The sequence below is a fragment of the Streptomyces sp. NPDC001832 genome, from assembly GCF_040297265.1.
In the GTDB taxonomy this organism is placed as follows: domain Bacteria; phylum Actinomycetota; class Actinomycetes; order Streptomycetales; family Streptomycetaceae; genus Streptomyces.
On the sequence record NZ_JBEOYU010000014.1, the window covers coordinates 114191 to 156736 of the forward strand.

Annotated in this window: 33 protein-coding genes; 16 read left to right on the plus strand and 17 right to left on the minus strand. The window is 69.1% G+C overall.

Going from position 1 to position 42546, the window contains the following annotated elements:
• Nucleotides 1-89 precede the first annotated feature (89 nt).
• The 3 genes from ABT115_RS14380 (at nucleotide 90) to icmA (ending at nucleotide 2802) form a co-directional block, all read left to right on the plus strand.
• Nucleotides 90-608, plus strand: coding sequence for a MarR family winged helix-turn-helix transcriptional regulator (locus tag ABT115_RS14380; protein ID WP_351788573.1), 519 nt, complete (start codon nucleotides 90-92; stop codon nucleotides 606-608).
• A gap of 64 nt (nucleotides 609-672) precedes the next feature.
• Complete coding sequence (locus tag ABT115_RS14385; protein WP_351788484.1) at nucleotides 673-1005, plus strand: DUF3817 domain-containing protein; 333 nt, start codon at nucleotides 673-675, stop codon at nucleotides 1003-1005.
• 96 nt (nucleotides 1006-1101) lie between these two features.
• Nucleotides 1102-2802, plus strand: a complete 1701-nt coding sequence (icmA, locus tag ABT115_RS14390; RefSeq protein ID WP_351788487.1) for a coenzyme B12-dependent isobutyryl-CoA mutase large subunit — start codon at nucleotides 1102-1104, stop codon at nucleotides 2800-2802.
• 146 nt (nucleotides 2803-2948) lie between these two features.
• Here the strand turns inward: icmA and ABT115_RS14395 are convergent, their stop codons facing one another.
• Nucleotides 2949-3578, minus strand: a complete 630-nt coding sequence (locus ABT115_RS14395) for a TetR/AcrR family transcriptional regulator (RefSeq protein ID WP_351788489.1) — start codon at nucleotides 3576-3578, stop codon at nucleotides 2949-2951.
• 315 nt (nucleotides 3579-3893) lie between these two features.
• Here ABT115_RS14395 and ABT115_RS14400 point away from each other — a divergent pair, with 315 nt between their 5' ends.
• The 4 genes from ABT115_RS14400 to ABT115_RS14415 all read left to right on the plus strand — a co-directional run bounded on the left by ABT115_RS14400 (nucleotide 3894) and on the right by ABT115_RS14415 (nucleotide 8018).
• The gene (locus ABT115_RS14400) at nucleotides 3894-4874 is read left to right on the plus strand and encodes a tetratricopeptide repeat protein (RefSeq protein ID WP_351788492.1); all 981 of its coding nucleotides are present in this window, start codon (nucleotides 3894-3896) and stop codon (nucleotides 4872-4874) included.
• A 600-nt stretch (nucleotides 4875-5474) separates the two neighbouring features.
• Nucleotides 5475-6119: a DUF6230 family protein gene (locus ABT115_RS14405; RefSeq protein WP_351788494.1), complete on the plus strand. Its 645-nt coding sequence runs from the start codon at nucleotides 5475-5477 to the stop codon at nucleotides 6117-6119.
• 92 nt (nucleotides 6120-6211) lie between these two features.
• The gene (locus ABT115_RS14410) at nucleotides 6212-6781 is read left to right on the plus strand and encodes a DUF6114 domain-containing protein (RefSeq protein ID WP_351788497.1); all 570 of its coding nucleotides are present in this window, start codon (nucleotides 6212-6214) and stop codon (nucleotides 6779-6781) included.
• Entirely contained in the window at nucleotides 6771-8018 is a 1248-nt protein-coding gene (locus ABT115_RS14415; protein WP_351788500.1) for a hypothetical protein, read from the plus strand. The genes ABT115_RS14410 and ABT115_RS14415 overlap by 11 nt, the downstream gene beginning before the upstream one ends.
• 86 nt (nucleotides 8019-8104) lie before the next feature.
• Here the strand turns inward: ABT115_RS14415 and pyk are convergent, their stop codons facing one another.
• The 3 genes from pyk to pta all read right to left on the minus strand — a co-directional run bounded on the left by pyk (nucleotide 8105) and on the right by pta (nucleotide 12989).
• Nucleotides 8105-9535, minus strand: a complete 1431-nt coding sequence (pyk, locus tag ABT115_RS14420) for a pyruvate kinase (RefSeq protein WP_351788501.1) — start codon at nucleotides 9533-9535, stop codon at nucleotides 8105-8107.
• A 74-nt stretch (nucleotides 9536-9609) separates the two neighbouring features.
• A complete protein-coding gene (locus ABT115_RS14425; RefSeq protein ID WP_351788503.1) occupies nucleotides 9610-10857 on the minus strand; it encodes an acetate kinase in 1248 nt (415 codons plus the stop codon).
• On the minus strand, nucleotides 10854-12989 hold the full coding sequence (pta, locus tag ABT115_RS14430) for a phosphate acetyltransferase (protein ID WP_351788506.1): 2136 nt from the start codon (nucleotides 12987-12989) through the stop codon (nucleotides 10854-10856). The genes ABT115_RS14425 and pta overlap by 4 nt, the downstream gene beginning before the upstream one ends.
• A 297-nt stretch (nucleotides 12990-13286) precedes the next feature.
• Between pta and ABT115_RS14435 the strand changes: the two genes are divergently transcribed.
• Complete coding sequence (locus ABT115_RS14435) at nucleotides 13287-14312, plus strand: ATP-dependent 6-phosphofructokinase (RefSeq protein ID WP_351788509.1); 1026 nt, start codon at nucleotides 13287-13289, stop codon at nucleotides 14310-14312.
• A 163-nt stretch (nucleotides 14313-14475) separates the two neighbouring features.
• Here the strand turns inward: ABT115_RS14435 and ABT115_RS14440 are convergent, their stop codons facing one another.
• The 3 genes from ABT115_RS14440 to ABT115_RS14450 all read right to left on the minus strand — a co-directional run bounded on the left by ABT115_RS14440 (nucleotide 14476) and on the right by ABT115_RS14450 (nucleotide 17683).
• Entirely contained in the window at nucleotides 14476-15114 is a 639-nt protein-coding gene (locus ABT115_RS14440; RefSeq protein WP_351788576.1) for a helix-turn-helix domain-containing protein, read from the minus strand.
• 263 nt (nucleotides 15115-15377) lie between these two features.
• Nucleotides 15378-16052, minus strand: a complete 675-nt coding sequence (locus tag ABT115_RS14445; protein WP_351788511.1) for a response regulator — start codon at nucleotides 16050-16052, stop codon at nucleotides 15378-15380.
• Complete coding sequence (locus ABT115_RS14450) at nucleotides 16049-17683, minus strand: sensor histidine kinase (RefSeq protein WP_351788579.1); 1635 nt, start codon at nucleotides 17681-17683, stop codon at nucleotides 16049-16051. Before ABT115_RS14450 ends, ABT115_RS14445 begins: the two co-directional genes overlap by 4 nt.
• Nucleotides 17684-17871: 188 nt before the next feature.
• On the opposite strand from ABT115_RS14450, the gene ABT115_RS14455 reads away from it, so the two are divergent.
• Nucleotides 17872-19242 carry a cation:dicarboxylate symporter family transporter gene (locus ABT115_RS14455; RefSeq protein WP_351788514.1) on the plus strand — a complete coding sequence of 457 codons (1371 nt, stop codon included), beginning with the start codon at nucleotides 17872-17874 and terminating at the stop codon, nucleotides 19240-19242.
• 69 nt (nucleotides 19243-19311) lie between these two features.
• Here the strand turns inward: ABT115_RS14455 and ABT115_RS14460 are convergent, their stop codons facing one another.
• The 4 genes from ABT115_RS14460 to ABT115_RS14475 form a co-directional block, all read right to left on the minus strand.
• Nucleotides 19312-20196, minus strand: a complete 885-nt coding sequence (locus tag ABT115_RS14460) for a bile acid:sodium symporter family protein (RefSeq protein WP_351788516.1) — start codon at nucleotides 20194-20196, stop codon at nucleotides 19312-19314.
• A gap of 62 nt (nucleotides 20197-20258) precedes the next feature.
• The gene (locus ABT115_RS14465; protein ID WP_351788519.1) at nucleotides 20259-21593 is read right to left on the minus strand and encodes a Dyp-type peroxidase; all 1335 of its coding nucleotides are present in this window, start codon (nucleotides 21591-21593) and stop codon (nucleotides 20259-20261) included.
• A gap of 19 nt (nucleotides 21594-21612) precedes the next feature.
• Complete coding sequence (locus tag ABT115_RS14470; protein ID WP_351788521.1) at nucleotides 21613-22626, minus strand: hypothetical protein; 1014 nt, start codon at nucleotides 22624-22626, stop codon at nucleotides 21613-21615.
• Nucleotides 22627-22670: 44 nt separating this feature from the next.
• Nucleotides 22671-23204, minus strand: coding sequence for a hypothetical protein (locus tag ABT115_RS14475; RefSeq protein ID WP_351788524.1), 534 nt, complete (start codon nucleotides 23202-23204; stop codon nucleotides 22671-22673).
• 566 nt (nucleotides 23205-23770) lie between these two features.
• Between ABT115_RS14475 and ABT115_RS14480 the strand changes: the two genes are divergently transcribed.
• The gene (locus tag ABT115_RS14480; protein ID WP_351788582.1) at nucleotides 23771-25966 is read left to right on the plus strand and encodes a HelD family protein; all 2196 of its coding nucleotides are present in this window, start codon (nucleotides 23771-23773) and stop codon (nucleotides 25964-25966) included.
• On the opposite strand, the gene glgB is transcribed toward ABT115_RS14480, so the two are convergent.
• From glgB to ABT115_RS14500, 4 genes are all read right to left on the minus strand, one after another.
• On the minus strand, nucleotides 25938-28241 hold the full coding sequence (gene glgB, locus ABT115_RS14485; protein ID WP_351788526.1) for a 1,4-alpha-glucan branching enzyme: 2304 nt from the start codon (nucleotides 28239-28241) through the stop codon (nucleotides 25938-25940). The genes ABT115_RS14480 and glgB overlap by 29 nt on opposite strands.
• 161 nt (nucleotides 28242-28402) lie before the next feature.
• Nucleotides 28403-29809: a maltokinase N-terminal cap-like domain-containing protein gene (locus ABT115_RS14490; protein WP_351788529.1), complete on the minus strand. Its 1407-nt coding sequence runs from the start codon at nucleotides 29807-29809 to the stop codon at nucleotides 28403-28405.
• 236 nt (nucleotides 29810-30045) lie between these two features.
• A complete protein-coding gene (treS, locus tag ABT115_RS14495) occupies nucleotides 30046-31752 on the minus strand; it encodes a maltose alpha-D-glucosyltransferase (RefSeq protein ID WP_351788531.1) in 1707 nt (568 codons plus the stop codon).
• Complete coding sequence (locus tag ABT115_RS14500; protein ID WP_351788534.1) at nucleotides 31749-33791, minus strand: alpha-1,4-glucan--maltose-1-phosphate maltosyltransferase; 2043 nt, start codon at nucleotides 33789-33791, stop codon at nucleotides 31749-31751. The genes treS and ABT115_RS14500 overlap by 4 nt, the downstream gene beginning before the upstream one ends.
• A 465-nt stretch (nucleotides 33792-34256) precedes the next feature.
• Here ABT115_RS14500 and glgP point away from each other — a divergent pair, with 465 nt between their 5' ends.
• From glgP to ABT115_RS14530, 6 genes are all read left to right on the plus strand, one after another.
• Nucleotides 34257-36863 carry an alpha-glucan family phosphorylase gene (glgP, locus tag ABT115_RS14505; RefSeq protein ID WP_351788537.1) on the plus strand — a complete coding sequence of 869 codons (2607 nt, stop codon included), beginning with the start codon at nucleotides 34257-34259 and terminating at the stop codon, nucleotides 36861-36863.
• A 154-nt stretch (nucleotides 36864-37017) separates the two neighbouring features.
• Nucleotides 37018-37233 (plus strand): hypothetical protein, encoded by a 216-nt coding sequence (locus ABT115_RS14510; RefSeq protein ID WP_351788540.1) that lies wholly within the window; start codon nucleotides 37018-37020, stop codon nucleotides 37231-37233.
• 120 nt (nucleotides 37234-37353) lie between these two features.
• Nucleotides 37354-37773, plus strand: a complete 420-nt coding sequence (locus tag ABT115_RS14515; RefSeq protein ID WP_351788543.1) for a roadblock/LC7 domain-containing protein — start codon at nucleotides 37354-37356, stop codon at nucleotides 37771-37773.
• Nucleotides 37770-38126, plus strand: a complete 357-nt coding sequence (locus ABT115_RS14520) for a DUF742 domain-containing protein (protein WP_351788546.1) — start codon at nucleotides 37770-37772, stop codon at nucleotides 38124-38126. The genes ABT115_RS14515 and ABT115_RS14520 overlap by 4 nt, the downstream gene beginning before the upstream one ends.
• Nucleotides 38107-38721 (plus strand): GTP-binding protein, encoded by a 615-nt coding sequence (locus ABT115_RS14525; RefSeq protein WP_351788548.1) that lies wholly within the window; start codon nucleotides 38107-38109, stop codon nucleotides 38719-38721. Before ABT115_RS14520 ends, ABT115_RS14525 begins: the two co-directional genes overlap by 20 nt.
• Complete coding sequence (locus ABT115_RS14530; protein WP_351788551.1) at nucleotides 38718-39974, plus strand: cytochrome P450; 1257 nt, start codon at nucleotides 38718-38720, stop codon at nucleotides 39972-39974. Before ABT115_RS14525 ends, ABT115_RS14530 begins: the two co-directional genes overlap by 4 nt.
• A 109-nt stretch (nucleotides 39975-40083) precedes the next feature.
• Here ABT115_RS14530 and ABT115_RS14535 read toward each other — a convergent pair whose 3' ends face one another.
• Nucleotides 40084-41313 carry a cytochrome P450 gene (locus ABT115_RS14535; protein ID WP_351788554.1) on the minus strand — a complete coding sequence of 410 codons (1230 nt, stop codon included), beginning with the start codon at nucleotides 41311-41313 and terminating at the stop codon, nucleotides 40084-40086.
• A 227-nt stretch (nucleotides 41314-41540) separates the two neighbouring features.
• Nucleotides 41541-42389 (minus strand): fumarylacetoacetate hydrolase family protein, encoded by an 849-nt coding sequence (locus ABT115_RS14540; RefSeq protein WP_351788557.1) that lies wholly within the window; start codon nucleotides 42387-42389, stop codon nucleotides 41541-41543.
• Nucleotides 42390-42546: the final 157 nt, after the last annotated feature.

Sequence of the window (42546 nt, forward strand, 5' to 3'; positions counted from 1 at the left end):
GGTCAGGAAAACGGAGCCCGCGCACGGCCCTCGGACCGAAGTTCGAGACGGGGCTGACCAGCATATGACCAGTGAGTAAGGTCGGAACCGTGCCGAAGCCGCTCAGTCTCCCCTTCGATCCCATCGCCCGCGCCGACGAACTCTGGCAGCAGCGCTGGGGCCCGGTGCCCTCGATGGGGGCGATCACCTCGATTATGCGCGCGCAGCAGATCCTGCTCGCCGAGGTCGACGCGGTCGTCAAACCGTACGGACTGACCTTCGCGCGGTACGAGGCGCTGGTGCTGCTCACCTTCTCCAGGGCCGGTGAGCTGCCGATGTCCAAGATCGGTGAGCGGCTCATGGTCCACCCCACCTCCGTCACGAACACGGTGGACCGGCTGGTGCGCTCCGGCCTGGTCGCCAAGCGCCCCAACCCGAACGACGGCCGCGGAACCCTCGCCTCCATCACCGACAAGGGCCGCGAGGTCGTCGAGGCTGCGACCAAGGACCTGGTCGACATGGAGTTCGGGCTCGGGGCGTACGACGCCGAGGAGTGCGCGGAGATCTTCGCCCTGCTGCGGCCGTTGCGGATCGCGGCCAAGGATTTCGAAGAGGCAGAAGAGGCATAGGACAACATTTCGAGGGCCCGGCCCGCTGCATGATCGCCCCGGGCGTCCGGTTACGCTCGATGCCATGAAACGCAGTGTGCTGACCCGGTACCGGGTGATGGCCTACGTCACCGCAGTCATGTTGCTGGTGCTCTGCACCTGCATGATCTTCAAATACGGCTTCGGCATGGGCAAGGATCTGACGCTCGTCGTCTCCCAGATCCACGGTGTCCTCTACATCATCTACCTGATCTTCGCCTTCGACCTGGGGTCCAAGGCGAAGTGGCCGATGGGCAAGCTGCTCTGGGTGCTGCTCTCCGGCACCATCCCGACGGCCGCGTTCTTCGTCGAGCGCCAGGTCGTCCGCGAGGTTGAGCCGCTGGTTGTCGACGGTTCTCCCGCCACTGTCAAGGCCTGAGCCCCGGCCCGCCCCGAGCCCGCCGAACCGCCCCGTGCGAAGCACCGGGCGGTTTGCCATCGACATTTACTAGGACGTCCTAGTAAATTCGATGGTATGGACGCTGACGCGATCGAGGAAGGCCGCCGCCGCTGGCAGGCCCGTTACGACAAGGCCCGCAAGCGTGACGCGGACTTCACCACACTCTCCGGAGATCCCGTGGAACCCGCGTACGGCCCCCGCCCGGGGGACACGTACGAGGGATTCGAGCGGATCGGCTGGCCCGGCGAGTACCCCTTCACCCGGGGGCTCTACCCGACCGGCTACCGCGGCCGGACCTGGACCATCCGCCAGTTCGCCGGCTTCGGCAACGCCGAGCAGACCAATGAGCGCTACAAGATGATCCTCGCCGCGGGCGGCGGCGGGCTCAGTGTCGCCTTCGACATGCCGACGCTGATGGGCCGCGATTCCGACGACCCCCGCTCGCTCGGCGAGGTCGGGCACTGCGGAGTGGCCATCGACTCCGCCGCCGACATGGAGGTCCTCTTCAAGGACATCCCGCTCGGCGACGTCACGACGTCCATGACGATCAGCGGACCCGCCGTCCCCGTCTTCTGCATGTATCTGGTCGCCGCCGAGCGTCAGGGCGTCGACCCGGGCGTGCTCAACGGCACGCTCCAGACCGACATCTTCAAGGAGTACATCGCGCAGAAGGAGTGGCTCTTCCAGCCCGAGCCCCATCTGCGCCTCATCGGCGACCTGATGGAGCACTGCGCCCGCGAGATCCCCGCCTACAAGCCGCTCTCCGTCTCCGGCTACCACATCCGCGAGGCCGGGGCGACGGCCGCGCAGGAGCTCGCGTACACCCTCGCCGACGGCTTCGGATACGTTGAGCTCGGCCTTTCCCGCGGGCTGGACGTCGACACCTTCGCGCCCGGTCTCTCCTTCTTCTTCGACGCGCACCTCGACTTCTTCGAGGAGATCGCCAAGTTCCGCGCGGCGCGCCGGATCTGGGCCCGCTGGATGAAGGAGACGTACGGCGCCAGGACCGACAAGGCGCAGTGGCTCCGCTTCCACACCCAGACCGCCGGGGTCTCCCTCACCGCCCAGCAGCCGTACAACAACGTCGTACGGACGGCGGTCGAGGCGCTTTCCGCGGTCCTCGGTGGCACCAACTCGCTGCACACCAACGCCCTGGACGAGACCCTCGCGCTCCCCTCCGAGCAGGCCGCCGAGATCGCGCTGCGCACCCAGCAGGTGCTGATGGAGGAGACCGGCGTCGCCAATGTGGCCGACCCGCTGGGCGGTTCCTGGTACGTCGAGCAGCTCACCGACCGGATCGAGGCCGACGCCGAAAAGATCTTCGACCAGATCAAGGAGCGCGGCACCCGGGCCCACCCGGACGGGCAGCACCCCATCGGGCCCATCACCTCCGGCATCCTGCGCGGTATCGAGGACGGCTGGTTCACCGGCGAGATCGCCGAGTCCGCCTTCCGGTACCAGCAGTCGTTGGAGAAGGGCGACAAGCGCGTCGTCGGCGTCAATGTCCACCACGGCTCGGTCACCGGCGACCTGGAGATCCTGCGGGTCAGCCACGAGGTCGAACGCGAGCAGGTCCGGGTGCTCGGCAGCCGCAAGGACGCCCGCGACGACGCACGGGTCAAGTCGGCGCTGGACGCGATGCTGGCCGCCGCCCGCGACGGCTCCAACATGATCGGGCCGATGCTCGACGCGGTACGGGCCGAGGCGACGCTCGGTGAGATCTGCGGGGCCCTGCGCGACGAGTGGGGCACCTACACGGAGCCGCCCGGCTTCTGACCGGCGGGCCGACAGCCCGGACCGGGCGGGCCGACCGGCCGCTGTGGTCCGGGCCGCGCCTTTCGGTCGCGCCCCTCGATCGGGCCCGGCCGCAGCGCCCGTCGACCGCGCCCGTCAGCCGTGCGCGGCGGCAGTGGCCCGCCCCGCTACGCGGAGGCCGCAGCCCCCAGCCCCGCGAGCAGCAGCACGGTGAAGCGCCGGGCCCAGTCGGCATCGACGGGCTCGGCGCTCACCAGGGACCGGTGCACGACCGCGCCGGCGATCACGTCGAAGATCAGATCGGCGGTCGACGCCGCCTCGGCCTCGTCCTGCTCGACGGGCAACTCCCCGCGCTCCTGGGCCCGTTGGCGCCCTTGAAGCACCAGTCGCTTCTGCCGGTCCACGATCGAGTCGCGGATCCGGGTCCGCAGCGCCTCGTCGCGGGTCGCCTCCGCGATCACCGCCATCAGCGCCGTCTGGGTCTCCGGCCGCTCCAGCAGCGCGGCGAACTGCAGTACCACCGCCTGCACATCGGCCGACAAGCTGCCCAGATCGGGCAGTTCCAGCTCGTCGAAGAGGACCGCGACGGCGTCCACGACAAGCTCGTTCTTGCCTGCCCACCGCCGGTACAGGGTCGTCTTGGCGACCCCGGCCCGCGTCGCCACATCGCCCATCGTCAGCTTCGACCAGCCGAGCTCGACCAGGGAGGCTCTGGTCGCCTCCAGAATCGCTTCATCGGCCGCGGCGCTGCGTGGACGCCCCGTTCGAAGGGGTTTGGCGTGGCTGTGGCTCAGCATGCCGCGACCATACCGGTCAGTAAGGAGAGCCGACCGGTCCCGTTCGCCGTGAGTCAGATCACCGAACGCACTCGTGTGCGAGGGGTGCCGGGGAGTTACGCTACGGGTCGTAGCGTAAGGCGGTGGTCGTGCCGCCGTGGCGCCACGACCGAACGACAGCCGCAAGCGCCGGGTGGGGACCCGGCACCGAAACGGGTCTTTCAGGGGCCCCGGGGCCGTGTCTGTCCGTGCCCCCGCATACCGGCGGGGACCGCGGACGGGTGCGGTTTCCGCATCGCTTTCCGTATCGGTGGGCCAAAGGGGGAGGATGTACGTATGCAGCCTAGGAACATGTCCATGAGCGGCGTCGTCGACCTCGCCGCGGTGAAAGCGGCCGGCGAGGCCAAGGTGAAGGCGGAGCAGGCCCGTGCCGAAGCCGCCCGGCAGGGTGGTGGCGGTGCCGTGCCGCCGTCCGCCCTGGTGATCGACGTCGATGAGGCAGGCTTCGAGAGCGATGTCCTGCAGCGCTCCGCCGAGGTCCCGGTCGTCATCGACTTCTGGGCCGAGTGGTGCGAGCCGTGCAAGCAGCTGGGTCCGCTCCTCGAGCGTCTGGCCCAGGAGTACAACGGCCGCTTCGTGCTGGCCAAGGTCGATGTCGACGCCAACCAGATGCTGATGCAGCAGTTCGGCATCCAGGGCATCCCGGCGGTCTTCGCCGTCGTCGCCGGGCAGGCCCTCCCGCTCTTCCAGGGCGCGGCCCCCGAGGCCCAGATCCGGCAGACGCTCGACCAGCTGATCCAGGTCGGCGAGGAGCGGTTCGGGCTCACCGGGATCGTGGTCGATCAGGACGCGGCCGCCGCCGAGGGAGCCGCCCAGGCCCCCACAGAGGCGCCCGCAGGGCCGTACGACGCTCTGCTCGAAGCGGCCGTGCAGGCCCTGGACGCCAGCGACTTCGCCGGTGCCATCCGGGCGTACAAGAACGTCCTGTCCGACGACCCGGCCAACACGGAGGCCAAGCTTGGTCTTGCCCAGGCCGAACTGCTCGCCCGCGTCAAGGACATGGACCCGCAGCAGGTCCGCAAGGACGCTGCGGAGAACCCGGCCGATGTCGCGGCGCAGCTCGCGGCCGCCGATCTGGATCTGGTCGGTGGTCATGTCGAGGATGCCTTCGGGCGGCTGGTCGAGACGGTGCGCCGTACTTTCGGCGACGACCGGGACGTGGCGCGGGTGCGACTGCTGGAGCTGTTCGAGGTGATCGGCCCCGACGATCCGCGGGTCGGTGCCGCGCGTACGGCGCTGGCACGGGTCTTGTTCTGATGTGACAACGCGGCCGTGGCATCCCCGGGGTGTCACGGCCGTTTTCGCGATCAGGCGATAAGAGGCGCCCCTGCTTTACCAAATCTTGATAAAGGCACGGCCTGTTACTCGCAGTAAATCGCCCCCCGGGATCTGTCCGCATAAGGACCCTGATTCTCCCTTTCGTCCTCCCGTTCGACGCCACCCTGTGTGGCCGGGTGATTCCCCCCGGTTGCCTATCGGTTATCGGGTCGTTACTAGCGAGTAACGAAGCCCCTTGTGCGGCGGCTTGGAATGCACCACGATCGGCCACGCTCGGTCCAATAACGCCAGCCCGGCTGCCAGTCGGCGCGGCAGCCCCGTTGGGTCCCCACCGAGTGGGCCGGCGGATGTGGCGCCGGTTCCGGACAGGGGGGTTCCTGCCGTCCGGCAGGGCCTGTCCGAACAGGTTGCGCGAATGCGTGGCCAGTGGTTGTCGCTCGGGGGTGATCGCCGGTGATTCGGACGTGGTTCCTGCCTCCGTACGCGGGCGCTCTCCTTTCCGAGGACGTAGCACTTCTCCCATCCCAGGACGGGCCCAGACCCGGTCCGGAGATGTACGTCCGAGAAGGAGGAAAATTTATGAGTTCCCAGGTTCGTGGCGGCACTAGATGGAAGCGCTTCGCTCTGGTCATGGTGCCGAGCGTCGTCGCGACCGCCGCAGTGGGTGTCGGTCTCGCGCAGGGCGCCCTCGCGGCGTCGTTCAGTGTGTCCGGCCAGAGCTTCAAGGTCCACGCGGACAGGCTCGTCGGTCACGACTTCGTCCAGTACGGCAGCGTTGCCACCGGCAAGGACCTCAAGGGCAACGACGCGGCGCACGCCGTGGCCGTGTCCGGCTTCAGTGACGCCACGATCACCAACATGTGCCAGTCGGTGGTCACTCCGAACCTCCCGTTCGGTCTCGGCAACATCACGCTGCAGCTGAAGGCGGGTACGAACCCGAAGAAGCCGGTCAAGGCGACCAACCTGTACCTGGACGTTGCCGAGCTCGACGCCGACGCGTACTTCGAGAACATCGACATCGGTGTGGCGGCCGGTTCCGTCGGCAAGCCCGGCATCCAGTCCGGCACCGAGAAGGCCGTCAACCCGAACGGCTTCGCGCAGCGCGCCGAGACGGCCGTGCTGAAGGACGTGAAGCAGGAGGCGTGGGCCACCACCGCCGGCACCTTCAAGCTCAGCAACCTGAGCCTGCGGCTGTACAGCGGCCCTGGCAAGGAGTGCTACTAGCACTCGCCCGGGTGGCCGGAGCGCCCCCAGGGTCTCCGGCCACCCGCTCTTTCTCTTCTCACAGCAGTACCGGTTCCAGGGAGCTGTTTTCCATGAGCCCCGAGTCCACAGGGCAGAACGAGCACTACCTCCGCGTCTTCTGGCGAGGATTCCGCACCTGGCGGGGTAACCGGCCGTTCTGGGCGGGCCTGTTCACCATGGTGGGTGGTCTACCCATCGCGTACTTCCCGTACGCCAACATGCACCTCGGCAACATCACGCTGGCGATGTCCACGACCGCCGGTGCGGGATCGCTGATCATCGGGGTCCTGCTGATCACGCTGGGCCTCACGATGTGGTTCCACCACATCGTGAGAGTGTTCGCCGGAGTCGCCGCGATCCTGCTGGCGCTGGTCTCCATACCGGTCGCCAACATCGGCGGGTTCCTGGTCGGCTTTGTGTTCTCCCTGCTCGGTGGAGCGCTCTCCATCTCTTGGGCACCGGGCGAGCCGAAGCCCGACGCCGTGGATGCGGGTGCTCTCGATCAGACATACAAGGACGCGGGTCCTGGTACGCAGGAGCCCGAACCCGAGTTCCACAGCACGGCAGCGTTGCCCCAGCAGCAGCCGGAGCAGTACGACACGACAGTCGAGGCCGACGGCGGGAGGAACCGTGCGGGATGACGAGACGCAGCTGAACCCGTCCGGGGACGACCTCCGGGCGAGAAGCGGACCGCGCCACGCGGCCCCCAGGAAGTCGTTGCTGACGAAGCTGCACATACCCGCGGGCAAGGCCTTCGCGCTCGCCGCGATGCCGACGGCCGTCTTCGTGGGCATGGGGCTCACTCCCAAGCTCGCGCTGGCCGAAGACAGTTCGGACATCCCCTTCGCACCCGGCCCCTGCGTGACCCGCTCCGACGAGCCGAGCGAATCGCCGTCCCCGTCCGCGTCGGAGACCAAGTCGCCGTCCCCGTCTCCCTCCGCCACCGACTCCGGTGACAAGGGCGACACGGCGACGCCGAAGCCCTCGGCTACCCCGTCGGCGAGCGACGCCGCGAAGCCGGAGGCGAAGGACGCCGACGCACCCGCCGCCGCGCCGAGCACCTCGCCCACACCCACGAATTCGACGAACCCGCTCGACCCGCTGGGCGTCGGCGACGCTCTCAAGGACCTCTTCGACGGACCGGACAAGGAGACGGCGAGCCCGTCCCCGAGCGCGAGCACCGCGTCCCCCAAGCCGTCGCAGAGCGCCACGACCGAGCCCGTGGAGAAGGCCACGGACGCCGCGAAGGAGACGGCTGACAAGACCGCCGCCGCCATCCGCGAAGCGGCCGGCAAGGCCGGCCAGTCGGTCGAGGAGCTCGACGACAGCGCCAAGGGACTCGACGCCAAGAAGGACGAGGACATCCCGGACGGCGCCAAACCGCGCTTCCCGTGCCCGACTCCCGACCCCGAGGCACTGGCCGCGGCAGACCTGGAGGCCGGCGTCCCGCTGCTCCCGACCGACCCGTGGATCCTGGACAGCTCGCTGCTCACCCTCAACGGGCTCGACTACAAGGGCATCGTCGAGGTGAAGACGCAGGACGGCACCATCAAGAAGGTGCTGAAGTTCACCGCGAGCTCCATCGACATCAAGGACCTCCACCAGCTGACGGTCGGCCCGAACGGCACCACGGCCCACGTCCAGGCGCGCAAGGGCTCCACGTCCACCATCCGCAACGGCACGGTGACGATGTACACGGAGGAGCTGAAGGGCAATCTCTTCGGCCTCATCCCGGTCACGTTCAGCCCGCAGACGCCGCCGCCGCTGAACGTGCCCTTCGCCTTCTTCACCAAGGTCAAGGTGACTCAGGCCGGCCAGTTCGGCGGCTCGCTCACGGTGCCCGGACTGCACAACTACTTCACCGGCGGCAACAGCTAAGGGCTGTTCGGCCCCCGCGCAGAAGGCTGTGGGCCGCACTCCTTCAAGGAGCGCGGCCCACAGCCTTCTGCGCGGAGGCCGCCGCGTCAGTCGCGCTCCCCTCCACCCACATGGTGCACCCGCACCATGTTCGTCGTGCCCGGGATGCCGGGGGGCGAGCCGGCCGTGATGACCATCGTGTCGCCCTCGTTGTAGCGGCTCAGCTTGAGCAGTTCCGCGTCGACCAGGTCCACCATGGCGTCGGTGTTGTCCACGTGCGGCACGACGTGCGCCTCCACGCCCCAGCTCAGGGCGAGCTGGTTGCGGGTGGACTCGTCCGTGGTGAAGGCCAGGATGGGCTGCGCCGCGCGGTAGCGGGAGAGGCGGCGGGCCGTGTCGCCGGACTTGGTGAAGGCGACCAGCGCCTTGCCGTTCAGGAAGTCCGCGATCTCGCAGGCCGCGCGGGCCACCGAACCGCCCTGGGTGCGGGGCTTCTTGCCCGGGACCAGCGGTTGCAGGCCCTTGGAGAGCAGCTCCTGCTCGGCGGCGACGACGATCTTCGACATTGTCTTGACCGTCTCGATCGGATACGCGCCCACGCTGGACTCGGCGGACAGCATGACCGCGTCCGCACCGTCCAGGATCGCGTTGGCGACATCGGACGCCTCGGCGCGGGTCGGCCGCGAGTTGGTGATCATCGACTCCATCATCTGGGTCGCCACGATGACCGGCTTGGCGTTCCGCCGGCAGAGCTCCACCAGGCGCTTCTGCACCAACGGGACCTTCTCCAGGGGGTACTCGACGGCCAGGTCGCCGCGGGCGACCATCACACCGTCGAACGCCATGACGACGCCCTCCATGTGCTCGACGGCCTGCGGCTTCTCGACCTTGGCGATGACCGGGACCCGGCGGCCCACCTCGTCCATCACCTTGTGGACGTCCTTGATGTCATTGGCGTCCCGTACGAAGGAGAGCGCCACCAGGTCGCAGCCCATCCGCAGGGCGAACCGCAGGTCCTCGACGTCCTTCTCGGACAGGGCCGGGACGTTGACCGCCGCGCCGGGCAGGTTGATGCCCTTGTGGTCGGAGATGACACCGCCCTCGATGACGATGGTCTTCACCCGGTGGCCCTCGACCGCGAGGACCTTCAGCTCGACGTTGCCGTCGTTGATCAGGATCGGGTCGCCCTTGGCGACATCGCCGGGCAGGCCCTTGTAGGTCGTGCCGCAGATCGACTTGTCACCGGGGACGTCCTCCGCGGTGATGGTGAACTCGTCCCCGCGAACCAGCTCGACAGGGCCCTCGGCGAACTTCGCCAGGCGGATCTTCGGGCCCTGGAGGTCGGCGAGCACACCCACCGCACGGCCGGTCTCGGCGGCGGCCTTGCGGACCCGGTCGTAACGGCCCTGATGCTCCTCGTGACTGCCGTGGCTGAAGTTGAAGCGGGCCACGCTCATGCCGGCCTCGATCAGAGCGACGAGCTGCTCATGGGAGTCGACGGCGGGACCGAGTGTGCAGACGATTTTGGAACGGCGCATGAGGCGGATCCTATCGGTTTGTTTCGTTGCGGAATATTCCGTCTGGTGGAAGATACAAAGGGGCGTGCGGGTGCTCAGTTGTGGGCCTGTCCGACGAGTGCGAAGGTCTGGACGGCGATCTCCAGTTCTTCGTCCGTCGGCACCACGGCGACCGCGACCCGTGCGTGCTCCGGCGAGATCAGCCGCGGTGCGCCGGACCGCACGGCGTTCAGATCCGCGTCCACCGCCAGACCGAACTCCTCGAGACCGGCGATCGCAGCCTCGCGTACGGGCGCCGAGTTCTCCCCGACCCCCGCCGTGAACACCACGGCATCCACCCGCCCGAGGACCGCCGAATAGGCGCCGATGTACTTCTTCAGCCGGTGCACATAGATGTCGAACGCCAGGGCCGCACGCTCGTCGCCCTCGTCGATCCGGCGCCGGATCTCCCGCATGTCATTGTCGCCGCAGAGCCCGACCAGACCGCTCCGCTTGTTGAGCAGTGCGTCGATCTCGTCCGCCGACATCCCCGCCACCCGCTTGAGGTGGAAGGTGACGGCCGGATCGATGTCGCCGGAACGCGTACCCATCACCAGCCCCTCGAGCGGGGTCAGCCCCATCGAGGTGTCCACGCACCGGCCGCCCGCCACCGCCGACGCCGAGGCGCCGTTGCCCAGGTGCAGCACGATGACATTGACCTCCTCGGGAGTGCGCCCCAGCAGCTCGGCAGCCTTGCGGGAGACGTACGCGTGCGAGGTGCCGTGGAATCCGTAGCGCCGGATGCGGTGCGTGTCGGCGGTCTCCATATCGATCGCGTACCGCGCCGCGTACTCCGGCATCGTCGTGTGGAAGGCCGTGTCGAAGACTGCCACCTGCGGAAGGTCCGGACGCAGGTCCCGGGCGGTACGGATGCCGATGATGTTCGCCGGATTGTGCAGCGGGGCCACCGGGACCAGGCGCTCGATCTCCTTCAGCACCTCGTCGTCGATCACCACGGGCTCGGTGAACCGCAGCCCGCCGTGCACCACCCGGTGGCCGATCGCCGCCAGTGCGGGGGAGTCCAGGCCCAGCCCGTCGGCCGCCAGTTCCTCGGCCGCCGCCTTGAGCGCGGCCTCGTGGTCGGCGATCGGGCCGGTGCGCTCACGCGCCCTGGCCCCGCCGACCAGCGGTGTGTGCACCAGCCGGGAGGTCTCCTCGCCGATCCGCTCGACCAGTCCGACCGCCAGCCTGGAGTGGTCGCTCATGTCCAGGAGCTGGTACTTCACCGACGAGGAGCCGGAGTTGAGAACGAGCACGCGATTCGCGGCCACGGTGGAAGGGCTGTCTGCAGTCGGGGTGGTCATGCGGGTCGCTCCTCGCCCTGTGCCTGGATCGCCGTGATGGCCACGGTATTGACAATGTCCTGGACGAGCGCGCCCCGGGACAGATCGTTGACGGGCTTGCGCAGCCCCTGGAGTACCGGTCCGACGGCCACCGCGCCCGCCGATCGCTGCACGGCCTTGTAGGTGTTGTTGCCGGTGTTCAGGTCCGGGAAGATCAGCACCGTCGCCTGACCCGCCACCTCGGAGCCGGGCAGCTTCGTCGCGGCGACGCTCGGCTCCACCGCGGCGTCGTACTGGATCGGGCCCTCGATCCTGAGATCCGGCCGGTTCTCGCGCACCCGGTCCGTCGCCTCGCGCACCTTGTCGACATCGGCGCCCGATCCCGAGGTGCCCGTCGAGTACGACAGCATCGCGATCCGCGGCTCCACGCCGAAGCGGGCGGCGGTCGCGGCCGACTGCACAGCGATGTCCGCGAGCTGCTCCGCGTCCGGGTCCGGGTTGACCGCGCAGTCGCCGTACACCAGGACCTTGTCGGCGAGGCACATGAAGAAGACGGAGGAAACGATCGAGGCGTCCGGCTTGGCCCTTCCGTCACCCACCACTGCCCTGCCTGACGTGCTTCGCGCGGCCCCTTTGCTCTTGATGATCTCGAACGCCGGGCGGATCGTCGCCGCGGTGGAGTGCACGGCCCCGGAGACCATGCCGTCGGCGAGCCCCTCCTGGACCATCAGGGTGCCGAAGTAGTTGACGTCCGCGACGACGTCGTACGCCAGCTCCACCGTGACCCCGCGGTGCGCGCGTATCTGTGCGTACCGCTCGGCGAACGCCTGGCGCAGCTCGGAGCTCTGCGGGTCGATGAGCTGCGTACCGGCGAGATCGATGCCGAGGTCCGCGGTCTTCTTGCGGATGAGGTCGACATCGCCGAGGAGCGTGAGGTCGCAGACATCGCGGCGCAGCAGTACGTCCGCGGCGCGCAGCACTCGCTCCTCGGTACCCTCCGGCAGGACGACCCGGCGCCGGTCGGTGCGGGCCTGCTCCAGCAGTGCGTGCTCGAACATCATCGGGGTGACGCGGCCGCTGCGGGCCACCGAGATCCCCTCCAGCAGGGCACCAGTGTCCACATGGCGCTCGAAGAGGCCCAGTGCGGTCTCCGCCTTGCGAGGCGTCGCCGCGTTCAACTTGCCTTCCATTGCGAAGAGTTCACCAGCGGTGGGGAAGGAGCCGCCGGCCACGGAGACGACCGGGGTACCCGGTGCGAGTCTCGCGGCCAGCTTGAGTATCTCCTCGCCGGGGCGTTCGTCCAGGGTCAGCAGCACACCCGCGATGGGCGGGGTTCCGGCGCTGTGCGCGGCCAGCGCGCCGACCACCAGATCCGCCCGGTCTCCGGGCGTGACCACCAGACAGCCCGGCGTCAGCGCCTTCAGCATGTTCGGCAGCATCGCACCGCCGAAGACGAAGTCCAGCGCGTCCCTGGCCAGCCCGGAGTCGTCGCCGAGCAGCACCGTGCCGTCGAGTGTCGCGGTGATCTGGGCGACGGTCGGCGCGGAGAGCGCCGCATCGTCCGGCAGTACGGAACAGGGGACGGGCAGCCGGGCCGCCAGTCGCTCCGCGATGACATCGCGGTCCTCGGCCGCCACCCGGTTCACGATCATTGCGAGGATGTCGCAGCCCAGGCCGGCGTACGCCCGGTAAGCATTGTGGGTCTCGGCCCGAACGGACTCCGCGGGCCGGCCCTTCCCGCCGACCACCGCGATGACCGAGGCGCCGAACTCATTGGCGAGGCGGGCGTTGAGCGCCAGTTCGTCGGGGAGCTGGGTGGCGGCGAAGTCGGTACCGAGGACCAGCACCACCTCGTACTTCTGGGCCACCTGATGGAAGCGTTCCACGAGGAGGGAGACCAGCTCGTCCGTACCCTGCTCAGCCTGGAGCGCGGACGCCTCGTGATAGTCCAGGCCGTAGACCGACGAGGGGTCCTGGGAGAGCCGGTAGCGGGCCCGCAGCAGCTCGAACAACCGGTCGGGTCCGTCGTGGATGAGTGGCCGGAACACCCCGACCCGGTCCACCTGACGCGTCAGGAGCTCCATGACTCCCAGATCGACGACCTGTCGGCCGTCTCCCCTGTCAATCCCGGTCACGTACACGCTGCGCGTCACGCGTGCTCTCCCGTCCATTTTTGTGGTTTGGGATGGTATTGCCATATGACGATACCTGCGGGGGCCAAGACGCCGCCCGCCGGGTGAAAGCCCATCTGCGGAGGGCCTCCCCGGGAGATTGGGGGCGCGGCGGGATCCACCGCTGCATCCGGCGGAGCACCCGTGCGGGAGTCCCCGGAGCGGCCGGGACCGCGAGGTCCAGACCTGACGTGGGACAATCGTTATGGCTCACGGTACGGGGGGATTCTGTAGTCGCCCCCGAAATGCACGACACTAGCGAGCAGGAGATACAGCACGATGCGCATCGGAGTTCTCACCGCAGGCGGCGATTGCCCAGGCCTGAACGCAGTGATCCGGTCGGTCGTGCACCGTGCCGTGGTGGGGCACGGTGATGAAGTCATCGGCTTCGAGGACGGGTTCAAGGGACTCCTCGACGGTCACTTCCGCCCGCTCGATCTCAACGCGGTCAGCGGCATCCTCGCCCGCGGTGGCACCATTCTCGGCTCGGCCCGGCTGGAGCGCGACCGGCTGCGCGAGGCCGCTGAGAACTGTGCCGAGCTGAGCCGCCGTTACGGCATGGACGCGCTCATCCCGATCGGCGGCGAAGGCACCCTCACCGCAGCGCGGATGCTGTCGGACGCCGGGATGCCCGTCGTCGGCGTCCCCAAGACCATCGACAACGACATCTCCGCCACCGACCGCACCTTCGGCTTCGACACCGCGGTGGGCGTCGCCACCGAGGCCATAGACCGCCTCAAGACCACCGCCGAATCGCACCAGCGGGTCATGGTCGTCGAGGTGATGGGCCGCCACGCCGGCTGGATCGCGCTGGAGTCCGGAATGGCGGGCGGGGCGCACGGCATCTGCCTTCCCGAGCGCCGCTTCCAGGTCGAGGACCTGGTCAAGATGGTCGAAGAGCGCTTCGCACGCGGCAAGAAGTTCGCGGTCATCTGCGTCGCCGAGGGCGCGCACCCGGCCGAGGGCTCCATGCCGTACGCCAAGGGCGAGATCGACCAGTACGGCCACGAGCGCTTCCCGGGCATCGGCAACAGGCTGGCCATCGAGCTGGAGACCCGGCTCGGCAAGGAGGCCCGGCCGGTCATTCTCGGCCACGTGCAGCGCGGCGGCACGCCGACCGCCTACGACCGGGTGCTCGCCACCCGCTTCGGCTGGCACGCGGTGGAAGCCGCGCACCGGGGCGACTTCGGCCGGATGACGGCTCTGCGTGGCAACAACATCGAGATGGTTCCGCTCGCCGACGCCATTACCCAGCTCAAGACGGTGCCGGGGGACCGGATGGACGAGGCCGAGTCGGTCTTCTGAGCCCGGACGCGCGCGGCAGCGTCACAAGCAGTGGCCGGCGGGCGGCCCTGACCACCCCCCGTGGACGGTCAGGGCCGCCCGTCGGTCTGTTCTTCTTCGACCCGGTGACTACCGGCACGGCCGGCGGCTGAGAGCAGCACGGCCTGCAGGGGGGCGCCCGGCTTCAAGCGTTTGTCCCCTGCACCCCCGCCGTCTGCCAGAACCGTTCCACGATCTCCGCCAGGAACTCCCGCCCCGCATCGCCCGTCCCCCCGGCCCGCTTCGTACCCGTGCTGCTCCAGCTCAGCGTCGACATCATCAGCGCCTGGTAGTCGGCGTGCAGCTGTTCCAGTACGTCCTGCAGCAACCCGCGCTCCAGCGGCACCAGCTTCGCCACCGGCCGGACATGGGCCTGCCAGCGTGTCGTCACCGCACTGCGCAACAGCTCCGCCAGCTCCCCGTCCCGGCCCGACACCGCCACGAACCCGGCGGCCGTCAGCCCCAGTACCTCGCTGAGCACCGCGGACCGGCGTTCGTTGCCGCGCCAGCGCCCCGCCTCCTCCATCCGCAGATACGCGGAGGCGGTCAGCCCCAGCAGACGCGCCAGCTCCTCGACGGCCAGCTCCCGGGCCACCCGGTGCTCCCGCAGGGTGCGCGCGGCGGTCAGCAGCTCGCCCGGTGAGCACCACAACACTCCGGCCAGCGCCGTGAGTTCGTACTCGCTCGGGACGGCGAGCCCACCTTCCCACGCGAGCACGGTCTCCGTGCTGATGTGGAGCCCGTACTGCGCTCCGAGACCGTACGAGACATGGCCCGGAAGCATCCCCAGGGCCTCGCGGAGTCGGCGCGCGGCGGGGGCGTTGAAGGGCGGGGAAGGCTGCACGGCCCCACCGTAGGAGTCGACACGCGGTCTCACTACGGTGTGTTCCACCGATATCACGGCTCGTAGGAACGTCCTAACGACCTCGGGGGGAAATTCCGCTCACTATTTCCCCCGAGGACGTAAGGTGCGCTTCGACAGCAGCGCCATACGCCCCCCGGCCGGACGGGACTTTCGAAACACGCCCTGGTGCCGTGCGTGCGGGGTCAGCGCTTTTGGGTCACCCACCGGTAGTGCAGCTCCGGGCGCCCGATCTGACCGTACTGGGGACTGCGTACCGCGCGCCCCACAGTCACCAGATGTTCCAGATAGCGGCGCGCGGTGATCCGCGAGATGCCCAGCTCCATCCCGGCCGCGGCCGCCGTCACCCCGTCCGGGGCAGCCCGCAGAACGCCGGTGACGGCCTCCAGCGTCGGGCCGCTCAGCCCCTTCGGCAGCCGGGTCGGCTGTGGTGCGCGCAGTGCGCCGAGCGCCCGGTCCACCTCGTCCTGACCGCTCGCCTCACCGGCCGCCGCGCGGAAGTCGGCGTAGCGGACGAGCCGATCGCGCAGGGTGGCGAAGGTGAACGGCTTCAGCACGTACTGGACGACACCGAGCGACACCCCTTCCCGGACCACCGCCAGATCACGCGCGGACGTCACCGCGATGACGTCCGCCGGGTGCCCGGCCGCGCGCAGCGAGCGCAGCAGCTGCAGACCGTGCCCGTCGGGCAGATACAGATCCAGAAGCAGCAGATCGACGTGCGTACGGTCCAGCGCCCGCACCGCCTCCGCGCGCGAGCGCGCGACCGCGGCCACCGTGAATCCGGGGACGCGGCCCACGTACAGCTGATGGGCGTCCGCGGCGACGGGATCATCCTCGACGACCAGCACCTGGATCACGCGGTGTCCTCCTTCAGGGTGTGCGTCGTGCGGTTGCCGATGGCCAGCGGCAGCCGCACCGTGAACTCCGCACCGCCGTCCGGGCCGTGGTCCAGCGCCACCGTCCCGGCGTTGCGATGCACTGCCTGCTGTACGAGGGCCAGCCCGATCCCCCGGCCCGCACCGTGCGTCGACCAGCCCCGGCCGAACACCTCGGTGGCGTCGTCCGGGTCGACCCCGACCCCGGTGTCGGCGACCCGCAGCAGCAGCTCGTCCTCCCCCGCGAGCGCGGTGACGGTGACCCGGGCACGGGCGGACCGGCCCGGCACCGCTGCTCGCCGGGCGGGCACGGCCTTCGGGTTGGGTGTACCAGTCACCGTCTCCGACGCCGCGTCCACCGCGTTGTCGATCAGATTGCCGAGGATCGTCACCAGGTCCCGTGGCGGCAGGGTCGCGGGCAGGGCGCCGTCGTCGATCAGGCTGTCGTCCGCGAGCACCAGCTCCACCCCCCGTTCGTTGGCCTGCGCAGCCTTGCCGAGCAGCAGTGCCGCCAGCACCGGTTCGGCGATGGCGCCCACCACCCGGTCGGTGAGGGCCTGGGCCAGTTCCAGTTCGGCGGTGGCGAAACCCACCGCCTCCTCGGCCCGGCCCAGTTCGACCAGCGAGACGACCGTGTGCAGCCGGTTCGCAGCCTCGTGCGCCTGTGAGCGCAATGCCTGGGTGAATCCCCGCTCGGAGTCCAACTCGCCCGACAATGCCTGGAGTTCCGTGTGATCGCGCAGCGTCACGACCGTGCCGCGCTGCTCCCCGCCCACCACCGGACGAGTGTTGACCACGATCACCCGATCCGCCGTCAGATGCAGCTCGTCGACCCGCTCCTCGGAGGCGAGCAGCGCACCGGTCAGCGGCGTCGGCAGACCGAGGTCGGCGACCCTGCGCCCGACCGCACCCGCCTCCAGCCCGAGGAGCTCCCGGCCCGCGTCGTTGATCAGCGCGATCCTGCGCTGCCCGTCGAGCATCAGCAGCCCCTCGCGTACCGCGCGCAGCGTGGCCTGATGGTAGTCGTGCATCCGGCTCAGCTCGGCGGCGTTCATGCCGTGCGTGTGCCGCCGGAGCCGGGCGTTGATCACATACGTACCGATACCGCCGAGCGCCAGCACCCCGCCCGCCGTCAGTCCCAGCGCCCCGAGCTGCGCCCGCACCTGTGAGGAGACCCGCTCGACCGTGATGCCCGCGCTGACCAGGCCGGTGATCCTGCCGCCGTCCCGGATCGGGGTGACGACCCGGATCGAGGGTCCGAGCGTGCCGGTGTACGTCTCCGTGAACGTCTCGCCGCGCAGCGCCTGCGCGGTGTTCCCGAGGAACTTCTCGCCGATGCGGTCGGTGTCCGGGTGCGTCCAGCGGACCCGGTCCGGGGACATGATCGTGACGAAGGCGACGCCGGTGTCCCTGCGGACCTTCTCCGCGTAGGGCTGCAGTACGGCGGACGGGTCCGGGGTACGGATCGCCTCCCGTACGGACGGAGAGTCAGCGATCGCCAGCGCCGCCGTCCTGGCCTGCCGGGCCGCGGTCTCCTTCGCCTGCTCGCGGCCCGACGCGTAGGCGAAGAACGCGCATCCCGCCACCACGGCGGCGACCAGCACCACCTGCATGGCGAAGAGTTGACCGGCGAGGCTGCGAGGGCGGGTACGGGGTAGGGGTAGACGCACGGCAACAGTCTGCCTGGCCGAAAACATATGAACGAAATGCACGTAACGGTGACCGGCGCCACAGGGGACGGGATAGTCACCAAGCCCCCCAGGGACGGGGGAGTGACCTGGACGAACCGAGGAGAAGCCCCGTGGGAGTGGCAGCCGCCAAGCGGGACCGTACGCATTATCTGTATCTCGCCGTGATCGCGGCGGTGGGGCTCGGCATCCTCGTGGGCTTCGTGGCCCCGGACTTTGCCGTCGAACTCAAGCCGATCGGTACCGGCTTCGTGAACCTCATCAAGATGATGATCTCGCCCATCATCTTCTGCACGATCGTGCTGGGCGTCGGTTCGGTGCGCAAGGCCGCCAAGGTCGGCGCGGTCGGCGGCCTCGCCCTCGGCTACTTCCTGCTGATGTCGACCGTCGCACTCGCCATCGGCTTGCTCGTCGGCAACCTGCTGGAGCCCGGCCAGGGCCTCCACCTCACCGAAGAGGTGCGCGCCGCCGGTGAGAAGCAGGCGGCCGGCGCCGGCGGCGAGTCCACCGTGGACTTCCTGCTCGGCATCATCCCGACGACGATGGTCTCCGCCTTCACCGAGGGCGAGGTCCTGCAGACCCTGCTCATCGCCCTGCTCACGGGCTTCGCGCTCCAGGGCATGGGCTCGGCGGGCGAACCGGTCCTGCGCGGCATCGGCCACATCCAGCGCCTCGTCTTCCGCATCCTCGCCATGATCATGTGGGCGGCCCCGGTCGGTGCGTTCGGCGCGATGGCGGCCGTGGTCGGCGAGACCGGGGTCGACGCGCTGAAGTCGCTCGCGGTCATCATGGTCGGCTTCTACCTCACCTGCGCGATCTTCGTCTTCGTGGTGCTCGGCACCATCCTGCGGCTGGTCGCCGGGGTGAATGTGGTGGCTCTGCTGAAGTACCTGGGCCGCGAATTCCTGCTGATCCTCTCCACCTCGTCGTCGGAGTCCGCCCTGCCGCGCCTCATCGCCAAGATGGAGCACCTGGGAGTCAGCAAGCCCGTCGTCGGCATCACCGTGCCGACCGGCTACTCCTTCAACCTCGACGGCACCGCGATCTACCTCACGATGTCCTCGCTCTTCATCGCCAACGCGATGGGCGACCCGCTGAGCGCGAGTGAACAGATCTCGCTCCTGCTCTTCATGATCGTCGCCTCGAAGGGCGCGGCCGGAGTCACCGGCGCGGGCCTCGCCACCCTCGCGGGCGGCCTCCAGTCGCACCGCCCCGAACTCGTCGACGGCGTCGGACTGATCGTCGGCATCGACCGCTTCATGAGCGAGGCCCGCGCCATGACGAACTTCGCGGGCAACGCGGTGGCCACCGTCCTGGTCGGCACCTGGACCAAGGAGATCGACAAGGAGCGGGTGGGCCAGGTCCTCTCCGGCGCGCTCCCGTGGAACGAGCAGATGCTCAACCAGGACGCCGGTCACGGTGACGGCACGGGCGTTCCGGAGCCGCGGGACGGCGACCAGGAGCACGCCCTGGCGAAGGCCTAGGAGCCGGACACCCGGCACAGGGGCAGGGCCGTCGCGGGAACTCCCGCGACGGCCCTGCCCCTGTGCCGTTCAGCGCGGCTCGTCAGCGGCCGGGCCGCCGCTCCTCCGGCCGCTGAGCACCGCGGCAATCGGCAGGGCCGCTGCGAGGCCGCTGAGCAGGACTGCGGCAAGCGCGCCCAGGATGGCGGGCTCATTGTCGAAGGCAATGCCGATTGCGGCCAGGGCGGGCCCTACGTTGCGCACCGAGGCGACGCTTCCCATGGTGGTGCGGCGCCCCCGCGTGCCCGTGGCCAGCAGCGTGCCGACGGCGAAGGCAGCGGCTGAGAGGACGAACCCGGCCAGGAGAGTGAGCGAGCTGAGCAGCGAGAGGACGTCACGCCAGTTGCCCAGGAGCATGCCCGCCAGCACGATCAGGAACGTCACGTTCGAGACCTTGACCGCCGGAGGATGCCACGATTGCGCGGTAGGTGCCGCGTAGCGGCGCAGCAGGAGGCCGATGACGAACGGTACGAGCTGCAGGAGGGCCACGGTCCGCACCAGCGCCACGACATCGAGGGAGACCCCTTTGCCGATGTCGGCGGCGGTCAGGATGCCGTTGGCGGTCGGGGCGAAGGTGAGGCTGCCGATGGTGGCGAGCAGCACCTGCATCGCCGCGCCCGCGACGACGTCGCCCTTCTGCACCATGGCCAGCTTCGCCCCGAAAGGCCCACCCGGTGACGAGGCGACCAGGACGAGCGCGATGAACCCGGCGGCGGGCAGGCTGAACAGCGCGCCGAGGCCCCAGCCGAGCAGTGGGATGACCACCGTGTTGGCGACCAGGGCCAGCAGAAGCAGCGGGACGTTGGTGAAGATGCCGCGCAGCGTCGCCATGGTGGCCCCCAGGCCGGCGGCGAACATGGTGGCCACGATGAAGATCACCGTGACGGCGTTGAACAGCAGGTGCAGTGTGTCCATGGGCATTCCACTTGGGTTGCGGAGCACCTCGGGGCGGTGCCACGGCGCGCGTCGCCGCACTGTCAGTTCTGGAGATCACCGAGCCGGCGCAGGGCGCTCAGGCCCGGCAGGAAGCAGTACTCGCCGCCGTGTGTGACGACGAACCGCGGCAGTGGCGGCATGCGCCTGCGCAGCGGCCGCCGGGGGATGGTGAAGCCGGTGAGGCCGTCGTGGGACCCGGTGACGGGGTCTCTGGCGCTGCCCGCACCGAAGAAGACGCCGTCGTTCATCCACTCGGACTGGACGAACTCGAACTGCCGCCCGAGGTGGGCGCCGATGAACGCGAACATCAGGCCGCGGTCGGCCCCGTCGTCCTCCAGCACTCCCTGGGGCAGTGGCGGACCGTAGACGGCCCCGCGTCTGATCAGGCGGTGCAGTCGCACTTCGCCCGCCACCGAGGCATCGCGGGGGTTGGCGCGGCGGATGTGGCAGCCGCCGGGGGTGGTGAACCCCGCCGGATCGTCGCCCTCGTAGAGGAAAGTGTTGCGGCGGTGCGGGTCGGCGCCGAGCGCGGGGTCGTCGTGCTGCGGACTGAGCGCCAACGGAGCACCGCTGCGCCAGCGTCCCATGATCTTGGCTGCCAGCAGTTCCTCGTCCTCGGGGCTGGTGGCGTTGTCCTGCAGGTAGCGCCGGAACGCGGCGACCCGCTGGTGGAGTTTGCGGAAGGCCGCGTAGCTGCCGTTGCGTCCCAGCTCCTTGGGCAGCAAGGTCTGGACACCGCCGATCTCGTCCTGGTAACCGAGCACGAACTCACCGGCCTTCAGAGGCACCTCCATTTCGTTCGACCCGGCGATTCCGCTGCCCTCGACGGCCGGGTGGCTGACGCCGTCGCGATAGCCGAAATGCTCGGCCTCGGACGGCAGCGAGTAGCAGTCCTGCCGCCAGATCGCGGTTATACCGGGAAGGCGGTCGTAGGCGGGGCGGGCCCGGTCGATGGCCGCCTCCAACTGCGGGACGTCAGGTGCGACCGCCGTGAACACCACATGCACATCCGACGTGCCCAGGGGCGCTTCCCAGTGCTCGGGGCTGCTCTCGCCGATGTCGCCCAGAGCCTTGGCGCGGGCAGCCATCCCCTGCCGGAACTCCCAGGCGAACGAGTCCAGCGATGCGCGCGGCACGCCCAGCGCCTCAAGTCCGTGATAGGTGACCGCGACGCTCACCCAGGTCTCCCCCAGAGGGCTGGCCGATTCGGCGGCAGAGGTGACCGCCGTGCTCGCGCGCCGCATCAGCTCGCGTCCGTGCGTCCGGTCATCGATGCGGAACAGCAGGTACGTCGCTGCGTAGGGGGTCGGGCGGGGGCTGAGAACCCCACGCTGGATGTCGTCGAGTTCCAGCGCAACCCGCGTGTGCCCGCTCACGGCTTCACCTCCTTCGCCACTACTTCGAGACGAGGTTCCGCCAGAAGTTCCGCAGGCTTTCGTCGCCGCCGAACAACGAGCTGAAGATCGTGGAGTCCGCCAGGAGCACGTCGCCGGCCCGCTCACCGCTGGGGGGCATCCAGAGGAACATGTTGAATTCGGTGTTCCCGGCTTCGGTGAACGGATGCGGTCTGGAAGTGTCGATCGGCTGCCTGGCCAGCACATGAATGACATCCGGTTTGTCGGTCGTCACGGCGTAGTGCGGCAGGTGCATGTGGAAGTTGAAGTTGGTCACCCCTTCCAACCACCCCTTCGCGTCCAGGTCCCTGGCCGTGGACAGCGGGGCGATCTTGTTCGCTTCCTGCACCGCGGGACGCAACCCGTAACGGTTCTCGACAGGCACCCCGAGCCCCTGCATCAAGCCTCGGAGGTGCGTGGCGAAACGCTGCTGGCGGGGCACCAGGGGATCGCCGTGATGGCGGTACTCCATGTCCCGTACGGTCAGGTCGTCCGATGCCCCGACGTCATGGTGCGGCCCCAGGACCACAGAGGTGCCCTCTCGGCTGAGGAAAGCCTGCAGCGCCTCAACCTCCGCGGGCTCGGCCTCCTGCCTGGTGATCATGTGGTCGAGCCCGAACACGAACAGGGTGTCGGTGTCGGCCAGTACGCGCTCGTCGATCGGGGTACGGAAACCGGCCTGGTCGATGCGTTGGTACACGGGGACGGGGTGTCCGGTGGTCTCCTCGACGAACTGCTGGAACGGCACCCAGGCCCAGAAGAACAATTCCAGTGATCCCGAGATGCCCTGCTGGAACTGCAGTGGGTCGGACCACCTCGGGTCCTCGTAGGCAGGCCATGCCACGCGCCGGACTTCGGTCAACGTGGAGAACCGGTTGTCGAGCTCGGCCGGGTTATGGCCTGCTTCGGCCGGATAGCTCCATGAGACGTAGATGCTCACCCGCCGCCGACCAGCGGTGTATTCGCGCGGGACATGGTTCTGATTGTAGGTGCGTGCGGTCTTGGCCTTACTCATCCCGTCTCCCATCCGCAGTGGGACAAGCGAGCGGCAGCCCGTTCTCACTGCATCTGGTCAAGCATCTCCGACAGGGCACTCTTGATCTGCAGAGCCTTTTTGATCTCGTCGGCGCTGACGTACGGATACTCCCCGTACTCGATGAAGCTCGGACAGTGGTGTGCACGCACGAACCTGATGAAGCCCTCGGGGTTCGTCTTCCAGTCCTCGGGGAACCCTTCAAGGTTCTCGAAAGCCGTGCTCACCCCTGCCTTGCTGAAAAGCGCGACGGCGTCTTCCGTGTACTTGTCGAAATCGGTGTCGAAGATTCCCTGATACATGAAACGCGTGTCATCGTCGAAGAGCACCCAGCGCAAGTAGTGCAACTTCAGCGGCGCGAGAAGATACGGATCGCGCTCCAGCGCCTCGGCCAGGCGGTAGCCGTACTGACGAATCGCCTCAGCCCGGCCCGGTTTGACCTTCGCGATGATGGTGAACCCATAACACGCCGGTGTCTTCGGAAAAATTGGGCCGTATTTCCCCTGTTCGAGCTGGTCGGTCTCCTTGGGGATGACGGTCGCCTGCGGCTTGATCTTCATCTCTGCTCCTACGCCACATCTGGCCTGGAACTCCCTAAATCGTCTCACACGGCCAGTCCGCCTGCACGGTGAGCAGTAAGGAGCTGAAACACCCTCGACGTCGACGACGTCCGGCAGTTCGTCCGTCCGGCTCGGGCCCACGTCCGCACGGGTGACCCCTCGGCCGCCATGGAAGAACTGTCCACTTCTGACTGACCGTGACCCAAAGTGCATTGCTGCATATCGATGTACAGGGCGCTTTGAAGAGCCGGCCGCCGAGTACGACGAGCACTGGGTGTACGGGCCGGACTACGGGACCTATCGCTGACATCGGTTGCACGACGACCAGGCCACGTGCGGCGTACAGACGGGCAAGGGTGCGTGACGCCGTCCCACCGCCGAGAGGGCCGGCGCTCACCCGACAGCGCGCTTGCAGCTGCTGCAAACAAATACCCCGGTCCGAATTGACGGCCGGGGTACTTCTTTGCCTATATTGAATAGTTCCGTGCATGCACGCCGAAGGGCATGCCGAGAAACTTCAATGAACATAATCTATCGCGTCAGGTGATGAATTGTCAACCGAGGAAATGCAGCAGGAACAGCAATTCGTCTCGCTCGCCCACGAGCGGCTCGACCAGCTCCGGGTAGCGGCCGAAACCGCCATGTGCGCCACGATCGCGCAGCTCAGCGCCGGTCGACAGGCGCGGGTGGAGCGCGATGTCGGCGTCGTCGAGCACTCAGCCTCGCTCGCCGCGCTGAATGCGGCCGACACGGGACTCTGTTTCGGACGGATCGACAGGCGCGACGGAGTCACGTACCACATCGGGCGCATCGGAATCCGGCGGGACGACGCCGAGCGGACCCCGTTGCTGATCGACTGGCGGGCTCCCGTCGCGCGGTCGTTCTATCTCGCGACTGGGTATGAACCGATGGGGCTGCGCCGCAGGAGGCACATCACCACGCAGGGGCGCATGGTCACCGGGTTGCACGACGAGATCATGGATCTCGCCGACACCGCCCGCACCGGATACGAGTCGCACGACGCCGACGAGGTGCTGCTCGCCGCGCTGAACAGCGCCCGGACGGGCCGGATGGGCGACATCGTCTCGACCATCCAGGCCGAGCAGGACCGCATCATCCGCGCCCCACAGCGCGGGGTGCTCGTCGTCGAGGGAGGTCCTGGCACCGGGAAGACCGCGGTCGCGCTGCACCGGGCCGCGTATCTGCTGTACGCGCACCGGGAGCAGCTCGCCAAGCGGGCCGTGCTGATCGTCGGGCCCAATCCGGCATTCCTCGGCTACATCGGCGAGGTGCTGCCCTCGCTCGGTGAGACCGGCGTGCTGCTGTCGACGGTCGGCGAACTGTTTCCCGGCGTGCACGCCACCGGCACCGACAGCCCCGCAGCCGCCGCCGTAAAGGGCCGGGCGGACATGGCCGGCGTACTGGCCGAGGCCGTACGGGACCGGCAGCAGGTGCCCGAGAAGGGCGAGCCGATCGTCATCGCGCACGACGACGGGGAGCTGATCCTCGACTGGGACATGGCAGTCGAAGCGCGGCACAAGGCCCGCGAGACCGGGCTGCCGCACAATCTCGCCCTGCCCACCTTCGCCTTCCGGATCATCGACGATCTCACCACACAGCTCGTCGACCGCATCGGCGCCGACCCCTACGGCGGCCCGAATTTCCTCGGCCCCGACGACATCGCCCAGCTCGGTAAGGGCATCGCCGCCAGTGCGGAGGTGCACGCAGCCATCACCTCCCTGTGGCCCCCGCTCACCCCGCAGGAGTTCCTCGCCGGCTATCTGGAGGAGCCCACGCATCTGGCCGAGGACGACGCCGAGCTGATCCGGCGCGCGAAGAAGACCGCCTGGACACCTGCCGACGTGCCCCTGCTCGACGAGGCTGCCGAGCTCCTCGGTGCGGACGAATCCGCCGCCCGGGCCGCCGCGGAGGCCGAGCGGGCCCGCCAGATCGAATACGCGCAGGGCGTCCTCGACGTCTCGTACGCCTCCCGTACCTACGAGTTCGAGGACAAGGAGGACATCGACGAGGACGCTTCCGAGGTCCTCGCGGCGCACGACATCATCGACGCCGAACGGTTCGCCGAGCGTCAGGAGGAGGCCGACCACCGCAGCGCCGCCGAGCGCGCCGCCGCCGACCGTACCTGGGCGTTCGGGCACATCATCGTCGACGAGGCGCAGGAGCTGTCGGCCATGGCCTGGCGGCTGTTGATGCGTCGCAGCCCGACCCGATCGATGACCTTGGTGGGCGACCCGGCCCAGACCGGCGACCTGGCAGGCTGCGACTCCTGGCAGGAGATCCTCGCGCCGTACGTCCAGGACCGCTGGCAGCTGATGCGGCTCGGGGTCAACTACCGTACGCCAGCCGAGATCATGGAGTACGCGGCCGAGCGGCGCCGGGCCACCGATCCCGCCTTCGAACCCCCGCGCTCAATCCGCTCCACCGGTGCACGGCCCTGGGAGCGCACCTTGCCGCTCGCCGACGTGGCAGAGCTCGCCGAGGCCGAGACCCCAGCGGAGGGCAGGCTCGCCGTCATCGCCCCGCGCGAGCTCCACGCGGAATTCACAGGACTCGACGACGGGCCGCTGGATCTGCACCGGCCCGTTGTCCTGCTCGACCCGCGCCAGGCCAAGGGCCTGGAGTTCGACACGGTTCTCGTTGTCGCGCCCGCGCTGATGACGGCCAACGATCTCTATGTGGCGCTGACCCGGGCCACCCAGCGGCTAGGGATCATCACGCCGGGTCAACGACCTCGGGGGTAAGCCACACCGTCGCCAGCGGCGGCAGAGTGAGCTGGATACTCGTGCGGTGACCGTGGGCGGCGACGGACTCCGGCTTCAGCGGATCCGGGTTGAGGACGTCACCGCCGCCGTACCGTACCGCGTCCGTGTTGAGCACCTCCGCCCAGGCAGACACGGACGGCGGCACGCCCAGCCGGTACTCGTGGCGGACCACCGGCGAGAAGTTCGACACCGCGAGCAGCGGCGCACCGTCCGCGTCGAAACGAAGGAAGGCGAAGACATTGTCCTCGGCGGCTGTGCCGTCGACCCAGGCGAAGCCCTCGGGGACGCTGTCCCGTTGCCACAGCGCCGGTGTCGCCGCGTACACCGCGTTCAGCTCACGCACCAGGTCCCGTACGCCCCGGTGGTCGCTCTCCGCCGCATACGAAGGGTCCAGCAGCCACCAGTCCGGACCGTGTCCCTCCGACCATTCCGCCCCCTGGGCGAACTCCTGTCCCATGAAAAGGAGTTGCTTGCCCGGGTGGGCCCACATGAAGCCGAGGTACGCCCGGTGGTTGGCGCGCTGCTGCCACCAGTCGCCGGGCATCTTGCTGACCAGCGCCCGCTTTCCGTGCACCACCTCGTCGTGCGAGATCGGCAGGACGTAGTTCTCGCTGTAGGCGTACACCATCGAGAAGGTCATCTCGTTGTGGTGGTACTTGCGGTGCACCGGCTCCTTCGACACGTATTCGAGAGAGTCATGCATCCAGCCCATGTTCCACTTCAGCCCGAAGCCGAGCCCGCCGAAGCCGTCGGGGCCGACGTGGTGGGTGGCGCGGGTGACGCCGTTCCAGGCGGTGGACTCCTCGGCGATGGTGACGACGCCCGGATTGCGCCGGTAGACGGTGGCGTTCATCTCCTGGAGGAAGGCGACGGCGTCCAGGTTCTCCCGGCCGCCGCGCTCGTTGGGCGACCATTCCCCGTCCCCGCGCGAGTAGTCGAGATAGAGCATCGAGGCGACGGCGTCGACCCGCAGCCCGTCGATGTGGAACTCCTCGCACCAGTAAGTGGCGTTGGCGACCAGGAAGTTGCGTACTTCCGCGCGTCCGTAGTCGAACTCCAGCGTGCCCCAGTCCGGATGAGCCGCCCGCGATGGGTCGGAGTGCTCGTACAGCGGGCGGCCGTCGAACTCCGCGAGCGCCCAGTCGTCGCGCGGGAAGTGCGCGGGCACCCAGTCGACGATGACGCCGATGCCGGCCTGGTGCAGCGCGTCGACGAGGAAGCGGAAGTCGTCCGGTGTGCCCATGCGTGACGTCGGGGCGTAGAAACCGGTGACCTGATAGCCCCAGGAACCGCCGAAGGGGTGCTCGGAGACTGGCATCAGTTCCACATGCGTGAACCCGAGGTCCTTTACGTAGGCGGGAAGTTGGCAGGCGAGCCCGCGGTAGGTGAGCCCTGGCCGCCAGGACGGCAGATGCACCTCGTACACGGAGAACGGCGCCTCGTGCACCGGTACGTCCCCGCGGTGCGCCATCCACTCCTGGTCCTGCCACTCATGGTGCGAGGCCGTCACGATCGAGGCATTGGAGGGCGGGACCTCGGTGCGGCGGGCCATCGGATCGGCGCGTGTGGTGTGCGAACCGTCCGGGCGGCAGATGTCGAACTTGTAGAGCGCGCCCTCCCCGAGCGCGGGCAGAAACAGCTCCCACACCCCGCTGGCGCCGAGCGAACGCATCGGGAAGCCGGTGCCGTCCCAGTAGTTGAAGTCCCCGACGACCCGCACACCGCGGGCGTCGGGGGCCCATACGGTGAATCGGGTCCCCGCGACCCCCTGGTGTTCCATGGGCTGAGCGCCGAGAGCGGTCCACAGCTCCTCGTGGCGTCCCTCGCCGATCAGATGCAGATCGAGATCACCGAGCGCGGGCAGGAATCGGTACGGATCCTGCACCTCGATCTCGTTGTCCTCGTAGGCGACCAGGAGCTGGTACTCGGGAAGCGTGGTCATCGGCAGCACCCCGGAGAACAAGCCGTCGCCGTCATCGTGCAGTTGCGCCCGCAGCCCCTTGGCGAGCACGGTCACGGATCGCGCGTACGGGCGCAGCACCCGGAAGGCGACTCCGCCGCGGACCATGTGGGCGCCGAGCAGGTCGTGCGGGGCATGGTGCTCACCGGCGAGCAGTCGGGCCCGGTCGGCATCGTCGAGGGGGCGTGCCTGCCGTACGCCTTTGCTGCCGCTGTCCTGGCGGGGACGGGGCGGCGCGGCATCGGTACTGGTGGTGGCGGCGGGCGTTTCGCGGGACGGTTTGCGGGCGGTCACAGGGACGGCCTCCTCGGAGGGTGTTGGCGGGGCGGAACCGGGCGGGGGAGGCGGGGAGGGGAGAGACAGGTCGGGGCCGGGTGGCGGACGGGTGCGGCGCGACGGCAGGGCGGCGAACGGACGGCGCGGTGCCCCGCCCTCAGAGGTCACCCGACAGCCTCTCAATCGGCGACGGCGGCCAGCCGGTGGATCGCCGCCATCGGCACCGGAAGCCAGTCGGGCCGGTGCCGTGACTCGTACAGCACCTCGTACACCGCCTTGTCGGTCTCGTGGGCGCGCAGCAACTCCGGTTCGCTGCGCGGGTCGACGCCCGAGGTCTTGGCGTATCCCTCGCAGTACGCGGTCCGGCAGCGGGCCGCCCACTCGGCGTTCCACGGGCGGTGCGAGCGGGCCGCGTAGTCGAAGGAGCGGAGCATGCCGGCGATGTCGCGCACCGGAGGCTGCGGGCGGCGGCGCTCCGGCAACGGCCGGGCTGGTTCGCCCTCGAAGTCGATCAGTGACCAGAAACCGTCGGCGGCGCGCAGCGTCTGGCCGAGATGAAGATCGCCGTGGACGCGCTGGGCCGCCCAGTTGCGGCCCCGGTGCCCCAGCGCGGCCACCGCGTCGAACGCGGCCCGCAGCCCGGGGACGTACGGTACGAGCATCGGTACCGCCTGTGCGGCGGCCTCCAGCCGCCGCACCATCGCGGCGGCTAGATGCTCGGTCTGGGCGCGGCGCAGGGCGGGCGTCGGCAGGGCGGCGGCCAGCGCCGTGTGCACCTCGGCGGTGGCCCGGCCCAGCGCGTGGGCCTCGTCGGTGAAGTCGCGGCCCTTGGCGAGGGCGCGCAGCGCGAGCTGCCAGCCGTCCTGTGCGCCGCGCAGGAACGGCTGCAGCACGCCGAGGGTGAGCGGCTCGGGTGCGGTGGCCTCGAACCAGGCGACGGGGGCGGGCACCCGTCCGCAGCCCTCGCGCGCGAGCGCGAGCGGAAGTTCCAGATCGGGGTTGGTGCCCGGGAAGATCCGGCGGAAGATCTTGAGGATGTAGGCGTTGCCGTAGACGAGCGAGGTGTTGGACTGCTCGGTGTCGAGCATCCGCGGTGCGAGCCCCGCGGCGATGGGCGCACCGCCCCGGTCGAAGCGCAGGGAGCCGAAAGTGCCGGGGGTTCGGAACCTCTCCAGCAGGATTTCGGCCAGGCGCGGGTCGTGCAGTCCCTCGTAGACGGTGCGGCCGGTGAGCGGTCCGTCGGTCACGTGGCCGATGAGCGCGGGTGCCAGCCGTGGCGGCAGCACGGACCGTACGCCGAGCAGGAGTTGGTAGCAATCGTTTGGCGACTGCGCGGGCGTGGACGGCTGGTGAACCCGGACCAGCAGATGGAGCAGTCCGGCCCCCGTCCCGGTATCGGCGCCGATGGAGTCGGTGCCCACCGGCAGCATTTCGGTCGCCGATACCAGCGAGAACGCGGTGATCGGCCGCCCCTTGCCCGCGAACCACCGTTGCCGGGGCAGCCATTGGTGCAGCAGCGGGGCGATTGACGGCAGCAGGGCCGTGCTGGGAGCCAGAGCGACCCGAGTGGATGCAGCCTCCGACATGGCATCGCGTCCTTTCCCCGGGCACACCACAGGATGCGAAGAGTGTCCCGGATTGCGGCAATGCCTGTCCGGCTGTGCGGGACGTGTCGGGTCAGGATGGTCCGTACGGACTCGACTTGCGGGGATCGAAACGCCAGATGGGAGCGGGAAGGGCTCGGAAGTGCTCGATGCGGGGAAGTGCCTCGTGCGGGGCGGCGGAATCCGCCCCGCGGTCGGTGGTGCGAAGTGACGCCAAGTCAGCTGATGGGTAGGTCCTTCCGCAGCCGGAACCAGTAGAACCCGTATCCCGCGAGAGTCAGCAGGTAGGGCCACTGACCGATGGCGGGGAAGCACACCCCACCGATCAGCTCCACCGGATGACGGCCGTTGAACGACCGCAGATCCAACTCCGTCGGCTGCGCGAACCGCGAGAAGTTGTGCACACACATCACGAGATCGTCCCCGTGCTCCCGGGTGAAGGCGAGCACGGCGGGGTTCGACGACGGCAGTTCGCTGAACGAGCCGAGACCGAAGGCGTGGTTCTGCTTACGGATCTCGATCATCCGCCGCGTCCAGTGCAGCAGCGACGACGGGGAGGCCATCGACGCCTCGACATTGGTGACTTGGTAGCCGTAAACCGGATCCATGATCGTGGGGAGGTAGAGCCGCCCGGGATCACTGGAGGAGAATCCGGCGTTCCGGTCGGGCGTCCACTGCATCGGAGTGCGTACGGCATCCCGGTCGCCCAGCCAGATGTTGTCGCCCATGCCGATCTCGTCCCCGTAGTAGAGGATCGGGGAGCCGGGCAGGGACAGGAGCAGTGCCGTGAACAGCTCGATCTGGTTGCGGTCGTTGTCCAGCAGGGGTGCCAGCCGCCGCCGGATACCGATGTTGGCCCGCATCCGTGGATCCTTGGCGTACTCCGCGTACATGTAGTCGCGCTCTTCGTCCGTGACCATTTCGAGGGTGAGCTCGTCGTGGTTGCGCAGGAAGATGCCCCACTGGCAGTTCTTCGGGATCGCCGGTGTCTTGGCCAGGATTTCGGAGACCGGGTAGCGGCTCTCGCGCCGGACGGCCATGAAGATCCGTGGCATCACGGGGAAGTGGAACGCCATGTGGCACTCGTCGCCGCCGGCCTGGAACTCGCCGAAGTAGTCGACGACGTCCTCCGGCCACTGATTGGCCTCGGCGAGCAGCACGGTGTCCGGGTAGTGCGCGTCGATCTCCTTGCGGACCCGCTTGAGGAAGTCGTGCGTCTCCGGGAGGTTCTCGCAGTTGGTGCCCTCCCGCTGGTAGAGATACGGCACGGCGTCCACACGGAATCCGTCGATGCCGAGGTCCAGCCAGAAGCGCAGCGCGGCGAGGATCTCCTCCTGCACTGCCGGGTTCTCGTAGTTGAGATCGGGCTGGTGGGAGAAGAACCGGTGCCAGTAGTACTGCTTGCGGACCGGGTCGAAGGTCCAGTTGGACGTCTCCGTGTCGACGAAGATGATCCGGGCGTCCGGGAACTGCTTGTCGTCGTCGGCCCAGACGTAGTAGTCGCCGTACGGTCCTTCCGGGTCGGTGCGGGACTGCTGGAACCAGTCGTGCTGATCGCTTGTGTGGTTCATGACGAAGTCGATGATCACGCGCATCCCGCGCTGGTGCGCGGCGTCGACGAACTCCACGAAGTCGGCCAGATCGCCGAACTCCGGCAGCACGGCGGTGTAGTCGGACACGTCGTAGCCGCCGTCGCGCAGCGGCGACTTGAAGAACGGCGGCAGCCAGAGGCAGTCGATGCCCAGCCACTGCAGATAGTCCAGCTTGGCGGTGATGCCCTTGAGGTCGCCGATGCCGTCGCCGTTGGAGTCCTGGAAGGACCGGACGAGGACCTCGTAGAAAACGGCACGCTTGAACCAGTCGGGATCGCGGTCCTTGGCCGGGGTGTCCTCGAACTTGTCGTGGACGGGCTCATTGACGATCATGGTGTGGGTGACCCTCCGGTCGGCGGGGACGGTCGCAGGACGACGATGTGCGCGGGCGTGACGCCCGGCTCCAGACGCACATAGAAGGTCCTGCCCCAGTGATAGGTGTCGCCGGTGAGCTCGTCGCGCACCGGCACGCTCTCGTGCCAGTCGAGGCCGAGTTGCGGCATGTCCAACGAGACCGTGGCCTCCTGGGTGTGGTGCGGATCGAGGTTGACGACCACCAGAACGATGTTCGAACCTGAACGCTTGCTGTACGTGATCAACGCGTCGTTGTCCGCGGAGTGGAAGTGCACATCGCGCAGCTGCTGCAACGCCGGGTGGCGGCGCCTGATGCGGTTGAGTGAAGTGATGAGCGGAGCCAGCGAACGGCCCTCGCGCTCTGCCGACTCCCAGTCCCTGGGCCGGATTTCGTACTTCTCCGAGTTGAGGTACTCCTCGCTGCCGGGCCGGATCGGGGTGTTCTCGCACAGCTCGTAGCCTGCGTACACACCCCAGGCCGGGGAGAGCGTCGCGGCTAGAACTGCCCGCGCCTCGAAGGCGGGACGGCCCCCGTCCTGGAGGTGCTCCGGCAGGATGTCCGGCGTGTTCACGAAGAAGTTGGGCCGCATGTAGGAGGCGGTTTCGCCCGCCAGTTCTGTGACGTATTCGGTGATTTCCTGCCTGGTGTTGCGCCAGGTGAAATACGTGTACGACTGCTGGAAGCCGATGGCGGCGAGCGTCTTCATCATTGCGGGCCGGGTGAACGCCTCGGCCAGGAAGATCACATCCGGGTCGGTCCGGCCGATATCGGCGATCACCTTCTCCCAGAAGATCACCGGCTTGGTGTGCGGATTGTCGACGCGGAAGATCCGTACCCCGCGCCCCATCCAGAACCGCAGAATGCGTAACGTCTCCGTAAACAGGCCGCGCAGATCCTTGTCGAAGGCGATCGGATAGATGTCCTGATATTTCTTCGGCGGATTCTCGGCGTAGGCGATGGTGCCGTCGGCACGGTGGTGGAACCACTCGGGGTGTTTCTCGACCCAGGGATGGTCGGGAGAACACTGGAGTGCGAAATCCAGCGCGATCTCCATGCGCAGGGTGCGCGCGGTCTCGACGAAATGATCGAAGTCCTCGAGGGTGCCCAGCTCGGGATGGACGGCGTCGTGACCGCCCTCCGAGGAGCCGATCGCCCACGGCACGCCCACGTCATGGGGAGCGGGGGACAGCGAGTTGTTGGGGCCCTTGCGGTGGGTGGTTCCGATGGGGTGGATGGGCGGGAGATAGACGACGTCGAAACCCATGGCGGCGACCGCGGGAAGCCGCTCGGCAGCCGTACGGAAGGTACCGCTGATGATCCTCGCCGGCTGTTCCGCCGCCTTTACCGGCTTCCCCACCCTGGCGTTCCTCTTCGCCCCGGTCGGTTCGACCCTGGCGCCCTCCGAGCGGGGGAACAACTCGTACCAGGAGCCGAACAGGGCCCGTCGACGCTCGACCATCAGCGGAAGCGGGCGGGATGCGGTGACCAGTTCGCGCAGCGGGTGACGGGCGAGCGTGGCCTGCGCCTCGGGGGCGAGCGCCGCGGCGAGCCGGGCGGCGGCCGGGCGGGACTCGTCGCGCAGGGCGTCGGCCGCGTCCAGCACCGCCTCGCGCCCGTCCCGCTTGGGTACGCCCGCGGCGGCCCGCTCGTACAACTCGGCGCCCTCCGCCAGGACGAGCGCGACGTCGATCTCCGCCGGGATCTTGATCCGGGCGTGCTGCCGCCAGGTAGTGACCGGGTCGCTCCAGGCCTCGACCGTATACGTCCAGCGGCCCTCGGAGACCGGGGTGACATCGGCGCCCCAGCGGTCGGTGCCAGGGACGAGCTCGCGCATCGGAGTCCAGGGACCTGGGCGCCTGCTCGGATCAAGCAGGACCACATTGGCGGCGACGGCGTCATGGCCCTCACGGAAGACAGTCGCGGTGACTTGGAAGGTCTCTCCGGCGACGGCCTTGGCAGGCCTTCTGCCGCAGTCGACGAGAGGGCGGACGTCGAGCACGGGAATGCGACCGATCATGAAATCACCTGGGGGCTGGAGCTCGGGCAGAGAAGGGGGCGCGATGCGGCCGCGGAAGGCGGAATACACGCACTGCGACCGATGAGGTCCGTCCTTTCTAGCCGCTCCGTTGACGGCTGATGGGGTGTGGGCATGGCCGCTCCTGTCCGCATTCACTCGAATGGCACTCGAATAGCTGGGGCGCGGATGTGCCGCACGGATGTAAAGCGGATGAACACCGATCCCGCAGATGCCTGGCATTCGTGCTGCATTCGGGCGGCATTCGCGTGGTCCTGGAATGCGCTCTGGCGGTGCGCCGGAGAAACACGCGCCGTGAGCCGGTCGCGCGCCGTGGCTGCGGCGTACGGCCACCGTTACGACGCCGCTGCCAATCGTGGGTGAGGCCGTTAACGTCGAGGGTGACGAAGAGGCGCACACCGTGGTGCGTCCCCTCGGATTCGTACGTCCCCTGTAAAGGTGGAATACGTGAAGGCCATTCGTCGATTCACCGTTCGTCCCGTCCTCCCCGATCCCCTTCAACCGCTCAGTGACCTCGCCCGCAATCTGCGCTGGTCCTGGCACACCGAGACCCGTGAGCTCTTCCAGGCCGTCGACCCGGAGATCCGGCGGACGGCGGAATGCGACCCGGTGCGGCTGCTCGGCGCCGTATCCGCCGGGCGACTTGCCGAGCTGGCCAGGGACCGGCAGTTCCTGCACCGGCTGACCGAGGTGTCCGCAGACCTCAGGGACTACCTGGACGGTCCCAGGTGGTACCAGGAACGGCTGGCCCAGGGAGCAGAGCTGCCGGCCGCCGTTGCCTACTTCTCACCCGAGTTCGGCGTGACCGCCGCACTGCCCCAGTACTCCGGCGGGCTCGGCATCCTCGCCGGCGACCATCTCAAGGCCGCCAGTGATCTGGGCGTCCCCCTCATCGCGGTCGGCCTGCTCTACCGACACGGCTACTTCCGCCAGAGCCTGTCCCGCGACGGCTGGCAGCAGGAGCACTACCCCGTACTCGATCCGAACGAGCTGTCGCTCACCCTGATCCGTGAGGCCGACGGAACCCCGAGCCGGGTGGTGCTCGCCCTTCCCGGTGGCCGTTCGCTGTGCGCCTACATCTGGCAGGCCCAGGTGGGACGCGTCCCGCTGCTGATGCTCGACTCCGGCGTGGAGGAGAACGCGCCCGGCGAACGCGAGGTGACCGACCGGCTGTACGGCGGCGGCAGCGAGCACCGACTGCTGCAGGAGATGCTCCTCGGCATCGGCGGCGTACGGGCCGTGCGGACCTACTGCCGCCTGACGGGGCATCCGGCTCCTGAGGTGTTCCACACCAACGAGGGGCACGCCGGCTTCCTCGGACTCGAACGCATCCGTGAACTCTCCGGCACCGGCCTCGACTTCGACTCGGCGGTGGAGTCCGTACGGGCAGGTACGGTCTTCACCACTCACACGCCCGTGCCCGCCGGGATCGACCGGTTCGACCGTGAACTCGTCGCCCGGCACTTCGGGGACGACGGCGAACTCCCGGGAGTGGGCGTCGAACGCATCCTGCAACTGGGCATGGAGACCTACCCCGGCGGTGAACCCGAGCTCTTCAACATGGCGGTGATGGGTCTGCGGCTTGCCCAGCGGGCCAACGGCGTCTCCACTCTCCACGGCGCGGTCAGCCGCAAGATGTTCGCCGGTCTCTGGCCGGGCTTCGACGCGGCGGAGGTGCCCATCACCTCGGTGACCAACGGAGTCCACGCACCCACCTGGGTCGCGCCCGAGATCCTCCGGCTGCGCAAGGGATACGGCGGCACTCCCGGGCGCTGGGATTCCGCCGCCGACATCCCGGACCGGGAACTCTGGGACCTGCGCCGCGCCCTGCGCGGACAGCTGGTCACCGAGGTGCGCGAGCGGCTCTACGCCTCATGGCGCACCCGGGGCGCGGAAGCGGCCGAACTCGGCTGGATCGACAGCGTGCTGGACCCGGACGTACTGACCATCGGCTTCGCCCGGCGGGTGCCCTCGTACAAGCGGCTGACGCTGATGCTGCGCGACCGCGACCGGCTGAGGGAACTGCTGCTCCACCCCTCCCGCCCGATCCAGATCGTCGTCGCCGGCAAGGCCCACCCCGCCGATGACAGCGGAAAGCGCCTGGTGCGGGAGCTGGTGCGGTTCTCCGACGATCCCCGGGTGCGCCATCGCATCGTGTTTCTGCCGGACTACGGGATGGCCATGGCGCAGAAGCTCTACCCGGGCTGCGACATCTGGCTCAACAACCCGCTTCGCCCCCTGGAGGCCTGTGGTACGAGTGGAATGAAGGCCGCGCTCAACGGCTGCCTCAATCTCTCGGTCCTCGACGGCTGGTGGGACGAGTGGTTCGAGCCGGACTTCGGATGGGCGATCCCGACCGCCGACGGACTGGCCATGGACGAGGACCGCCGCGACGATCTGGAGGCGGGCGCCCTCTACGAACTGATCGAGGACAGGGTCGCGCCGCGCTTCTACGACCGGGGCGGCGAAGGGGGGCTCCCCGAGCGCTGGATCGAGATGGTCCGCCGCACGCTGGGCGCCCTCGGGCCCAAGGTTCTGGCAGGGCGCATGGTGTCCGAGTACGTGGAGCGGCTGTACGCGCCCGCCGCGGTCGCGCAACGCGCGCTGGACGCCGGTACGGCGCGACAGCTCGCCGACTGGAAGGCCAGGGTCCGGGCCGCCTGGCCGCGCGTCGCCGTCGACCATGTGGAGGCCGTGGCGCCCAGCACGGCGGGCGGATCGGCCGAGCTGGGGTCGACGCTGGTGCTGCGGGTCCGGATCGCCCTCGGGGTGCTGGAGCCGGACGATGTGGAGGTGCAGGCGGTGGCCGGCCGGGTGGACGCCGCCGACGGGATCTCGGACGCCCAGGTCTTCCCGTTGAAGTCCTCCGGGGGGCAGGACCTGGAGGGCCGCTGGGTGTACGACGGTCCGCTGGCCCTCGATCGCACCGGGCCGTACGGCTACACGGTACGGGTGCTTCCCGCCCATCCGCTGCTGGCGACGAGCGCGGAACTCGGCCTGGTGGCGCTGCCCACGGAGTCGACGGGGGACGGCGCGGGCCTGCTGATGCGCTGATCTGCCGTCCTGCGGAAGGTCCGGCACCTGCGCGGGTGCCGGACCCGAGCCCACCTCGCGCCCCGGCGTCCCGGAGCGGCCCGAACAGGGACAGCCCCGGCGCGCCACCGGGTCCACGCTGAACGGCCTGCCCGTCCGCGCACCCGGCCGCACCATGGCCGAGGCGGATCGGGAGCGCGAGCAGCGCCGGGCGGCGTCCGAGGCGGCATCCGGGGCCGCGTCCGAGACGGCGGACGGAGACCGCCCGGAGCAGCGCCCGGCACGCGACGCGGGCGCACAGTTCGGCGCCTTCCACCGCGGGCGCCGGTCCGCGGGTGGCACCGCCGCGCCGGATGCCCGGCCCGAGTCCGAGCCGCCGGCCGCCCCGTAGCCGCCGACCCTCTTTTTGTACGGTGCTTGGGGCGTCGGCGCCCACTTCCCACTCGAGTTCCTGAGATTGGAGGAACGGGCCGGTGACCGGTCAACCGGCACCACCGTCCCATCACCCATCATGAAGACCACCGACAACAGCCTCACCTGGCTCCTCCAGAGCCTCCTGGAGCGCACCCCCGGCACCCGGCACGCTCTGGCCCTGTCCCGGGACGGCTTGAAGCTCTGCTGGACCGAACACCTGACGCTTGACCAGGGCGACCAGCTGGCGGCGATCTGCTCCGGCATCCAGGCCCTGGCCCAAGGCGCGTCCGTGGAGTTCGGCGACGGCACCGGCGGCGTCCGGCAGTCCATGACCGAGTTCCACGGCGGCCTGCTCTTCATCGTGGAGGCCGGCGAGGGAGCGCATCTGGCCGTCCTTGCCGAGGAGGACGCCGACCCCGGCGTGGTGGGCCATCAGATGACGGATCTGGTGGAGCAGATCGGCGAGCACCTGCGCGCCGAGCCCCGAGAGCCCGTTCCGGGGAGTGCCGCATCGTGATACGCAAGCCCGTGGACACCGGTGACCCCGACCGGCTCTACACGGTCACGGCCGGCCGGAGCCGCGCCGACGACTCCTTCGACCTGGTCACCCTGATCGTCAGTGAGTGCCGGCCCACGGCGGGAATGCAGTCGGAGCACGCCCGGATCCTGGAGCTGTGCCAACACCCCACGGCTGTCGTCGAGATCGCCGCGGAGCTGAAACTGCCCATCACGGTGGTGCGGATCCTGCTCGGCGACCTGCTCGACATGGGCCGCATCACCGCCCGCCACCCGCGCGCGGCGCAGTCCGTCGCCTCGCTCCCCGATTCCGCCCTTCTCAAGGAGGTGCTCCATGGGCTCCGCAACCTCTGAGCTGCCCTCCCACCGCACGCCACTGGCTGACGCGGCGGAGACCGGCCTGAAGATCGTCATCGTGGGCGGTTTCGGTGTCGGCAAGACGACCCTGGTCCGCTCGGTGAGCGAGATCCGGCCGCTGAACACCGAGGAGGTGATGACGCAGGCCGGCGTCGGCGTCGACGAGACCAGTGCGGTCTCGACGAAGACAACCACGACGGTGGCGTTCGACTTCGGGCGGATCAGCCTCAACGAACGCATGGTGCTGTACCTGTTCGGCGCGCCGGGCCAGGAGCGCTTCTGGTTCCTGTGGGACAGGCTGTTCTCCGGAACGCTGGGTGCCGTGGTGCTCGTGGACACGCGCCGGATGAACGACTCCTGGTACGCGATAGACCGGCTGGAGCACCACAAGACGCCGTTCGTGGTGGCCGTCAATCGGTTCGACGACACCCACCGGTACTCCCTGGAGGAGATCCGCCAGGCGCTCGCGCTGCCCGAGCACGTGCCGATGCTCGACTGCGACGCGCGGGTCCGGCAGTCCGGCAAGGACGTGCTGGTCACCCTCGTGGACCACCTGTACGAACTGGCGATGGCCCAGGAGGCGACACCATGACCGACCCCTCTTCCGCGCAACCGGCTCCGCCGGGCTGTCCCGCCCACACCGACGCGGTGCGCCTGGCGGGGCTCGAGTACCAGCAGACGCCGTCGCAGCTGTACCGCGCGATGCGCCGCGAGCATGGCGCGGTCGCGCCGGTGCTGCTCGACGGGGACGTCCCGGCCTGGCTGGTGCTCGGCTATTCCGAGGTTACGTACGTGACCAGCCACGACGAGCTGTTCGCGCGGGACTCCCGGCGCTGGAACCAGTGGGAGAACATCCCGGCGGACTGGCCGCTGCTGCCGTACGTCGGCTACCAGCCGTCGGTGCTGTTCACCGAGGGCGACGAGCACCGGCGGCGGGCCGGGGTGATCACTCAGGCGCTGGAGGGCGTGGACCAGTTCGAGCTGGCGCGCAACTGCCAGCTGATCGCCGACCGGCTCATCGCCGACTTCGCCGGCAGCGGGCGGGCGGAGCTGATGACTGGATACGCGCACGCCCTGCCGATGCGGGCCGTGGTGCAGATGTGCGGGATGCCGACCTCGGGTGAGGACACCCAGCAGCTCGTCGAGGACCTGCGGATCTCGCTGGACGCAGCGGAGGGCGACGACCCGGTGGCGGCGTACGGGCGTGTGGGCGAGCGGCTGCGGCAGTTGGTGAAGGACAAGCGGGAAAGGCCCGGTCCGGACGTCACCTCGCGCATGCTGCTGGATCCGGCGGGACTGACGGACGAGGAGATCGTCCAGGACCTGATCTCGGTGATCGCCGCGGCGCAGCAGCCGACCGCGAACTGGATCTGTAACACGCTGCGGCTGCTGCTGACGGACGAGCGGTTCGCGGTGAACGTGTCGGGCGGCCGGCTCAGTGTGGGCGAGGCGCTCAATGAGGCGCTGTGGCTGGACACGCCGACGCAGAACTTCATCGGGCGCTGGGCCGTTCGGGACACTCAGCTGGGCGGGCGGCAGATCCGGGCGGGCGACTGCCTGGTGCTGGGGCTGGCCGCAGCCAACACCGATCCGCAGATCTGGCCGGAGGCACACGTGGGCGCGGAGAACGCCGCGCACCTGTCGTTCAGCAACGGCGAGCACCGCTGCCCCTATCCGGCACCGCTGCTGGCGGACGTGATGGCGCGGACGGCGGTCGAGACGCTGCTGGAGCGGCTGCCCGACCTGGTGCTGGCGGTGGAGCCGGAGACGCTGACCTGGCGTCCGTCGATCTGGATGCGGGGGCTGACGGTGCTGCCGGTGCAGTTCACGCCGGTGGTGCAGTAGGGCGGGCGCCCGGTCACGCGGCAGCCCGGCCCACCCGATGGTGCGGCAGCGCGGGCACAGGGGCCCCTGGGCGGGGCCCATCACCTCGGCGGTGGTGCCGGTATGACGGTCAGGCGGCCGTCACGGGCGTGAACCGCACCGGCAGGCACTGCGGTCCGCGGGTGAAGACGCCATCCTCGACCGGGTCGAAGCCGTCGGCGAGGCGTATGTCGGGCATGGCGTCCAGCAGCTGGCTGACGCCGATCTCGACCTCCGCCTTGGCGAGCAGCGCGCCGACGCAGAAGTGCCGGCCGAGCGCGAAGGCGAGGTGGTCGGCGGCGGCGGAGAAGGCGGTCGTGGTGGTCAGGTTGTCGCGGAAGATGTCGAAGCGGTCGGGGTCGCGGTAGCGGCTCTCGTCGCGGTTGGCGGCGCCTATCAGGCAGATGACGGTGACACCGGCGGGTACGGTGCCGCCGCTGAGCTTCACCTCGGTTGCGGACTGCCGCATGATCATGTGGACGGGCGGGGTGTACCGCAGGGTCTCGGCGAAGGCCCGCGGGATCAGGTCGCGATCCGCGCGGACGGCGGCGAGCTGGTCGGGGTGGAGCAGCAGGTTCGCGAAGATGCTGGCGATCGCCTTGTCGGTGGTCTCGCCGCCGGCGGCGAGCAGTAGGCTGCAGAACGCCTTGATGTCCTCGTCGCTCATCCGTACACCGTCGACCTCGGCGGCGCACAGCGTGGAGAGCAGGTCGTCGCCCGGGTTCTTGCGGCGTTCCCGGATGATCGGCAGCATGTACTCGGCGAACTCGACACGGGTCCGCTCGCCCGCCGCGGCCACCTCGGGGTCACCCGAGAGGTTGCCGAGGAAGGCGATGACGGCCGTGTACCAACGGTGGAAGCGCGCGTGGTCCGCCTTGTCGAGGCCCAGCATGTCGGCGATCACGTTGACCGGGAAGCGGGTGGCGTAGTCGTTGACCAGTTCGGCGGAGCCGGAGTTCCGGAAGGCGTCGATCAGTTCGCGCGAGTTGCGCTCGATGATGGGGAGGAACTTCTCCTGGAGGTCGGCGCCGCGGAAGGCGGGGGCGACGAGGGCGCGGCGCACGGCGTGCTCACGGCCGCTGAGCTGGAGGATCGTCTTGCCGTGCACGGGCTCGAGCTGCCAGTCGTAGTTGTCGGTGGTGAACTCGCCGTTCTTGTCCTTGAAGACGCGCTCGACGTCCTCGTAGCGCGAGATGATGTAACTCTGTGTGGCCTCGTGCCAGATGAGGGGCGCGGTGCCGCGCATCAGACGGTACGCCGGGTAGGGGTCCGCGGCGAACTCGGGCGAGAGGATGTCGGGCACCTGCTGCGCGGTGGACATGGGGCTCCCTCAAAGTCAGTGACTGGCTTATGCCACAAGGTAATTGATCAATGGTCAACCGAGACAGCCCCACCGCCAGCCGGATCCCACCACTGTGTGAATTCTTGCTGCATCGCCGCGTGCACGGACGCCGATCGAGCTGACCTCACCCAAGAGCTGAACGTGCAGCTGGCCGACATGACGCTGCGCACCACCGAGCCTTCGCGTGAGGCTGAGCCCGACCGGAGCTACGCGGGCCGGCAGACGCTGCGCTGTCGGCCCAGGCCTGAGATCTCGACCTCCATCACGTCGTCCGGGCCCAGGTAGGGGAAGCGGCCGGACAGGGCCACACCCTGCGGGGTTCCGGTGTTGATGATGTCGCCGGGCTCCAGCACCAGATACTGCGACAGATGGTGCACCAGATGCGCCACGTTGAAGATCATGTCCGCGGTGCTGGAGTCCTGCCGCGGCTCCCCGTTCACATAGCTGCGCAGCCGTAGCTGCTGCGGGTCACCGACCTCGTCGGCCGTCACCAGCACCGGGCCGAGCGGATTGAATGTGGCGCAGCTCTTGCCCTTGGACCACTGGCCGCCCGACTCCTCCAGCTGGAAGGCACGCTCGGATACGTCGTTGCTGACGGCGTAGCCCGCGATGTGCGCGGCGGCTTCGGCGGGGGAGTCCAGGTAGGAGGCGCGGCGGCCGATGACGACGGCCAGCTCCACCTCCCAGTCGGTCTTCTTCGAGCCGCGCGGGATCAGCACGTCGTCGTACGGGCCGACGACCGTGTTCGGCGACTTGTAGAAGAGGATCGGCTGTGCGGGCGGCTCGGCACCCGACTCTGCCGCGTGAGCCGCGTAGTTCTGGCCGATGCAGAGCAGCGCTGAGGGACGGGCCACCGGGGCGCCGATCCGCTGACCGGTGATCTCGATCTGTGGGAGCGTCGGCAGCGCGGGCACCAGGTGCGGGTTGTCGGCGAGCGCGGCGAGGAACGCGCCGTCGATGTCGCCGGTGATGCCGGACAGGTCGTAGTGAAGGCCCTCGGGGCAGACGACAACGGGGCGCTCGTGGCCCGGCTCGCCGATGCGCATCAGTCGCATGAAGGTGAATTCTCCTGACAGGTAGGGGGGTGGGGAGCGGTTCCGCGACGGGGCGGACGGCGCCTAGGGCGTGTTTCGAAAGTCCCGCCTGCCCCGCGACGCCTGGCACGCACGCTCGCCGCGTTGTCGGGATCGTCCTCGTACGCCCAGTACGAGG

Bases quoted from the DNA above. Each gene is read 5' to 3' on its own strand.
- ABT115_RS14535 (WP_351788554.1), bottom strand. From the start codon at position 41,313: ATGTCCACCGCGCAGCAGGTGCCCGACATCCTCTCGCCCGAGTTCGCC.
- ABT115_RS14540 (WP_351788557.1), bottom strand. From the start codon at position 42,389: ATGCGACTGATGCGCATCGGCGAGCCGGGCCACGAGCGCCCCGTTGTC.
- ABT115_RS14490 (WP_351788529.1), bottom strand. From the start codon at position 29,809: ATGTCGGAGGCTGCATCCACTCGGGTCGCTCTGGCTCCCAGCACGGCC.
- ABT115_RS14515 (WP_351788543.1), top strand. From the start codon at position 37,354: ATGAAGACCACCGACAACAGCCTCACCTGGCTCCTCCAGAGCCTCCTG.
- treS (WP_351788531.1), bottom strand. From the start codon at position 31,752: ATGATCGTCAATGAGCCCGTCCACGACAAGTTCGAGGACACCCCGGCC.
- ABT115_RS14410 (WP_351788497.1), top strand. From the start codon at position 6,212: ATGAGCCCCGAGTCCACAGGGCAGAACGAGCACTACCTCCGCGTCTTC.
- ABT115_RS14480 (WP_351788582.1), top strand. From the start codon at position 23,771: ATGCAGCAGGAACAGCAATTCGTCTCGCTCGCCCACGAGCGGCTCGAC.
- ABT115_RS14500 (WP_351788534.1), bottom strand. From the start codon at position 33,791: ATGATCGGTCGCATTCCCGTGCTCGACGTCCGCCCTCTCGTCGACTGC.
- icmA (WP_351788487.1), top strand. From the start codon at position 1,102: ATGGACGCTGACGCGATCGAGGAAGGCCGCCGCCGCTGGCAGGCCCGT.
- ABT115_RS14475 (WP_351788524.1), bottom strand. From the start codon at position 23,204: ATGAAGATCAAGCCGCAGGCGACCGTCATCCCCAAGGAGACCGACCAG.
- ABT115_RS14510 (WP_351788540.1), top strand. From the start codon at position 37,018: ATGGCCGAGGCGGATCGGGAGCGCGAGCAGCGCCGGGCGGCGTCCGAG.
- ABT115_RS14470 (WP_351788521.1), bottom strand. From the start codon at position 22,626: ATGAGTAAGGCCAAGACCGCACGCACCTACAATCAGAACCATGTCCCG.
- ABT115_RS14395 (WP_351788489.1), bottom strand. From the start codon at position 3,578: ATGCTGAGCCACAGCCACGCCAAACCCCTTCGAACGGGGCGTCCACGC.
- ABT115_RS14450 (WP_351788579.1), bottom strand. From the start codon at position 17,683: ATGCAGGTGGTGCTGGTCGCCGCCGTGGTGGCGGGATGCGCGTTCTTC.
- ABT115_RS14400 (WP_351788492.1), top strand. From the start codon at position 3,894: ATGCAGCCTAGGAACATGTCCATGAGCGGCGTCGTCGACCTCGCCGCG.
- ABT115_RS14460 (WP_351788516.1), bottom strand. From the start codon at position 20,196: ATGGACACACTGCACCTGCTGTTCAACGCCGTCACGGTGATCTTCATC.
- ABT115_RS14530 (WP_351788551.1), top strand. From the start codon at position 38,718: ATGACCGACCCCTCTTCCGCGCAACCGGCTCCGCCGGGCTGTCCCGCC.
- ABT115_RS14525 (WP_351788548.1), top strand. From the start codon at position 38,107: ATGGGCTCCGCAACCTCTGAGCTGCCCTCCCACCGCACGCCACTGGCT.
- ABT115_RS14440 (WP_351788576.1), bottom strand. From the start codon at position 15,114: ATGCTTCCGGGCCATGTCTCGTACGGTCTCGGAGCGCAGTACGGGCTC.
- pyk (WP_351788501.1), bottom strand. From the start codon at position 9,535: ATGCGCCGTTCCAAAATCGTCTGCACACTCGGTCCCGCCGTCGACTCC.
- ABT115_RS14425 (WP_351788503.1), bottom strand. From the start codon at position 10,857: ATGACCACCCCGACTGCAGACAGCCCTTCCACCGTGGCCGCGAATCGC.
- ABT115_RS14435 (WP_351788509.1), top strand. From the start codon at position 13,287: ATGCGCATCGGAGTTCTCACCGCAGGCGGCGATTGCCCAGGCCTGAAC.
- ABT115_RS14385 (WP_351788484.1), top strand. From the start codon at position 673: ATGAAACGCAGTGTGCTGACCCGGTACCGGGTGATGGCCTACGTCACC.
- ABT115_RS14405 (WP_351788494.1), top strand. From the start codon at position 5,475: ATGAGTTCCCAGGTTCGTGGCGGCACTAGATGGAAGCGCTTCGCTCTG.